The sequence below is a fragment of the Amycolatopsis sp. A133 genome (assembly GCF_031082405.1).
Taxonomy (GTDB): domain Bacteria; phylum Actinomycetota; class Actinomycetes; order Mycobacteriales; family Pseudonocardiaceae; genus Amycolatopsis.
The window spans coordinates 1-57,671 of sequence record NZ_JAVHJU010000020.1; the positions used below are offsets into that span (position 1 = coordinate 1).

Consider the following 57,671-nt stretch of genomic DNA (forward strand, 5'->3'; position numbering starts at 1 on the left):
GGTAAGGCGGGTTCTAACCCGCCTTACCACTCACGACAGCCGCGGCAGACTCAGCTCGCGAGGGTGATGGTCACCGTGTTCGCGCTCGCGGTGACCGTGTGCGTGGCGGCGTCGTAGCTGCCGCCGTTGACCGAGTTCACGCCGGTGGTGAGGAACGCCGGCAGCTGGATGGCGACCGCGCCGCCGGGCAGGCTGCCCGACAGCGTCACCGTGACGACGCGCGCGCCGCCGGAGCCGCTCACCGCGAGGGAGACCCCGTAGGTGGACCGGCTGCCCGAAGCGACGTCGTAGGTGTTGGTCAGGTTGCCGACCGAGATCGTCTGGCCGGGCGTGAGCCAGGCGTTCGGCACGCCGCGGCCGATGTAGAGCGGGCGGGTGAACGTGTACGGCCCGGAGCCGCTCGCCGCCAGTCCTTCGGCCACCAGCGACTCCAGCAGGCCCTGCTGCTGCCCGGCGATCGGCCACGCGTACGGGCACGCGCCGAACTGCGGGCCGGCGTGGCTGCCGATCCACGGGTTGGCCGTGCTCGGCCCGCTGCCGTTGGCCTCCCACCAGGCGTTCGGACCGCCGGTGGTCGTCTTGAGCTGCCAGGCGTAGCTGGTGATCGGCAGGTCGCGGTAGTTGTTGGAGTACAGCCCGTCGGAGGCGTACGACGTGTTGTAGGCCGTCGAGTACCCGTTGAACGCCCCGAACGTCGGGAACGGGTAGCCGTTGGCCGACAGCCGGTTGAAGCCCCACTGGTACATCCGGTCGATCTGGCCGGGATCGCCCATGATGCCGGTCAGCGCGCCGCCGGACAGCATGGTCGACCACTGGTTCTGCCCGACCCACCCGGGCGAGGCCCAGTTGGCGTCGTTGAAGGTGTTGCAGCGGTTGGCGCTGTTGGGTTTGTCCACCTCACAGGGCAGGTAGTTGAACCCGTTGGCGGACTGGTTGCGGCCCACGACCGTGTTCAACGCGGTGAGCAGCGAGGTGTAGGCGGTGTTCGCCCACGTCGCTTCGGCGGTCTGGCCGATCTTGGTCGCGATGTACTTGTACGACGCCAGCATCTGCAACGCCGAGAAGTTGCTGAACAGCCAGCGCCCGGTGGAGTCGTTGTCGAAGTTGGCCCGCAGCGTGCCGTCCGAGGCCAGCTGGGCGGGGTACTTCACCCGGGCGATGGTGCGGAGGCTGGGTCCCCACGAGCCGGTGTCGTTGAAGTACTGGCTGACGAACGCGGTGTCGTTCGTCTTCGCCAGGTACGTCGCCCAGGAGCCCATCGTCTTCCAGACGCCGTCCCAGTACCAGTTGGCGCCGACCTCGTCCCAGTTGTCCTGCTGGGAGATGCGCGCGGTGAGCAGCAGGTTGCGCGCGTCCCGGAAGTCGCCGGTTTCGAACTTGGCCGTCAGCTCGCCGGGGACGTCGTGGTTGAGGATCCAGTTGTAGTTGTTGGCGCCGGAGAACTGCGCCTTGCCCACCTGCATGATCAGGTTGTAGACGGTGCCCGCCTTGTAGGCGTTGGCCATCGCGGTGCCCGGGTTCGCCAGGCCGCCGGTGTTGGGCAGGGTCGTGTTCGGCAGGCTGAAGGTGTTCGTCTCGGCCAGCCGCGAGTTCCAGTACGACGCCATCTGGCCGTAGGCGGTGTCGTAGTTCGGCGCACTCGACGACAACGTCGAGCCGGTCGGCAGAGCGACGCCGCTGCCGAAGTTGTCCACGGCCACCACGAAGTCGTGGTTGCTCGTCTGCCCCGCCGCCACTGTGTCCAATGTGGACGGCGTTAGCCGGACGAGGCCCGGGCCGGAACCACCCGGCGGGACCGTCACCGAGCCGGAGCCGCTGTTCTTGATCGACACCCGCGTGTAGACCAGCATGACCGCGGACCCGTTGATGGTGACCTTGACGGCGAAGTTCTTGATGGTGATCCCGACGCTGCCCGAGGTCCGGGACGTCGTCATCGCGGGCAGGTAGCCGTTGTCCTCGGTCCACTGCACCGACTGCGCGCCCGGGTTGCCGCCGTAGGCGTAGGCGCTGAACGAGTACATCCCGCCGCACAGGCCGTTGTACGTCGTGTTCACGCCGCGGGCGAAGAACGAGCCGGACAGGTAGCTGAACACCGGCCAGTAGTTGCCGTCCCAGCCGATCGCCGTCGTGTTCTGGAAGCCCTGGCCGTAGGGGTCGCTGGGGGTCTGGAAGTTCGTGCCGTACGACCGCGGCAGCCCCGAGTTCTTGCACGCGTTGGGCGCCAGGTCCGGGATGCCCTGGTAGGCGTCGGACGTGCCGGGCTGGTAACCCGGGACGCGCCAGGCGCTCGCGCTCGAACACGGCAGCTGGACGAGCGCGGTGCCCGCCGGGGTGATGCACTTGCCCGAGCCGGCCGCCACGACGTTGAACGCGCCGGTCCCGGCCGGCTGGAGCCGGAACTGCTGGTTGGTCTCCCCGTGGCAGGCGTACTGGATCACCGCGGCGTTGTCCGCGGTGGACGCGCCGTAGACGTCGACGCAGCTGCCGGAGGTGAACGTGCCGATCGTGTAGGCGTCGCCGGACACCGGGGTGAACGTGTACGACTGGCCGGCACCGGACGTGCAGGCCGCCTGGGTCAGCTGGGCCGCGCTGTCGCCGTTGGGGACGGTGGCGCACTGGCCACTCCCCTGGTTGACCATCGTGCTGCTGAACGTGGCCGCGGCGTTCGCCGGGACCACCACTGCGAAGCCGGCCGCCAAGAGGGCGGCGGCCAGCAAGGCCGGACGTCTCATCGGGTTCTCCGATTCGGAAGGTTCGGAAGGCTCGGAAGGTTCAGAAGAGGAAGGAGCCGTACGGGCCGTTGAGGATCCCGTTCTTCTGGCTCTGGCTGAAGTGGGTGTTCGGGTAGTCGTAGAACGACGCCGACATCGGCGTCCCGTCGGTCGAAGTGGAGTCCGGCAGGCCGAACGCGTGGCCCAGTTCGTGCACCATGCCGCCGTACCAGCGGTTCATCGGGCCGTTGATCCCGGCCGCGCCGTCGGCGTCGTGCTGGCAGAGGATCACCCAGCCGCCGCCTCCGCCGCCGCCGGCGCCCTGGCCCTCGGCGATGACCTCGCCGACGTTGAGCCACCGGCTGTCCGGGGCCTTCACGTCGAACCGGCGCAGCAGTTCCTGCTGCATGTTGAACACGGCCCACCAGTAGCGGTCATTGCCGTTGGGGGTGTTCTCGTACCAGCTCTTCACGTGCTCGCCGGTGACCACCTGCACCACCGGGTCGGCGAGCCGGAACGTCTTGCCCAGCTCCTGCCGGTAGTACCGCTGCGCTTCCCGCAGCACGTTCGCGATGCCGTCCGGGTAGCGCTGGTCGTAGGGCACGTCGGACGGCCGCAGCAGCCACACCCGCACGGTCTTCTCCGCCGGGACCTGCGTGCCGCCACCGGTCGGGTAGCCGGCCAGCCGCCACGCGGCGGCCGTGCCGCAGGACTGCTGGACGAGCAGGGCGTTCACCGCCGTGAGGCACTTGCCCGAGCCGACCGCGACCAGGCTGAAAGCGCTTTCACTGGCCTGGAGGCGAAACTGCTGGTTCGTCCCGGAATGGCAGGTGTACTGGATCACCGCGGCATTGTCCGAAGTGGACGCTCCGGAGATGTCCACGCAGCTGCCGGCGGTGAAGGTGCCGACCGTGTAGACGTCGCCGGACACCGGGGTGAACCGGAACGACTGGCCGGCACCGGAATTGCAGCTCGACTGGGTCAGCTGGACGGCGTTGTTGCCGTTGGGGACGGTGGTGCACTGGCCGCTCGAGGCATCGACCACCGTGCTGGTGAAGGCGGTCGCGGCTTGCGCACTGCCCACGGAGAGCAGTCCGGCCAGCAGGCACAGCACCACGGCAGCAGCGAGCTTGAGCACGCCACGGTTGGGCCGGGATACCACAGGACGCGTCATCGGGTCCTCGCAATCTTCGGTTTTGTGAGCGTTAACATTCGACGGCCGGGTGCGCTCCCGTGCTCGTGAGTGGTAAGGCGGGTTCTAACCCGCCTTACCACTCACGACCGTCAGGTGAGGTGGTTGCGGGTGGCGACCGGGAGCCAGACCCGCATCGGGCCGGGTTCCCGGTTGCCCCACAGGAAGTACGGGACGGCGGTCAGCTCGAACGGCTCGCCGGGCGCACCGGTGCCCGGGCCGTAGAGCTCGTCCGATGCCGGGAGCTCGATCAGGCCGCGCGCGGTGAGGGCCACCGGCACGTCGGGCAGCGACGCGTCGGAGAACGGCGCCGCGGGGTCGAGCCGCACGTCTTCCAGCGTCACGCCGGCCGGCAGGTCGGCCTGCTCCAGGCAGTACACGAGCGGCCCGCGCGTCACCGCGACGCAGCCGCGCACGGCGTCGATCCGCGGGTGCGGCCGGACGATCCGGGCCGGCATCGGCAGTTCGAGCGTCACCGTCGCGCCGCCCGTCCAGTCCCGCCGCACCTCCGCGTAGCCGTCGTGGACGTCGGCGGGCTCGCCGTCGACGAGGGCGCCGGCGGCCCAGCCGGGGATGCGCAGGGCCAGCACGATCGGCGCCCGAGTGGTCACGGTCAGCTCGATCCGGCCGTCCCAGGGGTAGCCGGTGCGCGTGACGACGTGGACGTCCGCACCGTCCACAGTGGTCCGGATCGAGCCGGCGGCGTACAGGTGCACCTGCAGGCCGCCGGGGTCGGTGGTCGCCACGTAGCCGGACAGCGACGCGACCAGCCGGGCCAGGTTCGGCGGGCAGCAGGCGCACGAGTACCACGGCAGCCGCTGCGACGGCGCGTCCTCGTGCGAGCCGTCGTGACCGGTCCGCAGGTGCAGCGGGTTGGAGTAGAAGAAGTGCGTTCCGTCGAGGGCGGTCGCCCCGGCGATGGTGTTGTACAGCGCGCGTTCCATCTCGTCGGCGTACTTTCCCTCGCCGGTGGCCAGCAGCAGCCGCCAGTTCCACTGGAAGCTCGCGATCGCGGCGCAGGTCTCGCCGTACGCCCGGTCGGGCGGCAGCTCGTACGGGTCGCCGAACGCCTCGTCGCGGTGGCGGGACCCCTGGGCGCCGGTGAGGTAGGTCTTGGCGCCGAACGCGTCGGCCCACAGGCGGCGGGCCGATGCCAGCAGCTCGTCGTCCCGGGTCTCGACCGCGACGTCGACGACACCGGCGAGCAGGTAGAGCTGGCGCACGACGTGCCCGGCGACCTCGCCCGCCTCCCGGACCGGCACGTGGTCCTGCAGGTACCGCGGGCCGAACCGCTCGCCGTTGAGCAGGCCGCGCCCGCGCAGGTCGAGGAAGCGCAGCGCCAGGTCCAGGTACGGCCGGTGCCCGGTCACCCGGTACAGCTCCACCAGCGCGGTCTCGATCTCCGGGTGCCCGTCGACGCCGTCGACGCTGCCGAAGCGCTCGACGATCAGGTCCGCGAAGCGCCGGGCGACCGTGACGAGCTGGGCGCCGACCCTGGCGCGGGCGGCGGCGACGGCGGCCTGGATCAGGTGGCCGGCGCAGTACAGCTCGTGGCTCCAGTGCAGCTCCTGCCACTTCAGTTCGGGCTTTTCGGCACTGAAGTAGGAGTTCAGGTAGCCGTCGTCCTCCTGGGCCTTGGCCACCAGCGCGGCGGTGGTGTCGAGGAACGCCCGCAGCTCGGCGTCGCCCGGGTCGCGGCCGAGCTGCCAGGCGGCGGCTTCGAGGGTCTTGTAGACGTCGGAGTCGGCGAACCACATGTTGCGGTGGTCGCCGTCGACCTCGCCGGTGACGCGCCGGAGGTTGTCCAGCGCGCCCGCCGCGTCGAGCTGCTCCACGCAGTGCGGCAGGGTGCGGCTCGCGTTGCGCGCCTGCCAGCCGCCCAGCAGGCTGTCCGGGGCGAAGGCAACCGCGCCGAGGAAGAGCGGCCGCAGCGCCGATCTCGCGGCGGACGTGGGGTGGACGGGCCCGAGGATGCGTTCGGTCATCGAGTGCTCCTGTCACAGCCGTGGAATGTCTCAGCCCTTGAGGGCTCCCGAGGTGAAGCCGCGGACGTAGTACCGCTGCAGGACGAGGAAGACCGCCACGCACGGCAGCGCGGAGACCACCACTCCCGCTTGCAGGGCCCCGAAGTCGACCGAGCCGAGGCTGCCGGACTGGAGGTTGAACAGCGCGACCGGCAGGGTGAACTTCTCGCCGTCGGTGAGGAAGATCAGCGGCGCGACGAACTCGTTCCAGGCCGCGAGGAACGAAAACAGCGCAACCGTGACGACGCCGGGGAGCACCCCGCGCAGCAGCACCCGCCGCAGCGCGCCGCCGATCGAGCAGCCGTCGATCAGCGCCGCCTCTTCGAGTTCCACCGGCAGCGCCTCGAAGGAGTTGCGCATCATGAACAGGCCGAACGGCAGCTGCAGCACGGCCAGCACCAGGCCCAGGCCGAGCAGCGAGTTCTGCAGGCCGAGCCAGCCGAGCAGGATGTAGAGCGGCACCAGGATCGTGGTGTAGGGCACCATCAGGATGGCCAGGGTGACCAGGAACAGCAGGGTGCGCCCGGGGAAGGCGAGCCGGGCCATCGCGTAGCCGCCGAGCGTGGTCGTCACGACCGTGACGCTCACCGCGACGAGCGCGACCACCGCCGTGTTGAGCAGGTAGGTGCCCAGACCGCTGCCGTAGTCGGCGAGCCGCCGGTAGTTGTCCGTCCCGGCGTCCCCGGCCTGCCGCCCGGTCAGCGACGAGTAGGCCGTCCACAGCAGGGGCAGCAGGAACAGCACGGCCAGTGCGGCGCTCGTGACACCCGCGCCCGCGGCCCGGAGCCGGTTCACTTCCCCTCCCGGCGGATCAGGCGCAGCTGCGCGACGTTGAGGACGATGAGCACGGCGAGCGTGGCCACCGAAACCGCGGCGGCGCGCCCGAGGTCCTGGGACAGGAACGCCTCGCGGTAGATGTCGATGACGACCGTGGCGGTGTCGTGGCGGCCACCGGTGAGGATGAAGAACTGGTCGAACGCCAGTAGCGAGCCGGTCAGCGACAGCACCATCGCCAGGGCCAGCGTCGGCCGCAGCAGCGGGAGCGTCACCCGCCGGAGGATCTGCCACCGGTTCGCGCCGTCGATGCGCGCGGCCTCGTACAGCGCCGGGTCGATGCCCTGCAGGCCGGTCATCAGGATGAGCATGTAGAACCCGGCGAACCGCCAGGTGATCATCCCGGCGGTCGAGCCGAGCGCGTTGCCGCCCGAGCCCAGCCAGTCCACCCGGCCCAGGCCGAGGAAGTCCACGAGGTGGTTGAGGGCCGAGGAGTCGGTGTTGAACAGGCCGTAGAACAGCAGGCTCGTCGACGCGAGCCCGACCGCGCTGGGCAGGAAGAACACCGTGCGGGCGACACCGGTGCCGCGCCGGTCGTGCTGCACCAGCAGCGCCAGCCCGAACGCGACGAGGCTCAGCACGACCGTCGTGACCAGGGTGTATTTCAGCGTGAACCCCACCGCACGAAGGAAGAGCGGGTCGCTCAGCGCGTCGTAGTTCCGCACGCCGTCGGGGTAGGACGCGCCGACCAGCGGCCAGTGGCTGACCGACATCCACAGCATCAGCCCGAGCGGGATGACGAAGAAGACGGCGACCAGCACGGCCATCGGAGCCGCGTAGGCGAGCCCCAGCCGGCGGCGGCCCCGGGCGATCGAGCCGCGGCGGCGGGGGGCCGGCGCCGGGGTCTCCGGCGCCGACACCCTCGGGGGGAGAAGCGAAACCATGATCAGCTGCCGCCGGAAAGGGACTCGGTGACGGCCGCGTTGTGCTGCTTCAAGGCCGATCCGGCGTCACCGCCGCCGAAGACCGCGTCGATCACCGTCGCCGTCCAGGGCCCGTTGGTGTCGTTGAACGTCTTGCCGAAGTTGACCGAGATCGGTGTCTGGCCTTCGCTCGCGAGCCGGTTGAACACACCGAGCCGTGGATCCTGCTTGGCGTAGGTGTTGTCCGCGAGATCGGACCGGACGGTGATGTTCTTGTTCTTCGCGACGACGTCGACCTGGGCCTGGTCGGACAGCGTCCAGGCGATGAAGTCCCACGCGGCCGCGGCGTGGGTGCTGTTGCTGCCGATGCCGAGCACGTCCCCGCCGACGAAGGACGAGCTGCCCCCGGTCAGCCCCGGGATGGGGGCGACGCCGACCTGCAGTCCCGGCCCCTCCTTCATGCCCTGCAACGCCGTCGCGCCCATCGGCTGGATGCCGATCTTGCCGTCGAGGAACGCCTGCGTCCACGTGGGCCCGGACTCGTTCTTCGCCGACGCCGGCACGACTCCGTCGGTGTACAGCTGCCGCAGCCAGGAGTACACCTTCGCCGCCTGGGGGCTGTCGAGCGTGGCCGCGGTGCCCTGCTCGTTGAGCACGGTACCGCCGGAAGCCCAGATCATCGGCCAGCTGGTGAACAGCTGGCAACCCGGGCAGGCGCCGCCGAAGAAGTAGCCCTTGACGTCCCCGCCGAGCGCGGCGATCTTGCGGGCGGCCCCGGCCAGTTCGTCCAAGGTGGACGGTGGCTTGGCCGGGTCGAGGCCGGCGCGGCCGAAGAGGACCTTGTTGTAGAACACCGCGGACAGGTCGATGTCGTGCGGCACCGCGTAGTGCTTGCCCGCGGCGGTGGCCGCCTTCATGTGGGCCGGGGCGAGGCTGCCGCCGAACGGCAGCTGGGTCACGCGGGCGGTGAGGTCGAGGAACAGGCCCTTGGCCGCGTAGTCGGGGGCGTAGACGACGTCGGCGGCCAGCAGGTCCGGCAGCTGCTTCGCGCCCGCGGCGGTCCCGACCTTCTGCTGGTAGGAGTCGGCCGGGAAGACGGTCAGCTTCACCTTGTTCTTGTGGCTCGCGTTGTAGGCGTCGATCAGCGTCTGGCTGAACGTGGCCGTCGGCGAGCGGGTCCACATGGTGATCGTGGTGCCGTCGTCCACGCTCGCGGTGTCCCCCGCCGCCGCCCCGGACGGGCCGCTCTGGCAGGCCGCGAGGACGAGCACGCCGGCGACGGCGGCCGCGGCACGCCCCCACCGTGCCCTGGTACGGATGTGCGAAGTCATCGACTCTCTCCTATCGGGAGGCCGCCGCCTGCGGTGTCGAAGAAGGAACCGGAATTCCCGGCTCAGAAACTTTAGGAAACCGGTTTCCGAATCAAGTTAGGGCGGTTCCACCAGCGCGTCAAGCGCTGTTTGCCGTAGTCCTGGAAGTTACCTTGGGTCGCCGCCGACCACGGAGGTACTGTGCCACCATGCCCCCGCGGAAACTTTCGGAAACTCCCGGCACCCTCGCCAAGCCGGCCACCATCAGCGAGGTCGCCCTGCTGGCCGGCGTGTCGGTCGGCACCGCGTCGAAGGCGCTCAACGGCCGCGGGTCGCTTCGCCAGGAGACCCGGCAGCGGGTGCTGGCCGCGGCCGAGCAGCTGGGTTTCCAGCCCAACCGCGCGGCCGTGAGCCTGAACTCCGGGCGCACCTACACCGTCGGCATGATCACCACCGACACGATCGGCCGGTTCAGCATCCCGCTGATGATGGGGGCCGAGGACGCGCTGGGGGCCGGGGAGATGTCGGTCTTCCTCTGCGACGCCCGCGACGACCCGATCCGCGAGCAGTACTACCTGCGCACGCTGCTGTCCCGCCGGGTCGACGGCATCATCGTCACCGGCCGCCGCACCCAGGCCCGCCCGCCGATCGGCGCGGGCCTGCCGATCCCGGTGGTGTACGCCTTCATCAGCTCCACCGACCCGCACGACTGTTCCGTCGTGCCGGACGAGGCGGGCGGCGCGCGCAAGGCCGTCGAGCACCTCCTGGCGACCGGACGGCGCCGCATCGCCCACGTGACCGGGCCCGAGCGGCACCACTCGGCGACCGTGCGCGCGGCCGCCGCCGCCGGACGGCTCGCCGAAGCCGGGCTCGACCTGGCCGGCGTCCCGATGTTCGGCGAGTGGAGCGAGGCCTGGGGCCGGCAGGCGGTCCGGATGCTGCTGGGCGCGGGCACCCCGTTCGACGCCGTTTTCTGCGGCAGCGACCAGATCGCCCGCGGCGCCGCCGACGCGCTGCAGGCGGCCGGCCGCCGCGTGCCCGACGACGTCGCCCTGGTCGGCTTCGACAACTGGGACGTGATGGCGCTGGGCTGCCAGCCGCCGCTGACGAGCGTCGACATGGAACTGGAGGCGCTCGGGCGGACCGCCGCCGACCGCCTGCTGGCGGCGATCAACGGCGAGCCCTCCCCCGGCCGGCACACCCGGCCGTGCCGGCTGGTGATCCGGGAATCGGCCGCCTAGCGCCGGGTCCACTGCTGGTTGGCGCCGCCGCTGCAGGTCCACAGGATGAGCTTCGTGCCGTTCGCGGTGGCCGCGCCGCTCGCGTCCAGGCACAGCCCGGACACCGCGTTCGTGATGGTCCCGTTCGCGTTGACCGTCCACTGCTGGTTGCGCTGGCCGTTGCAGTCCCAGACCACCACGGCGGTGCCGTTCGCCGTCCCGCTGTTGTAGGCGTCGAGGCACTTGGTGCCGTTGACGACGAGTTGCCCGCGCACCGGCACCCAGGTCTGGTTCGGGCCCGCGGCGCAGTCCCACAGCTGGGCCTGGATCCCGTTGGCGATGCCGTTGTCGTCGACGTCCACGCACCGCCCGGAGGGCGCTCCGGCGACCTGCACGCCGTTGGTCCCGGGCAGGGGCAGGACGTCGACGGCGGTGAGCTGCGGCGGGGTACCGGAGAACGTCAGGGTGTTGGTGTTCCCCTTGCCCAGCGACACGACGGCCGAGACGGTCTTCGGTGCTCCGCCCGTCGCCGGGAAGGCGACGACGGTCGGCTGCTGGCCGTTCACCGCGAGGGTGGCGGTCTGCGTGCCGGTGGCGCTGTAGGTGAAGGTGGCGACCGCCAGACCGGTTGCGGCGGCGGTGATGCCGGTGAACCGGGAGCCACTGGCCGGGTAACCCGCCGAAGCGGCGTCGGTTCCCTGGACGGTCAGCAGCACCGAATCGCCGGCCGGGACGTTGACGCTGTAGCCGGTGGCGAAGGTGCCGGCATCGGCGGCGCCCCAGACGTTGCGGACCTTCGCCGCGGCCGGGGTCAAGCCCAGATCGGCCCACCGCACCGCCATGGCCGCCGCCGACGACGTCCGGTTGAGCAGGACCACCGCGCGCTTGCCCGATCCACTGAGGACCTTCGAGTGGACCTGGCGCCCGGCGGAGTCTTCGGCGACCTTGACGCCCTGCAGGCCGCGCGGGTCCTGGTCGACGGCGATGACTTCCCGGTTCGCCAGGATCGCCTTTGTGGCGGCGCTCATCGTCGCCAGGTTGTTGCCCGCCAGCAGCGGCGCCCCCGAAACGGCCCACAGGCTCATCTCCGTGCGGGCCTGCGCGTCGGTGAGGCCCGGCATGCCCACGGTGAGCATGTCCGGGTCGTTGACGTAGCCGGTGTGCTGCGACACCGGGTGCTGCGCCTGGTCGAAGTTCGTCAGCACCTGGCCCGGGGTGGCCGTCTGGCCGTAGTAGATGATGTCCGTGCTGGTCCGCCACATCGGGGCCGTTCCGGCGCCCCAGTTCCACGGGTTCTTCTTGCCCCAGTTGCAGATCGAGAGCACCATGCTCCGCCCGGTCTGCGCGGTCGCGGCCTTGTTGGCGTCGCTGATCGCCCGGTAGGTGCTCTGCGGGTCGAGGCCCTCGGCGTCCCCGCCGCACCAGTCGACCTTGACGAAGTCGAAACCCCAGCGCTGGAACTGCAGCATGTCCTGCAGGTAGTGGCCTTCGCTGCCGCTCCCGGGCGCCGCGGGCCGCCCGGTCGGGAAGTAGTAGCCGCAGCCGTCGCGTCCGGCGTCGGTGTAGATCCCGGCCTTCAACCCCTTGCTGTGCAGGTAATCCGCGATCGCCGACATGCCGCCGGGCCACTCGGCGGTGTCCACCGTGATGTTCCCGCCGCTGTCACGCGTGCCCTGCCACCAGCCTTCGTCGATGTTGACGTAGCTGTACCCGGCGTCCTTCAGCCCGGACGACACGAGCGCGTCGGCCTGCGCCTTGATCGTGCCGTAGTCGATTTTGGCGGCGAAGGTGTTCCACGACGCCCAGCCCATCGCCGGTGCGGGAACGGCCGCCTCGGCGGCGGCCGGGCTCGCCGCGGCGGAGCCCACCCCCGGGACGACCGCGGCGGTCAGCAAGAGCGCGGACAGGGCGTGGCGCAGCTTCATGGCGTCGCTCCGACTTCGTCGTCGAAAATTGTTAACGCTAACATTTGTGCTACGCATGAATTGTTGACTCGCCGGGACGCCACGTCAAGGGGCGGACGGCGGTACTTGTGTATCTAGCTTGCTAGCATGCTAGCCTTGAGGGGTGGGCGATGACGACGTCAAGCAGTTCAACGTGTACCTGCCGATCGGCCTGATCCGGCAGGTCAAGCACCGAGCCATCGAGACGGAGCGGTCGCTCTCGGCGCTCGTCGCCGACGCGCTGCGCGCCTACCTCGCCGAAACCGTTGCCGAAGAGGAGAACTGACATGACGACCGAGGGCATCGAGGCGCTGTACCTGGAGACCCGCAACTGGGGCAAGGCGGCGAAGTTCTTCCGAGCACTGGGCTACGAGCTCGAATTCGCGACCGACCACAACTCCGGCCTGCTGCGCAACGGCGACGGCCCGTCCCTGTTCATCGCCGAGGTGCCCGAGGACCGGGAGCCGCGCACGCAGGTCGTGTTCAAGGTCCCGGACGCCGACGCGTTCCGGGCCGGCGACGTCGTCGAGGTCGTCACCCCGTTCGAGGACACCCACTACGGGACCCGCGAGATGACCGTCCGCGATCCCGACGGGCGGACGTGGACGCTGTCCGCACCCGGGAAGGCCTGAGGTGGCCGCGCCGGACAGCACGGCGGTGCGGACCGCCTTGTGGCGGGCCCTGCACCTCGCGGTCGATCCGCCGCCCCACGTGTTCGCCGACGAGCTCGGCTTGCGGCTGGCCGGCCCGGGCGAGGGCTGGCGGGACCGCGACGACATGGACCCGGCCACCGCCGGGCGCTACCGGGCCGGCATGGTGGCCCGCGCCCGGTTCGTCGAGGACCTGGTCACCGAGCAGGCCGCCCGCGGGGTCGGCCAGTACGTGATCCTCGGGGCCGGCCTCGACACGTTCGCCCAGCGCCGTCCGGACCTCGCGTCCCGCCTGCGCGTGTTCGAAGTGGACCAGCCGGGCCCGCAGGCCTGGAAACGCGCCCGACTGGAGGAACTCGGCCTCGGGGTGCCGGACTGGCTGCGCTTGGTGCCGGTCGACTTCGAGACGGCGTCGTGGTGGGACCGGCTCGCGGCCGCGGGCTTCGCCCCGGACGAACCGGCGGTCGTCGCCTCCACCGGCGTCAGCATGTACCTCACGAAGGAGGCGAACGCGGCCACGCTGCGCCGGATCGCCGGGTTCGCCCCGGGCTCCACGCTGGCGATGACCTTCCTGCTGCCGGCCGGCCTGCTCGACGACGCCGAACGCGACCGGCACCGCGCCACCGCGAGCCGGGCGAAGGCGGCCGGCACACCGTTCGTCAGCTCGTTCTCCCCCGCGGAGGTGCTGGCGATGGCCCGCGACGCCGGATTCCGCGACGCGGTGCACGTTTCGGGGGCCGAACTGGACGAGCGGTACTTCGCGGACCGCGCCGACGGCCTCCGGATCGTCCGGGGCGAAGAGTTCCTCGTCGCCACCACCGGAGCTACGGCCGGGGCAGCTGACCCAGGTAGGCCCGCAGCATCGCCTTGAGCGGCTCCAGGAGTTCGGGGGCACCGTCGCCGCGGAACACCTCCTGGAGCACGGCGTCCGCGGCGAGGAACGCCGTGCGGCACGCCACCGCGGCCGCGTAGTCGTCGAGCAGGAAGCCCTGCGCGACGAGGATGCGGTGCACCCCGCCGGCCATCACCCGCTTGTGCGCGCGGTCGGCTTCCCGGGTCCCGTCGGCGAGACCGCGGCCGAACCACAGCGCGCGGAACCCGGGTTCCGCGCGGTAGAGCCCGGCGAAGGCGTCGACGAGCAGGCCGACGGGATCGGGCCAGGTCTCTTCGGCCGCTCGCTCGGCGAACGACGTCATGAGGTCTTCGAGGCGGGCGAGGTAGACCTCGCCCAGTGCCTCGGTGATGGCCTCGCGGTCGGGCAGGTACTGGTACAGCGCGCCCACCGAGACGCCGGCTTCGGCGGCGACCCGGGTCGTCGTCAGCGCTTCGACGCCTTCCTCGGCGAGCAGCCGATCGGCGGCGGCGAGCACCTTGGCCAGCTTTTCCCGCGAACGCGCCTGGCGCGGTACCCGGCGCAGCCGGCCCTCGGTCATCCGCTCCCCAAACCTGAACGTGACTTTGTTTCGTATTTATTCTAGCCTCGCAGCCATGGTTGCGGGGAGTTCGGTTCTCGAGGAGGCGCGGCGCGCGGTGGCCCGGGCCTGTCACGGCCTGGCCGGCGAGGGCCTGCTGATCGGCACGGCGGGCAACGTGAGCGTCCGGGCCGGCGAGCACGTCGCCGTCACCGCGACGGGCGTCGAGCTGGGCCGGGCCACCCCGGAGGACGTCACCGTCGTGGACCTGGACGGCGCGGTGGTCGCCGGGGAACTGGCGCCGACGTCGGAACTGGAGCTGCACCTCGGGATCTACCGGCGCTACGGCGCGGGCGCGGTGGTGCACACGCATTCCCCGCAGGCCACGGCGGTGTCCCTGGTGCTCGACGAGCTGCCGTGCGTGCACTACCAGCAGCTCGCGCTGGGCGGTGAGATCCGGGTCGCGCCGTTCGCCGTCTTCGGGTCCCCGGAACTGGCCGGCGAAACGCTCGCGGCGCTCGAAGGCAAGGCCGCGGCACTGCTGGCCAACCACGGCGCGGTCGCCCACGGCCCGACGCTCGAAGCCGCGGTCGACAACGCGCTGCTGCTGGAGTGGGCCTGCGGCCTGTACGTGCGGGCCGCAACGCTCGGCGCGCCCCGGGTCCTGGACCGGCACCAGCAGGACGCGGTGGTGGCGGCGGCCGTGCAGCGCGGCTACGGCCGGCCCCGGCGGCTCGACGAGCCGCGGTGAAGCAGACCCGGCCGCACACCGCCGGGGCGGACCCTCGGCCCGCACCGGTCCCGGTAGCCGCGGTTCAGCGGCCGTCCGGGCGGTCGAGCCGAATGCCGGACCGCGGCTCAGGCGCGGCACCGACAGCCGCGCGACCACGGTTCAGCCACCGCCGACGCCGCCCCCGGGCGCACCCGCCGATCGCCGGACCGCGGGCTCAAGCGCGACCGAGCAGCCTCGCCCGCGCTCCCCGGCGCCGCACCGGCAGCCGCCCGGCGACGGCGTCCTCCAGCAGCGATCCCACCGTCTCCCGGGCGCATGCCTTGTTCGCCCCGATCCCGCCCGATGGGCCGCGCTTGATCCAGCCCGCCACGTACACGCCCGGGCGGCCGGCCACCCGCCCGGCCTCGTTCGGGACGATCCCGGCCGCCTCGTCGAACGGCAGGCCCGGCACCGGAGCACCGCGGAACCCCGCCGCGCGGACCACGCGGCCCGCCGCGATCTCGACGTCGCCGTCCGGACCCGAAGCGACCACCGCGCGGACCTCGGTGTCGCCGCGGAACTCGACCGGAGCCGAATGGAAGCGCAGCACGATCCGGCGACGGCCGTCCGGCGGCGGGGCCGACCAGTCGATGCGCTCGCGCGGCACCCCCTGCAGCCACGCCGCCTTCTCGCCCGGCGCCGCGCCGTCGATCACGGCCGCCACGGGTGAATGCGCGTCCACCACCAGGTCGCCGCGGGCCGCCAGGGCCAGCAGTTCCGGCCGCGTGTAGGCCGCCGTCTCCGGACCGCGGCGGGCCAGCAGCACCACCTCGCGGACCTTGCCCGACCGCAGCCGCGCCAGCGCTTCCGGCGCGATCGACGTGCCCGCCAAGGCCGCCGGGTCCGCGGTGAGGATCCGGGCGATGTCGAGGGCGACGTTGCCGGTGCCCACGACGACCACGCGGTCCGCCGAGAGGTCGACGGCGTCCGGCTCGACGTCCGGGTGGCCGTTGTACCAGCCGACGACCGTTGCGGCCGGCAGGCTGCCGGGCAGGTCCTCGCCCGGGACGCCGAGCCGCCGCGCTTCGGTGGCCCCGACCGCGTAGATCACCGCGTCGTGCCGCTCGGCCAGTTCGGGACCGGCCTGGGTGCCGAGCCGCAGGCGGAGCCGCGGGTGGTCGTGGAAGCGGGCGAACGTCTCGCCGATCTTCTTCGTCGACGGGTGATCCGGCGCAACGCCGTAGCGGATCAGGCCGCCGGCCACCGGCAGGCGGTCGACGAGCATCACGCGGGCGCTGGTGTGCAGCAGCAGGTCTTCCACCGCGTACATCCCCGCCGGCCCGGTGCCGACGACGGCGACGTCCAGGGGCGCGAAGTCACTCGGCAGCACCCGCTTGAACGACGGCGGCGCCCACCGGTGGAAGTTCGGCGCGACCGACACGTCGGCCAGCACGTCCCGGCCGGCGTAGTACTCCGCGTTGATCTCCTCGTACACCCGCAGCGGCCCGGTCAGGTCGCCGGCCGGGAAGATCGCGTCGACCGGGCAGGCGTCGGCGCAGGCACCGCAGTCGATGCAGGTGGCCGGGTCGATGTAGAGCAGGTCGGTGCGCCCGAAGTCCGGCTCGTCCGGCGTCGGGTGGATGCAGTTGACCGGGCAGACCGACACGCAGGTCGCGTCGGTGCAGCAGGTCTGGGTGATCGCGAAGGCCATGTCAGATCAGGTTCGCGCGCTTGTAGAACCACAGCGACGGCTTGGTCAGCAGCCCCACCGAGTGCAGGAACTCCATCAGCCCGGAGCAGCTGGACCGCAGCATCGACTTGTGGTGCTCGTTCGCCTTCGCCTCGCGCCGCGCCCGCTTGCCGTCCAGCCCGGCGTTCTCGTAGACCTTGCCGTTCACCATGCTCGTGACGATGAAGTACGACGCGATCGCGACGACCAGGCCGTTGATCTGCCGACGCAGCCGGCCGGCGCCTTCGAGTCGCTCGCGGGTCTCGTCGCGGGCGAACTTCATGTGCCGCGACTCCTCGACCACGTGGATGTTGTTGATGGTCCGCACGAACGGGACCACGCGCTCGTCGCGCATCCAGTCGCGCTGCATCACGTCGAGGACCTCTTCGGCCACGAGGATCGCCGCGTAGGCGGCTTCCCCGGTCGCGGTGGCCTTGAAGACGCGGCCCAGTTCGACGACGAACCGGCGCGGCCGGTAGGCGGGCGCGCGCAGCTTTGCCGCGCCGCGGGCGAACATGATCGAGTGCCGGCACTCGTCGGCGATCTCGGTCAGCGCCCACTGGAACGCCGGGTCGGTCGGGTCCTTGGCGTAGAAGTCGCGCAGCACCATCTGCTGGAGGATCATCTCGAACCAGATGCCGGTGCTCGCGACCGACGCCGCCTCCTGGCGGGTCAGTTCGCGCTGCTGCTCCGGGGTCATGTCGGCCCAGTAGGAGGTGCCGTAAAGCGTGCTCCACTCCGGGCTCGCGCCGTGGTAGTCCGTGTCGAGCGGCGTCTCCCAGTCGACCTCCCGCACGGGGTCGTAGGAGAGCTGCTCCGACGAGTCGAGCAGCCGTCGCGCCACGGTCTCCCGATCCGACACGCCCGATTCGCTGATGCTCGTCACGACCGACCTCCTCGTCAGGTGTTACTGAAGTTCACTGTTACCAACCGTAACACATACCCACGCACCCGTCTGCGCGCAGTTGAGTGAACGACCGTACACTCAACGGGGTGAACTCAGGGCGCTCCTCCGCGGGACCGTTCGGCTCCGGGCTGCTCGGGCCGCTGGACCAGAACGTCACCGCGCTGCGGCGGCGCGTCCAAGGCCTGCTGACCGCGGCTTTGATCGCCACCAACGTCATCGGCGCGCTGGTCGTGGTCGGGCTCGCGGCGCTGCTCATGCCCGCGCCGGGCATGTCCGGCGACCTCGTGCGCGTCACCGCGATCGCCGTCCCGGTGTACGTCGTCGCGGCGATCGTCGCCGGCACGCTGTGGGGCACCCGCGGGGCCCTCCGCACGCTGCGCTGGGCCGCCGAGGGCCGCCGCCCGACCGACGCCGAACGCGCCGCGAGCCTGCGCGTCCCGTTGCGGCTGACCTGCGTGCAGGCCGTGCTGTGGGGCATCGCGACGCTGCTCTTCGGCGGCCTCGCCGCGCTCGTGCAGCCGAAGGTCGTGCTCACCGAGCTCCTCGTCGTCGCCTTCGCCGCGGTCGTCGTCTGCGCGATCGCCTACCTCTTCGGCGAGTTCGCGTTGCGGCCGTACGCGGCGCTCGCCCTCGCCGGCACCACGCCGCCGCGCCCGGCCAACGGCGGCGTCAACCTCCGGATGCTGCTGTTCTGGTGCCTGGGCACCGGGGTGCCGGTGGCCGGGCTGGTCGTCACCGCGGTGCTGGCGTGGGTGCGCGGGGACGTCTCCACCACGAAGCTCGCCGTGTCGGTCATCGCCCTCGGGCTGGTCGTGCTGTGCTTCGGCCTGCTGGTCACCGTGTTCACCGCCCGCGCGGTGGTGAACCCGATCTCCTCGGTCCGCGACGCGCTCGACCGGGTCCGGGCCGGCGACTTCGCCGTGGAGATCCCGGTGTACGACGGGACCGAACTCGGCCTGCTGCAGGCCGGGTTCAACGGGATGGCCGCCGGGCTGGCCGAACGGGAGCGGCTGCGCGACCTGTTCGGCAGGCACGTCGGCCACGAAGTCGCCGTCGAAGCCATGCGGACGTCCACCGAACTCGGCGGCACCGTGCGGACGGTGTCGGTGCTGTTCGTCGACCTCGTCGGCTCGACGGCACTGGCCGCGAGCCGCCCGCCGCAGGAGGTCGTCGGCCTGCTCAACCGGTTCTTCACGGTGGTGGTCGACGAGGTCGACCGGCACCACGGGCTGGTCAACAAGTTCGTCGGCGACGCCGCGCTGGCCGTCTTCGGCGTACCCACCCCGCTCCCCGACCACGCCACCTGCGCACTGGCCGCCGGCCGCGCGATCGCGGCCCGCCTGGCCGCCGAGGTCCCGGACGGCCCGGCCGGCATCGGCGTGGCGACCGGCGACGTCGTCGCGGGCAACGTCGGCGACCCGCGCCGCTTCGAGTACACGGTGATCGGCGACCCGGTCAACGAAGCCGCCCGGCTGACCGAGCTGGCCAAGAACGCCCCCGGCCGCCTCCTCGCCTCGTGGACGGCGGTCGAGGCCGCGGCCGCGGCCGAAGCGGCCCGGTGGACCGCGACCGAGGACGTCACCCTGCGCGGCCGCACCCGCCCCACGACGCTCGCCTCGCCGCGGCAGCCGGACGCCTGAGAATCCCGTCACAGCGGCGTTTCGCGAACCGCGGAAACGGCCACGGGCGGCCTGCCGAGCAGGGCACCGGCCCGCCGGTGCTGCGGTGGCACGGCCGGCGGGAGACAGCACGCTGCCGTCCCGGCTGAGCGAAGAGGACAACCGCGACCGGGAACGTCCGGCCGAGGTGAATGCGGCGCTGCCGGAGTTTTCCGAGCAGCTCCGAGCGGTCAGCGCCGCGGGTCGATGTGGACTTTCGGGCCCGCGCCGCCGATCCGCTCGCCCGCCAGCACGGCCCCGACCTCGTCGAGGCCGACGGTGCCCGCCACGAGGGGGCGCGGGTCGACGGCTCCGCTCGCGTACGCGGCGATGGTCTCGGCCAGTCCCGGGGAGGCCGACAGGACCCCGACCGCCGTGACGTCCTTCAGCACCAACGCGCGTGTGTCCAGGTGGCTGGGCGGCCCGGACAGTCCGATGTAGACGACCCGGCCCGCGGGCTCCACCAGCTCGACGGCCAGCGCGGGTGAGCCGGCGGCGCCGGTCGCGTCGACGACCGCGTCGAACGGCAGGGCGGGCAGGGTCTCCCGGGTCCACGTGTTCGCGAACCCCAGGCTGCGCGGGAAATCGAGGGCACCGACGCCCATCAAGTGCACCTCGGCGCCCGCCGCGCGCAGGAACATCGCCGTGAGCAGCCCGATCGTCCCCGGCCCCAGCACGAGTGCCCGGTCTCCCGTGCCCGCTCCGGCCGCGCGGGCCGCCCGCAGCGCGTTGCCGCCCGGTTCGACCAGGGCACCGAGCACGGCGTCCACCGAGCCGGGCAGCTCGTGCAGCGACCACGCGGGCACGGCGAGCCGTTCGGCCAGCGCGCCGGCCCGGCCGCCGCGGATGCCGACCTCCTGGCGGCGCTCGCAGGTGTGCTGGTGGCCCCGGCGGCAGCGGCGGCACGTCCGGTCGCCGAGCATCGTGTCGCCCATGACCCGGCGGCCGAGCCAGGCCGGGTCCACACCCTCCCCCACCGCGGTGACCGTGCCCGCCCACTCGTGGCCGAGCCGCATCGGGTACCCCGAGTGCCCCTGGTGGAGGTAGGCCATTTCCCCGGTGAAGAACTCGACGTCGGTCCCGCACACCCCGGCGCGTTCGACATCGACGACCACCTCGCCCGCGACGGCCCGGGGGGCCGGCACCTCCTGCACCGAGCACTCGCCCGGCCCGGTGAGCACGAAGGCCCGCATGGTCGAAGACATGCCCGCATGCTCGCATCTCCGCCGCCCGCGCGAGCGGCCGAGGGCGTCCGGGCTGGAGCTTGCGCGCGCTGATTGTCACTTGCCATTTTCTTGACAGGTGTCCATTATCAACCCCGTGGACAGCGACTGGACGACCGAAGCGCCCGCCAAGGACCGGCGGGTGCGCCGGTCGCGCGCGGCGCTGATGCGGGCCGCGGTCGAGCTCGTGTCCGAACGCGACTCCCCCGCCGTCGCGGTCTCCGAGATCGCCGAGGCGGCCGACGTCAGCCGGCAGGTGCTGTACCAGCAGTTCGGCGACCGCGACGCGCTGCTGCTCGAGGCCGCGCTCGACCTCGTCCGGCGCGAACTGCTCGGCGACCTCGCCGGCCTGGCCTCCGCCACCGACGAGCACGGATCGTTCCTGGCGCTGGGCCGGCACTTCGCCGCCCACCGGCGCTTCTACCGCGCCCTGCTGACCGGGGCCTCCGCGTACGCCCTCAACAAGGCGCTGACCGGCCTGTTCCTCCCCCTCAACCGCGAGCACCTCGGCCACGCGTTCGGCCGCCACCTCGACGCACAGGGTGCCGAGGACCTGGCCACCTTCCTGACCGGCGGCGCGGGGGCGGTCGTCAACACGTGGGTCGTCGACGGGCCGGACCCGCTCGACCCGGAGGAGTTCGCCGGGCGGCTGATGCGGATGCGCTCGGTCGTCACCGCGATGATCACGAAGGAGGCCGGCCGGTGATCAGCCGTCTTGTCGAACGCCTGCTGAAACTGCCCGCGCCGGCCACCCGGCGCCTCGTCGTCCAGCGGGACCTGCGTGTCCCCATGCCGGACGGCGTTGAGCTGCTGGCGGACCGGTGGGCGCCGCGCACCGGCGCGGACGGGCTCCCGATCGCGTTGCTGCGCACGCCCTACGGCCGCCGGGGCGTGTTCGGGGCGATCCTGGCGCGGCCGCTGGCCGAGCGCGGTTTCCAGGTGCTGATCCAGAGCACTCGCGGCAGCTTCGGGTCCGGCGGCGTCTTCGACCCGCTGCGGCAGGAGCGCGAAGACGGCCTCGCGACGCTGGACTGGCTCACAAAGCAGCCGTGGTCCGGCGACGCGATCGTGCTCGTCGGCGCCAGCTACCTGGGGTACGTGCAGTGGGCGGTGGCCGACCGCCTGCCGCCGCAGGTCAAGGCGATGGTCCCGCAGGTCAGCGAGTCCGGGCTGACGCTGGAATTCCTGCGCGAGGACGGCCTTTCGCTGGAGACGCCGTTCGGGTGGGGCGTCCAGGTCGCGGTCCAGGAACGCCGGTTCGCCCTGCTCCGGCAGCGCAGCCGGGCGAAGAAGCTGGAGCAGGCGCTGAACACCCTGCCACTCGCCCAGGCCGACGTCGTCGCCATCGGCCACCGCTCGGACTACATCCAGGACGTCCTCGCCCGCCCCGGGAACCACCCGCGCTGGGCCGAGGCCGACCACCGGGATCGCGTCGCGGACGTCACCGTGCCGGTCAGCTCGGTCGCGGGTTGGTACGACATCTTCCTGCCGGGCCAGCTGCGCGACTTCCGCACGCTGCAGGAGGCCGGACGGCGGCCGCGGCTCACGGTCGGGCCGTGGACCCACGCCGGCCGCGCCGACCTGCTCGGCGGGACGGGGCAGACGCTCCGGGAAACCCTCGGGTTCGGGCTCGCGCACGCCCGCGGCGAGGAACCGCCGGAGCGGGCGCCGGTCCGGCTGTTCGTCATGGGCGAGGAAGCCTGGCGCGATTTTGCTTCCTGGCCGCCGGAAGGCTATGCACCGCAACGGTTCCACCTGCACGCCGACGGCACTTTGACACCGGACGCACCCGGCGGGTCCGCTCCCGGCCGCTACCGCTACGACCCGGCGGACCCGACCCCCGCGGCCGGGGGTGTGCGGATGGCCCCCGACGCGGGCCGGGTGGACAACGCGGCGCTCGAAGCCCGCACCGACGTCCTCACCTACACCACCGTCGTGCTCGGGGAAGACGTCGAAGTGATCGGGGACGTGAGCGCGGAGATCTGGTTCCGGTCGAGCCTGCGGTTCGCCGACGTCTTCGTCCGGCTCTGCGACGTCGGCCCGGACGGCCGTTCGGTCAACGTCTGCGACGGCCTCACCAGCCTGCGCGACGCCGGCGATCTGGCCGCCGTCCCGGTGCGGTTGTGGCCGACGGCGCACCGGTTCCGCCGCGGGCACCGCATCCGGGTCCAGGTCTCCAGCGGCGCTTTCCCGCGCTACGCCCGCAATCCCGGCACCGGCGAACCCCACCCCACCGCGGTCACGCTGCGCGCCGCGGACCAGGAGGTCCACCACGACCCCGCGCACGCGTCGGCGATCTTGCTTCCCGTCCGCGATTTTCGGAAATAGGTTCGATCACGCGAAAAAACGGCGAAGCGGCGTGAAAAAGAATTCCCGGCGACTCGCCGGAAATAGTGTAACGCCCCCGGTGGCCGCGCGACTAACGCGGTGTTTCCGCCCCGCCCGCCGGGAGGCATCGTGGACGTCCAGACGGACCGGCAGTCCGGCCAGCAGCAGGCCGCGGCCGAGCGCGCCGCCGAACGCACCGGGCCGCGGCAGGCCAAGATCGCGTTGCTGCGCAAGCCCGGCGGGATCGCCGAGGCCGACGAACCGAGCCGGGTGGCCACCCGGATCGACCGGCTCGGCCGCTACTACCCCGACGTCCGGCCGGTGAGCCCGGCGGCGATCGCGGCGGGCGACCCGGCGGCGATGACGGCCGCCGGCGCGATCCTCGAACGCATCGCCGGAACCAACGACCTGCTCGGCGTGGGCTACCTCGAAGGCGGGGTCACGGCTTCGGCCGCCGTCGGCCGGGTGAACATCCGGAACGCCCAGGGCAGGCTCGCCGGCTACGGCACGGGATCGCTGGTGTCACCGGAACTGCTGCTCACCAACCACCACGTGCTGCCGGACGCCGCCACCGCCGGGTTCAGCGTCGTCGAATTCGACTACCAGGACGGCGTCGACGGCCTGCCGCGGCCGGTGCGGGCCTTCGCACTCGACCCGGACCGCTTCTTCGCCGCGGACCGGACGCTCGATTTTGCGCTCGTCGCCGTGAAGGCGACCGCGGACGAACTGCGCCCCTTCGGGTTCAACCGGCTGATCGCCAGCGAGGGCAAGGCGATCGTCGGCGACTTCGTCACCATCGTCCAGCACCCCGGGGGCGGCAAGAAACAGGTGGCGCTGCGGGAAAACCGGGTCGTCGACGTCCTCGACGACTTCCTCCACTACGAAACCGACACCGAACCGGGGTCGTCCGGCTCCCCGGTGTTCAACGACCAGTGGGAGGTCGTGGCGCTGCACCACGCCGGTGTCCCGGCGGGCGGCCGGGCGGAGTACGGCGGTTTCCTCAACGAGGGCGTCCGGGTCAGCAAGCTGCTGAAGTTTCTGCGTGAGCAGCCGTTCCCGCCGGACCGGCAGGCGCTGCTCGACCGGCTGGCCACCCGGCCCGAGCGCGCCCGGCCGGCCGACGGCGGCGCTCCGCAGGTGCTCACGCTCTCGATGCCGTTCGACATCCGGCTGCGCGCCGAACCGGCCGCCGGGCGGATCGACCCCGACTACTCGAACCGGGCCGGCTACGACCCGGGCTTCCTGCCCGGGCACACCGTGCCGCTGCCCGGGCTGTCCGCCGAGCTCGCCGGGCTGGCGGCGCTCAACCGGCAGGCCACCGGTGAGCCGCGGTACGTCCTGCCGTACCACCACTTCAGCGTCGTCATGCACAAGGAACGCCGGCTCGCGATGTTCACCGCCGTCAACATCGACGGGCGCACCAGCCGGGCGCTGCGGCGCGAAGCCGACCACTGGTCGCTCGACCCGCGGGTCGCGGTGACCGAGCAGATCGGCGAGGAGATCTACCGCGACAACCCGCTCGACCGCGGGCACCTGGTCCGCCGCCTCGACCCCGCGTGGGGCGCGACGGAGCCGATCGCGCAGCTGGCCAACGACGACACGTTCCACTTCACGAACTGTTCGCCGCAGCACAAGGACTTCAACCAGAACAAGACGACCTGGGCCGGGCTCGAGGACTACGTGCTGAACAGCGCGGACAACTTCGACCTGAAGGTCAGCGTGGTGACGGGCCCGGTGCTGGCCGCCGACGACGACCACTACCGCGGGGTGCGGTTGCCCCGCCAGTTCTGGAAGGTGGTGGCGATGGTGAAGGACGGCGGCGCGCTGTCGGCGACGGCGTACCTGCTGAGCCAGGAGGAGCTCATCAGGGGCCTGGAGGTGGCGGCCGGGTTCGACTACGGCGCCTACCGCACGTACCAGGTCCCGGTCCGCCGGATCGCCGAGCTGACCGGCCTGTCGTTCGGCGACCTGCCGGCCGCCGACCCCCTGGCCGGCCTGGAGTCGACGAGCGTGGCCCAGGAGGTCCGGACGGCGGCGGACCTGGTGCTCTGAGGAGCCGGCGGCGCCGGCGGCGGTGGTTACCATTCGGGCAAGAACCCCGGCGAAGGGAGCCCGATGACCGTCCTCGACTCGCCCATCCCCCGTTTCCACCTGGCGATGCCCGTGGACGACCTGGCGGCCGCCCGCCGCTTCTACGGCGAAGTCCTCGGCCTCGCACAGGGCCGCAGCGCCGAGACGTGGATCGACTGGAACCTGCACGGCCACCAGTTCGTGACGCACCTGGCCCCGGCCGGGCCCAAGCGCGTCCACAACCCGGTCGACGGCCACGACGTGCCGGTGCCGCACTTCGGGCTGATCCTGACGATCCCGCAGTTCCAGGCCCTCGCCGACCGGCTGCGGGCGGCGGGAACGGAGTTCGTGATCGAGCCGTACGTCCGCTTCGAGGGCCAGACCGGCGAGCAGTGGACGATGTTCCTCCTCGACCCGGCGGGCAACGCCCTGGAGTTCAAGGCCTTCGCCGACGACTCGCAGGTCTTCGCGAGCTGAGGCGCCGGCCCGGCTCGGCGGCCGTTTCGCGCTCGGTGCCGCCCGCCGCGCCGGCGCGGGCCGGCGTTCCGCTCCCCTCATCGCTGGGACTCGCGTCGATCGGCGCGGGTCCGCCGTGACCACCCGTGGGCCCGCGGGACCTCTCGTCGCGGCTCCGCACCGCGCCGGCCATCGAAGGCACCGGCCTGACCGATCGCCGAAAGCCCAGGTCAACGGCTCGGCCACCACTCGATCGGGCCGACCGGCCGTTACGGACATCGCTGTACCTCTTACTTTGGGTACCCGGACCCACAGAGCGTGCCGAACCCCGGGGAGAACGCGATGGAACCAGCCGACGACGAGCCGGACTCGGTGTTGCTCGCCGCCCTGCGGGCCGGGGATCTCGAGGCGGCCGGGCGGCTCTTCCGCCGGCATGCCGAGCCGCTGTGGCGGACCGCCGGGGCCTGGGCGCGGCAACCCACCGAACGCGACGACCTGGTGGCCGAGACGTTCGCCCGGGTGCTGACGATCGTGCGCGCCGGCGGGGGGCCGCACGGTGATCTGCGGCCCTACCTGGTCGTGACCATGCGCAACCTGGTCTCCCGGTGGAGCAGGCAGCGCAGCCGGGTCGAGCTGCGGGCCGCCGTCCCCGACGCGGCCGCCGGCGGGGCCGACGAGCTCGCGCTGCTGCGGTCGAACGCCAAGCTCGTGTGGTCGGCCTACTGCACGCTGCCCGGCCGGTGGCGGACGGTGCTGTGGCGGACCGAGGCCGAGGGGGGCACGCCGACGGAGGTGGCACCCTCGCTCGGGTTGTCGCCGAACAGCGTCGCGGCGCTGGCCATGCGGGCGCGGGAGGGGCTGCGGCAGGCCTACCTGCAGGTCCAGGTGCCCGAGACGGACGAGCCCGCCTGCCGCGAACCCCGGCGGCGGATGGGGGCCTGGGTCCGCGGTGCCCTGTCGCCGCGCAAGGCCCACGCCGTCGCCGAGCACGTGGCCGGCTGTCCCGCCTGCCGGCTGGTCGTCCGCGGCCTCGACGAAGCGAACCGCGAACTGCCCGGCTCGGCGGCGCGGCTCACCGGCTGAGCCGGGGACCGGGGAACCCGGCGGCGTCGCCGAAGAGCAGGGCCGTCCCGTGGGCGCGTTTGAAGTACAGGTGGGCGTCGTGCTCCCAGGTGATCGCGATGCCGCCGTGGAGCTGGATCATCTCCGCCGCCGCGTGGGTGAACGCCTCGCCGCACACCACCTTCGCGGTCGCGACGGCCTCGGGGTCGCCGTCCACCAGGGCCGCGTACAGCGCCGAGCGGGCCGCCTCGACGTGGACGTGCACGTCGGCCATCCGGTGCTTCAGCGCCTGGAACGACCCGATCGGGCGACCGAACTGACGGCGTTGCTTCGTGTACTCGACCGTGAGCTCCAGGGCCCGCGCCGCCGCGCCGGTCTGCTCGGCGGCGACGGCGACCGTCGCCGTGTCGCGCAGCTGCCGCAGCGGCCCGGCGAACCCGCCGGTGTCGAGCCGCCGGGCCGGCGTCGAAGCGCACTCGACGACCGCGAGGCGCCGGCCGGGGTCCAGGCTCGTGACGCGCTCGCGGCGAACCCCCTCGAGCGGCAGCTCGAACAGGCCGGTCCCGTCGTCCGTGCGGGCCACGGCGAGCAGGACGTCGGCGGTGTCCCCGTCCAGGACGTAGCAGGCGCGGCCGTCGAGCTCTCCCCGTCCGGACGCGGTCAGGGCGGGTGTCCACCGGCCGTCCTCGCCGGACCAGGCCAGGGTCGCCAGGGTCGTTCCGGCGGCGATGCCCGGCAGCAGCCGCTCGCAGGCTTCGTCGTTGCCGCTGCGGAGCAGGGCTTCGCCGCACAGCACCGCCGAGCCGAGCATCGGCGACGGCGTGAGCGTCCGGCCGAGTTCCGCCAGCACGACGCACGCCTCGGCGAGGCCGGCGCCCACGCCGCCGTAGTGCTCCGGGATCGCCAGTGCGGCGACGCCGATCTGCTCGCAGAGCGTGGACCACAGCTTGTCGTCGTGGCCCAGCGGCGACGCCATCGCGGCCCGCACCGCCGCCGGCCCCGACCGGCGCGTCAGCAGGGCCCGGACGGCGTCCCGCAGCGCCCGGGCTTCCGCCGTCTCCATCGGGTCGGTCATCGCAGGACCCGCGCCCGGTGGAACGACGCGGTTCCCCAGGCCCCGGCAAGGGCCCGGACCTTCGTCAGCCGGAGGCCGAGGTCGTGCTCGGCCGTGTAGCCGATGGCGCCGTGCACCTGCAGGGCCGTCCGCGCGGCGAGGTAGGCGGCGTCGCCGGCCAGCACCTTGGCCGCCGAGACGTCCCGGGCGAACGTCTCTCCGGCGACGGCGGCGCCGTAGAGCAGCGGCCGGGCCAGTTCCAGCCGGGTGACGACGTCGGCGAGGAGGTGCTTGACCGCCTGGTACTCGCCGATGGCCCGGCCGTACTGGTGACGCTGCTTGGCGTACGCCACCGACGTGTCGAGGAGCCATTGCCCGGCCCCCAGCAGCTGGGCGGCCACGGCCAGGACCCCGCGGTCGAACGCGGTGCCGCTCGATCGGCCGGCCGCGCCCGGCACCCGGAACAACCGCCGCGGCGGATCGATCGAGCGCACGGGCGCGGCTCCGGCGCCCGTGAGGTGCGCACCGGTGAGGTCGAGCACCACGCCCGCGATGTCGGCGTCGAGGGCCAGGGGGACCTCCGGCGGCGCGACGACGGTGGCCACGAGGTCGCCCTCGGCGAGCGAGGTGAGCCGGTGCCCGGTCAGCAACGCCGGGGCGACCGCGGCCGACTCGGCCACCGGACCCGGGACGGCGTGGTAGCCGAGCGCTTCGCAGGCGAGGACCAGGTCGGCCGGGCCGGCGCCGAGGCCGCCGTGGTCCTCGTCGACCAGCAGCGCGAAGACCCCGACGTCGGCGAGCGCGCGCCAGAGCTTGAGGCCGCGGTCGTGCTCCCCCGCCGCCCAGGCCCGGGCGGCGGCCGCGGTGTCCGCGCCGCCCAGCAGCTCGTGCAGTGTCGCGGCGAACTGCCGTTGCTCCGGCGAGAGCTGGAACCTCATCGGCGGGCCTCCCTCGGGAGCTTCAGCAGCCGTTCGGCGATCGTGTTGCGCTGGATCTGGTCGGTCCCGCCGTAGATCGGCCCGGCGAGGGAGAACAGGTAGCCGTGCACCCAGGCCTCGTCGGTCTCCGCGGCCGGGCCGAGGACGTCGAGCGCGGTTTCGTGCAGTTCGACGTCGAGGTGCGACCAGAACAGCTTGTTCACGCTCGACTCGGGCCCCAGCTCGCCGCCTTCGGCCAGCCGGCTCACGGTGCCGAACGTGTACAGCTGGTAGGCGCGGGCCCCGATCCACGCATCGGCCACTCTGTCCTTTGTGGACTCGGGTTCGCCCCTGTCCCGCCAGAGGTCCACCAGGCGATCGGCGGCGGCGAGGAACCGGCCGGGACTGCGCAGCGAAAGCCCGCGTTCGTTGTTCGCCGTTGTCATCGCGACCCGCCAGCCCTGTCCCACCTCGCCGATCACGTCTTCGTCGGGCACGAACACCTCGTCGAAGAAGATCTCCGCGAACCCCGGCTCGCCGTCCAGCTGCGGGATCGGCCGGACCGTGACGCCCTCGGCGCGCAGGTCGGCCATGAAGTACGTCAAGCCGTGGTGGCGCCGGGCTTCCGGATCGGTGCGGAACAGGCCGAACGCGCGGTCGGCGAAAGCGGCGCGGGAACTCCACGTCTTCTGCCCCGACAGCAGCCAGCCGCCGTCGGTGCGCACCGCCGTGCTGCGCACCGCGGCGATGTCGCTGCCCGCCTCCGGTTCCGACCACGCCTGCGCCCACACCTGCTCGCCGCGGGCCATGGCGGGGAGGATCCGGTCGCGCTGCTCCCGGGTGCCGTGCGCGAACAACGTCGGGCCCAGCATGAAGATCCCGTTCTGCGAAACCCGGCCCGGTGCCCCGGCCGCGTAGTACTCCTCCTCGAACAGCAGCCACTGCAGCATCGACGCGTCCCGGCCGTGGTATTCGCGCGGCCACGACACGACCGACCAGCGCGCGTCGGCCAGCTCGGCTTCCCACTCGCGGTGCGCCGCGAAGCCCTCGGCGGTGTCCATCGACGGCAACGACCGGACGTGCCCGGCCAGCCACTCCCGGGCTTCGGCGCGGAACGCCGCCGACACCTCGTCGATGTCGAGGTCCATCACGTCCCCTTGTCCGCATCGCGCATCGACCGCGCCGACTGCCCGCCGAGGGAGTCTTCCGAGGTTTCCGCGTTGTGGGCGTGCGCGAGGTGGTGCAGGCCGAACACCGAGTCCATCCCGGACCGCAGGCCCATCAGGTCCTCGGCCTGGTTGACCGCCTTCTTCGCCAGCGCCAACCCGAACTGCGGCATCCCGGCGATCTTCTCCGCGAGCTCCAGGGTGCGCTGTTCCAGCTCCGCCCGCGGCACGATCCGGGTGACCATGCCCCATTCCTTGGCCTGCTGGACGGTGAACCGCTCGCCGGTGAACAGCACCTCCTTCGCCGCGCGCGGCCCGAGCACCCACGGGTGCGCGAAGTACTCGACTCCCGGGATCCCCATCCGCACCACCGGATCGGCGAAGAACGCGTCATCGGACGCCACGATCAGATCGCACACCCACGCCAGCATCAGCCCGCCCGCGATGCACGCGCCCTGCACACTGGCGATCATCGGCTTCGGGATTTCCCGCCACCGGCGGCACATGCCCAGGTACACCTCGGACTCGCGGGCGAACCGCTGGTCGCCGCCGGCCCGGTCGACGTGGTCCCACCACAGGACCGCCCGCCGGTCGAACGACCGGTCCGCGTCCCGGCCGGGGCTGCCGATGTCGTGCCCCGCCGAGAAATGCTTCCCTTCGCCCGCCAGCACGATCACCTTCACCTCGGCGTCGTTCACCGCGTCGGCGAAGGCGTCGTCGAGGGCGTAGGTCATCGCCGAATTCTGGGCGTTGCGGTAATCCGGCCGGTTCATCGTCACCACCGCGACCGGCCCCCGCCGCTCGTACCGGACCACCGGTTCACTCATGCCTTCTCCTCGGTCAGCAGCCGCTTCAGCACCTTGCCGGAAGCGTTGCGGGGCAGTTCGTCCAGGAACTCGACGAACCGCGGGGTCTTGTAGTTGGCGAGCCGCTCGCGGCAGAAGGCGACGACCGCCTCCGCCGTCAGCCCGGTGCCGACGACGAACGCCTTGCCGACTTCGCCGAGCCGCTCGTCCGGAACGCCGACCACGGCGACGTCGCGGACGCCGTCGAGCTCGGTCAGGGCGTGTTCGACTTCGGCCGGGTAGACGTTGAACCCGCCGCAGATGTACATGTCCTTGAGCCGGCCGGTGATGGTGAGGTTCCCGGCGGCGTCGAGCTCGCCGACGTCGCCGGTGTGCAGCCAGGCCTGCTCGTCGACGGCGCGGGCGGTGCCTTCGGGGTCGTCGAGGTAGCCCAGCATCACGTTCGGCCCGCGGACCACGATCTCCCCCGGCGAACCCTGGATCGCCACTTCGAAGCCCGCGGTCGCCCGGCCGGACGTCCTCGCGACGAGGTCCGCGTCGTCGCCGGGGCGGCACATCGTCACCACGACGGCTTCGGTGAGGCCGTAGGCGGTGAGGACGGTTTCGAACCCGAGCTCGGCCCGCATCCGGCGCACGAGCGAGGCGGGCACGGTGGCCGCCCCGGTGACCGCGAGCCGCAGTGACGACAGGTCGCCCTTGCGGGGCTCGTGCAGGAGCGACTGGAAGACCGTCGGCGCGCCCGGCAGCACGGAGATCCGCTCCCGCTCGATCACCTTCAGGGCCGCGCGCACGTCGAACACCGCCTGCGGGACGATCGCCGCGCCGGTCAGCAGGCCCACCACGATGCCGGCCTTGTAGCCGAAGCTGTGGAAGAACGGGTTGATCACCAGGTACCGGTCCTCCGCGGTGACCTGGCCGCAGTCCGCCCACGCCGCCGCGACGTCGACCGTCTGGCGGTGCGCCGAGAGCACACCCTTGGAGCGGCCGCTGGTGCCAGAGGTGAAGAGGATGTCGCTCACGTCGTCCGGGCCGACGGCGTCCGCCCGTGCTTCGGCTTCGGCCTCGGTGACCCGCTCGGCCAGCGCCAGGAACTCCTCCCAGCCCAGCGTGCCCTCGACCGGCCGGTGCGGCTCCTGCAGGGGCACCCGGACGACGGTGGCGAGGTCCGGCAGCTGCGCGCCGGTCTCCCGGATCGCCGCGTACCGGTCGGTGCCGAGGAAATCGGCGGCCACGACGAGCGCGCGGGCCCGGCCGCGGACCAGCAGGTCCACGGTCTCGGTGGCGGTGAAACGCGTGTTGACCGGGACCAGGGTCGCCCCCGCGTAGAGCGCGCCCAGGGCCGCCAGCACCCAGTGGTGGGTGTTGGGCAGGGCGATCGCGACCCGGTCGCCCGCCTGGACACCGCACGCGGCGAAGGCCCGTGCGACCGTCCGAACACGTTCCAGAAGCTGGTCGAAGCCGAGCCGCACGCGGTCGTCGACCAGCGCCTCCGCGGACCCGAACTTCGCGGCGGCGTCGCGGACAACGGCCGGGATCGTGGTCTGTCCCACCACACCCTCCTCTGGACCGGCAAAGTAGAACGTGTTCTCATTACCCTAGGTGCCGGACCGGCCCGGCAGCAAGGAGGCGTGCGTGGAACCGACGCGATTCCGCCGCGAGGTCGCGGGCTGGCTCGCGGACAACCTGACCGGCGAGTTCGCGCGGCTGCGCGGCCTGGGCGGGCCGGGGCGGGAGCACGAGGAGTTCGACCTGCGCCTGGCCTGGGAACGCCACCTGGCCGCCGCGGGCTGGACCTGCGTGGGCTGGCCTGCGGAGTTCGGCGGCCGCGGGCTCTCGCTCGCGGAGCAGGTCGCCTTCCACGAGGAATACGCCGCCTCCGGCGCACCCGCCCGGGTCAACCACATCGGCGAACAACTGCTCGGCCCGACGTTGATCGCCTTCGGCACCCCGGAACAGCAACAGCGGTTCCTGCCCGAGATCGTCGCCGTCGAGGAACTGTGGTGCCAGGGCTACTCCGAACCCGGCGCCGGCTCCGACCTCGCCGCCGTCTCCACCACCGCGGTGCTGCGCGACGGCGAGTGGGTGCTCAACGGCCAGAAGATCTGGACCTCACTGGCCCACGTCGCCGGCTGGTGCTTCGTCGTCGCCCGGACCGAACCCGGTTCGCAGCGCCACCACGGCCTGTCCTACCTGCTGGTCCCGTTGCGCCAGGACGGCGTCACCATCCGCCCGATCCAGCAGCTCACCGGCACCTCGGAGTTCAACGAAGTCTTCTTCGACGACGCCCGCACCCCCGCGGATCACGTCGTGGGCGAACCCGGCGAGGGCTGGAAGATCGCGATGGCCACCCTCGGCTTCGAACGCGGCGTCTCGACGCTGGGCCAGCAGATCGGCTTCCGCCGCGAACTCGACGACATCACCGCCGAAGCCCAGCGACTCGGCACCTACGACGACCCGCTCCTGCGCGCCGACCTCGCCCGCGCCCGCATCGGCCTGCGGGTGCTGCGCGCCCACGCCCTGCGCACCCTCGGCGAGGCCGCCGGGCCGGAAGTCGCCGTCGGGAAACTGCTGTGGGCCCAGTGGCACCGCGGGCTCGGCGAACTCGCCGTGCGGGCCCGCGGCGCCCGGTCCCTCACCTCCGACGGGGAGGAACTCGACGAGTGGCAGCGGCTGTTCCTGTTCACCCGCGCCGACACCATCTACGGCGGCTCCGACGAAATCGAACGCACCATCATCGCCGAGCGGGTGCTCGGCCTGCCGAGGGAGGCCCGCCCGTGATCCCCCAGTACCCACCCGGCCACGACCTGCTGCGGGGGAAGATCGTGGTGGTCACCGCGGCGGCGGGCACCGGGATCGGCTCCGCGGTGGCGAAACGCTGCCTCGAAGAAGGCGCGAGCGTGGTCATCAGCGACTCACACGTTCGCCGGCTGGGCGAGAAGGCCGCCGAACTGGCCGAGCTGGGCAAGGTGCACGCCATCCCCTGCGACGTCACCCGCGAGGACCAGGTCCAGGCCCTGATCGACGGCGCGGTGGCCCACTTCGGGCGCCTCGACGTGCTGATCAACAACGCCGGGCTCGGCGGCACGAAGTCGGTGCTGGACATGACCGACGACGAGTGGTCGAAGGTCCTCGACATCACGCTCACCGGCACGTTCCGCTGCACCCGCGCGGCGCTCAGGCAGTTCGTCGCCCAAGGGGGTGGCGGCGCGATCGTCAACAACGCCTCGGTGATCGGCTGGCGCGCCCAGGCCGGGCAAGCGCACTACGCCGCCGCCAAAGCCGGCGTCATGGCCCTGACCCGCTGCTCCGCGCTCGACGCCGCCGAGCACCACGTCCGCGTCAACGCCGTCGCCCCCAGCCTCGCCATGCACCCCTTCCTCGCCAAGGTGACCAGCGACGAACTCCTCGAAGACCTGACCCGGCGCGAGGCGTTCGGCCGGGCCGCCGAGCCGTGGGAGGTCGCCAACGTCATGGTCTTCCTCGCCAGCGATTACGCGAGTTACCTCACCGGCGAAGTCGTCTCCGTCAGCAGCCAGCACCCCTAGGAGCTCCCGTGCCCGAAGCCTTCCTCCTCGACGCGGTCCGCACCCCCGTGGGACGGCGTGGCGGCGCGCTGTCCGGGTGGCACTCCGCCGACCTCGGCGCGCACGTGGTCAAGGCCGTCGTCGAGCGCGCCGGCGTCGACCCGGACCTCGTCGACGACGTCATCTTCGGCTGCACGGACACGCTCGGCCCGCAGTCGGGCAACATCGCGCGCACCGCGTGGCTGGCGGCGGGTTTCGGCGACCACGTGCCCGGGGTGACGATCGACCGGCAGTGCGGGTCGAGCCAGCAGGCCGTGCACTTCGCCGCCCAGGCCGTCCTGTCGGGGACGCAGGACCTGGTGCTGGCCGGGGGCGTGCAGAACATGAGCCGGATCCCGATCAGCGCGGCGATGCTCGCCGGGCGCGAGTACGGCTTCGACGACCCGTTCTCCGGCTCGAAGGGCTGGCAGGAGCGCTACGGCAGTGCCGAGGTCTCGCAGTTCCGCAGCGCCGACATGATCGCCGAGCACTGGGACATCGGCCGCGCGGACATGGAGGAGTACGCCCTGCGCAGCCACCGGCGGGCGCTGTCCGCCATCGACGAGGGCCGCTTCGACGCCGAGATCGCCCCGGTCGACGGCTTCCGGCAGGACGAAGGCCCGCGCCGGGACACGTCCCTGGAGCGGATGCGCGGCCTGAAGCCGCTGAGCGAGGGCTCCCGGCTGACGGCGGCCGTCGCGAGCCAGATCTCCGACGGCGCCAGCGCGGCCCTGCTCGCGTCGGAGGCCTTCGTGAACGAGCACGGCCTGACGCCCCGGGCCCGCATCCACCACCTGTCGGTGCGCGCGGCGGACCCGGTGTGGATGCTGACCGGCCCGATCCCGGCCACCGCGCACGCGCTGCGGAAGGCCGGGCTGACGATCGGCGACATCGACCTGTTCGAAGTCAACGAGGCGTTCGCGAGCGTGGTGCTGGCCTGGCTGGACGAAACCGGCGCGGACCCCGGCCGGGTGAACGTGAACGGGGGCGGGATCGCCCTCGGCCACCCGATCGGGGCCACCGGCACCAAGCTCCTGGCGACGCTCCTGCACGAGCTGGAGCGCCGACGCGGGCGTTACGGGCTGCAGACGATGTGCGAAGGCGGCGGCACCGCCAACGTCACCATCATCGAACGGCTCTGATCAGCCCAGTGCGCGCAGCTTCGGCAGGACGTCCTCGGAGAACTGGGTCAGGAACCGCTCCTGGTCGTGGCCGGGGCCGTGGAAGACGAGGTGGTTCAGCCCGGCGTCGAGGTACGGCTTGATCTGGGCGACGGCTTCGTCGGGGTCCGAGGCCACGATCCACCGCTTGGCGACCTGCTCGATCGGCAGCTCGTCGGCCAGCCGTTCCATCTCCTCGGCCGAGGACACCGTGTGCTTCTGCTCCGCCGTCAGCGACAGCGGCGCCCAGAAGCGGGTGTTCTCCAGCGCCTTCTCGGCGTCGCGGTCGTAGGACAGCTTGATCTCGATCGTCCGGTCGATGCTCTCGGCGTCGCGCTCCGCGGCGGAAGCGCCTTCCTTGACCGCCGGGATCAGCTTCTCGGTGTAGAGGTCCATGCCCTTGCCCGAGGTGCAGATGAACCCCTCGCCCGAGCGGCCCGCGTACTTGGCGACCACCGGCCCGCCCGCGGCGACGTACACCGGCACCGGCTGCTCCGGCCGGTCGTAGATCTTGGCGTTGACCAGCTGGTAGTAGTCACCTTCGAAGTTGACGTTGTCGCTGGTCCACAGCTCGCGGATCAGCTTGATCGACTCCCGCAGCCGGGCGAAGCGCTCCTTGAACTCCGGCCACTCCCGCCCCGACACCGCGATCTCGTTCAGCGCCTCACCGGTGCCGACCCCCAGGATCACCCGGCCGTTCGACAGCAGCGACATGGTCGCGAACGCCTGCGCGATCACCGCCGGGTTGTACCGGAACGTCGGGGTCAGCACGCTCGTGCCGATCTGCACCCGCTTCGTCCGCTCGGCCACCGCCGGCATCCAGGCCAGCGCGAACGGCGCGTGGCCGCCTTCGTGCCGCCAGGGCAGGAAGTGATCGGACACCCAGACCGAGTCGAGGCCCACCTCTTCGGCGCGCACGGCGTACTCGACCAGGTCCCGCGGCCCGAACTGCTCCGCAGACGCCTTGTATCCGACCTTCAACGCCACGCTCATCCTCCCGTTTCCCGGCCGAGCCGCCGCAGGATCTCACCTGCCTCGGCCACTGCGCCCTCGACGATCTGCGCCACCGTGGGCAGGTCGTGGATCATGCCCACCACCTGTCCCGACGCTAGCACTCCCGCGTCCGTCCGGCCTTCGACCAGTCCCGCCCGCAACAGCATCGGGGTGTTGGCCGCCATGACCAGCTGGCTCCACGTCAGATCGTTGCCGTGCTTCATCACAAGGCCTTCTCGCAGCATCGCAACCGGGGAGAGGCCGGTGATATTCCGGAAGCGCAGTGCGTTGCGCGCGGCCTGCGCCAGGCCGCGGACGCGGCCGGTGCGTTCGAGCCGGTCGACGAGGCCGGTGCGGAGCACGCGGTGCGGCAGGCCGTCGACGCGCCGGGTGACGACCGTCCCGGTGAGACCCTGCTCGAGGTAGAGGCGCTTGACGTCGTCGGGGACCGTGCTCTCCTTGCTCAGCAGGAAGCGGGTGCCCATCGCGATGCCCGCCGCGCCGTAGGCCAGTGCGGCGGCGAGACCGCGGCCGTCGAAGAAGCCGCCGGCGGCGACGACCGGGATGTCGACGGTGTCCAGCACCGAGGGCAGCAGCAGCGTGGTGGCCACGCCTCCGGTGTGCCCGCCGCCTTCGCCGCCTTGGACGATGACGGCGTCCGCGCCCCACGCGGCGACCTTCTCGGCGTGCCGGGCGGCGCCGACCGACGGGATCACGACGACGCCGTGGTCCCGCAGCTTCGCGATCATCTCCTTCCGCGGCGCGAGGGCGAAGGAAGCGACCTTCACGCCTTCGCGGATCAACAGGTCGACGCGTTCACCGGCGTCGGCCGCGTCGGCGCGCAGGTTCACCCCGAACGGCTTTTCCGTCCGCTTCTTCACCTCGGCGATCGCCGCTTCCAGCTCGACGTAGGTCATCGTGGCCGAGGCGAGGATGCCGAGGGCCCCGGCTTCCGCGGTCGCCGAGACCAGCCGCGGGCCGGCGACCCAGCCCATCCCGGTCTGCACGACGGGGTGCTCGACCCCCACCAGCCGGGTGAGCGCGGTCTTCACGCCGGCACTTCCCGGTCGCGCAGGTGCTCCGGATCGAGCACTTCCCGGATCAGCCGCAGCTCGTCCCCGGTCGGTTCGCGGCTGGTCCCGGCCCCGGTGAAGTCGATGGCGAACGTCGTCGCCGCGACGACCTCCTCGCGCGTGACGCCCGGGTGCAGCGACACCGCCCGCATGGCGTGGTCCGGGCCGCCGAAGTCGAACACACCCAGGTTCGAGACGACCCGGTGCACGTCGTGGTACTTCTCCGCCGACGGGCCGGCCTTGGCCGCGTTGTCGTAGCCCACGCCCGAAACGACGTCGACGCTGTCCACGAAGACGCGGGCGGAGTGCCGGGGCACCCAGTAGCTGGTGCGGTGGTTGACGGTGTTGCCCGGCGCACCCCGCACGCCGAGCAGCTGCTTCTTCGGGCGGGCGTGGTCGCCGATGGCGGAGATGTTCTGGTTGCCGTACCGGTCGATCTGGTTGGCGCCCATCACGACGTGCCGCCGCCCGTGCGGCACGATCGTGTCGAGCATCTTCCGGAACGGCTGCCACCCCTCGACGACACCGTCCGGGGTGAGCAGGTACGCCTCGCCGTCGGACATCAGCAGGTCCGGCTCGAACGTCGAGCGCGCGAGTTTCGCGCCCAGCTGCGGGATGAGGCCCATCGGGCTGGCCACGATCTCGCCGTCGCCGCGGAACAGCTCGGCCACCGCCACCACGGCGATCTCGGCCCGGGTCGCGCTCATGCCGCCTCCGCCCCGAACTTGTCCACTTCGGACAGATAGGTGCGCTCGCCGCCGGACAGGAACCGGTCCGCGAACCCGGGCCAGGCGTCGAGGTCCTTGGCGCAGGCCGCGTAGTGCCGCTGGAAGCGCTCGTCCCGGCCGTAGTCCGGCACCGCCGTCGTGAAGTGCGCTCCCCGGGGCGCCTCGACGACGCCGTCCACGTTGCCGCGGTTGAGCAGCAGCGACTGCACCGGTCCCCCGGCCGTCAGCTCGGCGGTCTCGACGACCTTTTCCACCGACACGAAGCGTTTCTCCGCGGCGAGGCAGAACAGTTCGTCGAAGTACGGGTCCGGGCCGAGGTACTGGGCGTTGCCGCGGACGTCCGCGCGATTGAGGTGCACGAGCGCGACGTCGAGGTGCTGCGCCGGCACCGCCACCAGCTCCTCGCCGTCGGCGTACGGTGAACGCACCGTGCGGAGCTCGGGGTTGGCCCGCATCACCTCCGACCCGAGACCCGCCCGCGTCGGCAGGAACGGGAGCCGCTGCGCCGCCGCCGACAACGCCGTGCCGAACATGCCCTCGTCGTACTCGGTGACGTCGACGACCCCGGTCTCGCGGGCCCGGCCGAACCACGGGTCGAACGGGATCGAATCCAGGGTGACGAACCCGAACACCACCCGCTTCACCTTGCCCGCGGCGCACAGCAGGCCGACGTCCGGGCCGCCGTAGGACACGACCGTGAGGTCCTTGACCGGTGTCCGGAGGATCGCGCGGACCAGCGCCATCGGCTTGCGCCGCGATCCCCAGCCCCCGATCCCGATCGTCATGCCGTCCTCCAGCTCGGCCGCCACCTCGTCGGCGGTCGTGCGCTTATCGGCCATTCAGGAACTCCTCACGAGCCTCGTCGGACGCGCCGAGCAGGTTCAGCTCGAAGGTGAAGCCCTGCTCGAACCGGTAGCTGCGGTGCACCTGCTGGGTGTCGATCCCGTTCAACGCCTCTTTCGCCGCGCGGATGACCCGCGGGTCCTTCTTCGCGATGTCCCGGGCGACGTCCAGGGCGGCCTCGTCGAGGTCCGCGCGCGGCACCACCCGGTAGACCGAACCGTGGGTCAGCAGCTCGGCGGCAGTGATCTTGCGAGCGGTGAAATACAACGTGCGCATCAGGTGCTGCGGCACCAGCCGCGCCAGGTGCGTCGCCGCCCCCAGTGCGCCCCGCTCCACTTCCGGCACGCCGAAGGTCGCGTCTTCGGAGGCGATGACCACGTCGGAATTGCCCACCAAGCCGATCCCGCCACCGAGACAAAAGCCGTGCACCGCCGCCACGACCGGGACCTCGCAGTCGTAAACCGCGCCGAAAGCCGCGTAACAGCCCCGGTTCGCACCGACCAATGCGTCGTAGCCCGCGCTGCGCTGGATCTCCTTGATGTCCACACCCGCGTTGAAGCCGCGGCCTTCCGCGCGGAGGATCACGACGTGCACCCCCGCGTCGCGGCCGGCCTGCGTGATCGCGTCGGCGAGGTCGAACCAGCCCTGCACGGGCAGCGCGTTCACCGGCGGGTAGTCGACGGTGACGACCTCGACGTGGCCGTCGCGTTCGGTCCGGATGCCCATCAGCTCGCTCCGTAGACGGGTTCGGGCTCGGGCGCGCGCTCGAGCAGGCCGGCCACGACCGGGCCGAGTTCGGCCGGGTCCCAGCGGTCGCCCTTGTCCACGGCCGGGCCGTGTCGCCACGCCTGGGCCAGGGAAACCTTGCCGCCCTCGACCTCGAACACCCGGCCCGTGACGTGCCCGGACTCCTCACTGCCCAGCCAGACGACCAGCGGCGAAACGTTCTCCGGTGCCATCGCGTCGAAGCCGGTGGCCGGCCGCGCCATCGACGCGAACACCGCCTCGGTCATCCGGGTCCGCGCGGCCGGCGCGATCGCGTTCACCGTCACCCCGTACCGCGCCAGCTCCGCGGCCGCCACCACCGTCAAACCGGCGATCCCCGCCTTCGCCGCCGAGTAGTTGCCCTGGCCGACGCTGCCCAGCAAGCCGGCACCCGAACTCGTGTTGATCACCCGCGCGCTGGGCATCCGCCCGGCCTTCGTCTCGGCCCGCCAATGTTCCGCAGCGTGCCGCAACGGCGCGAAATGCCCCTTCAGGTGCACCCGCACCACCGCATCCCACTCGTCCTCCCCCAGATTGACCAGCATCCGGTCCCGGAGGAACCCCGCGTTGTTCACCAGCACGTCCAGGCGCCCGAAGTTCCCGACCGCGGTGCCGATCAGCTCGCGGGCCCCGGCCCAGTCGGCCACGTCCGAGGTGTCGGCGACCGCTTTTCCGCCGAGCTCCGCGATCTCGGCGACCACCCCGGCGGTCGCGTCCCCGTCCACGTCGTTCACCACCACCGGCGCGCCCTCGGCCGCGAACGCCAGCGCGTGCGCCCGTCCGATGCCGCGCCCGGCGCCGGTCACCACGACCACCCGGTCCTGGCACAACCCGCTCACGAATCCTCCCGATGGTTGACGTCGGCCGCGGCGAGGAACGCCGGGACCTCACCGCCGCCGTGCACGCGCAGGGTCGCGCCGGAGACGTAGGAAGCCAGACCGGAGGCCAGGAACGCGGCGCAGTGCCCGATTTCCGCCGGCTCGGCCAGCCGCCCGAGCGGGACGGTCTTGCCGACCGCCTCGACCGCGGCCTCACTGCCGTAGTGCAGGTGGGACTGCTCGGTCCGGACCATCCCCACGGCCAGGGCGTTGACCCGGACCTTGGGCGCCCACTCGACCGCGAGACTGGCGGTGAGGTTGCCGAGCCCGGCCTTCGCGGCCCCGTAGGCCGCCGTTCCCGGCGAGGGCCGCGTTCCGCTCACGCTGGAGATCATCACGATCGAGCCGCCGTCGTCCTGGCGCTGCATCACGGCGTTCGCGTGCTGCGCGACCAGCAACGGCGCCAGCAGGTTGAGCTGCACGATCTTCTCGTGCAGCCGCGGCGACGCCTCCGCCGCCGGCACGTACGGCGCCCCGCCCGCGTTGTTGACGACGACGTCCAGCCGCCCGTGCCGCTCGACGATCCCCTCGACCAGCGCGGCCACCTGCGCCTCGTCGCGGACATCGCACGCGGCGAACTCCGCCTCCGTGGGTGCCTCCCGCCGCGCGCAGACGACGACCCGGGCGCCGTGGGCGAGGAACACCCCGGCGATCCCCCGGCCCACCCCGCGGACGCCGCCGGTGACCAGCACCACGGTTCCGGCCAGGCCCAGCTCCGTCTTCACCGGCACACCACCTTCCGTCCCCAAAACTAGAACATGTTCTCGCTGGGGACAAGGTCGGGAGGCGAGCCGGGGAGCCGGCTACTCTTCGGGAGAGGGGAACTCGTTCCGGGCGATCCGCAGCCCCGACGCGCGCAGCGCGGCCTGCATGGCGAACCGCGCGTCGGGATCGTCGAGGCGCTCGCCGAACGCCTGCTTCAGCTGCCGCACCCGGTAGCGGACCGTCTGCGGGTGCACCGACAGGTCCACCGCGATCTTCTCGGAGTTGCCGCCGTTCTGCAGCCAGGACAGCAGGGTTTCGCCCAGCCGCCGCCGCGTCCGCTCCGGGAACTGCGCCAACGGGGCCAGTTCCTGCCGGGCCACCTGCTCCGCCAGCGGCGAGTCCGAGAGCAGCCACAGCTCGGTCAGGTGATCGGTGCACCACGTGACGGGGGCGTCCGGGAGCGCGCCGTCCGCCACCAGCCGCAGCGCGGTGCGGGCCCAGCGCAGGGAATGCGCGGCCGTGCCGAGGTCGGTCGGCGGCCCGACCGCGACGCGCGTGCCGAGCCGCGTCAGGCTCCGCGCGTCCACCGGTGCGGGCAGCAGCAGGTACGGCTGCGGCGGATCGAGGTCGGCGAGGACCTCGGGCCCCCATGACGTGCCCACCGTCGTCTCGGCGGCGACCGCGGCCACCTCGCGGGGCACCGGCCAGCCCGCCGCCGCCGCGAGTTCGGCGAGGACCGCGTCCGGGATGCTGCCCGGGCCGGTCAGCAGCCGCAGCAGCCGGCGGCGCAGGCCCGCCCGAGTGCCCTCGATCTCCGCCCACGCTTCGCGGTGGCCCCGGCTCGACATCCGGGCGAGTTCGTCCGCGTAGCCGAACAGCATTTCGGCCAGCTGCGCCATCACCGCGGACGACAGCCGGTGCCGCCGGCCCAGCCGCATGATCCAGCGCCAGCCGACGCGGGTGCCCACGCGGTAGGCCGCCTGCAGGTCGTCGAGGGTCCGGCCCTCGCGCGCTTCGCCCGCGCCGAGCCGGCGGCACGTTTCGTACAACCGGTCGCGCGAGGCCAGCGGATCCTCGACGAGGTCCACGAAGAGCGCGACGGCGCACTCGACGCCGTGCCGGGTCACGCGGCCGTAGGCCCCGTCGCCCGGCCGGGCGTAGACGGGGACCGCCCGCAGCACCTCGCGGACGATCCAGTCCGCCAGCGCCGGCAGCGCCGGGCGCATGAGCGCGGCCAGTTCTCTTCTCCTGAGGACTTCTTCGCCTGCGTCCCGGGGAGCCGGGACCGGTTGCCGGGCACTGTCGCGGGACACCAGGGTTCCTCCACCGGGGACGGCGACGGAGCGTGCTTTACCGGACAGTAAAGCAAGGAGTCCGTACAGTACACCTCCATGAGCCGGCAGAGTCCTCCTGATCGATCCAGCGCTCGCCGCAGCCCGGCCGCCCGGCCCACCGACGACGAGCTGCTCGACGCCGCGCGCGCCGTGTTCGCCGAGCGGGGGTTCGCCCAGGCCACCATGGGGTTGATCGCGGACCGCGCCGATTCCACCAAGCCGACCCTCTACGCGCATTTCGGCGACAAGGCGGCCCTTTTCCGCGCCACCGTCCGGCGGGAGGTCGCCGCGTTGCGCGCCTGGGTGATCAGCGCGTACGAATCGGCGAACGCCCGCCCGCTCGAGGACCGGGTCCGGTTGTCGGTGATGGCCATGTTCGGCTACGCCGGGGCTCATCCGGAAAGTTTCCGGCTGTTGTTCGATTCGGCCGTGGACGAGATGTCCCACGAGCGCCGCGCGCTGGCCGATTCCATCGCCACGCACGTCGTCGGCCAGATCCGGGACCACCTGCTCGCCCACGGGCGCCCCGTCGGCCCCGGCGCGGACCTGCTCGCGGCGATGATGGTGGGCCTGGTCGGCCGGGCCGCGATGCACGTGTCCCACTCCCCCGGGCTCGACCCGATGGCCGCCGGCGAACTGGCCGCCGGGTTCGTCATGGCCGCGCTGCGCGGGCTGGACCCCGTGCTGCTGGAGCGCCTCGACAGCCCGCGCCCGGCCGGGCAGTGCGCCACCTGAGCATCCACACCGGACCGTTTGTCACCGGCTGAACAATTCCCGGCACGCCGGCAAATCGCCTCTTGCCGGGTCCGGCGAGCACTGCGACGCTGCGTTCACCGCAAGCGACGCACGCCATTCCGCTCCCCACGGAAAGCGCTTGCCGACCCCCCTTTCCCACAAAGAGGTGTGATCAGCCATGATTCGCGTCCCCAAGAAACGCCTGCTTTCCGCCGCGACCGCGGTCGGCCTCGCCGTCGCCGGTCTCACCGTGGCCGCCGCGCCGGTGGCCTCGGCCGCGCCGTGCACCGACATCGACGTGGCGGTGGCCCGCGGCACGGGTGAACCCGGCTCGCTGGGCCTCATCGTCGGCCAGCCCGTCTTCCAGGCGGTGCAGAACCGGCTGCGGCCCCGGTCGGTGAGCAGCTACGGGGTGAACTACCCGGCCGACCTCGGCCAGCCCGCCTCGGTGCAGCGGGGCAACACCGACCTGGTCAACCACGTGCGGACCCAGGCCGCGGCCTGCCCGTCGCAGCGGTTCATCCTGGTCGGCTACTCCCAGGGCGCCAACGTCGTCGACAACTCGATCGGCATCAGCAGCGCCGGCGCCGTCGTCGGCGGCCCGATCGTCGCGACCATCCCCGCGGACCTCGCACCCCGGATCGCGGCCATCCTGCTGTTCGGCAACCCGATCCGCGCGATCGGCCGTTCGGTCACCGGCACCTACCAGAGCCGCACCAAGGACTACTGCGCCTTCGGCGACCCGGTCTGCCAGCTCGGCGGCCTCAACATCCTGGCCCACCTGAGCTACGGCGGCGAAGCCAACGACGCGGCGAACTTCGCCGCGAGCAAGGTCTGACGGTCGTGAGGGCCACCCCGGGGTTCCCGGGGTGGCCTTCACGCGGGTCTTCTCTCAGCAGTTCGACGGAGCCGGTTCGCCGTTGAACCGCTTCACGATCCACTGGTGCGCGTCCGCGTTGCCGGCGAGGATCCCGCCGGCGTGCTCGGCCAGGTAGGTGGTCCACTGCTCGCGCACCCCGGCCGCGCAGTACGCCCGGTGCAGCGTCTCCGCCTGCGGGGTGTTGACGATCTCGTCGACGCTCGCGTGGTACTGGAACACCGGCACCCGCGGCGGGTTCGCGCCCAGCTTGTTCTGCGCCAGCCGGGCCTGCCAGACCGGGGTGTTCAGCGGGTTCGTCGTTGTGTAGTCACTGATCTTCTTGAACGAATAGTTCAGCAGCAGCTCCGCGACGCAGGCGTTCTTCTTCGCGTCGGCCAGCTGCTGACGACCGGTGTCGTTGAGGAACGAATCCAGCTTCAGGTCCGGATAAGCGGCATCGAGCCCGACCGCGGCGAAGGCCAGGAACCCGAAGCCGAGGTAGCCGTCGAGGCCCTTGGCGACCTCGGTCAGGTCGGCGGGCACCCCGCCCGCGACAACGCCGACGACGTTCAGCTCGGGTGCGTACGCGGGCTGCTTCTCGCCCGCCCACATCGAGCCGCCGCCGCCCTGCGAGTACCCCTGGAAGATCACCTTGGCGCTCTTCGAGAGCCGGGCGAGCGGGAGGTCCTGCGCCGCCCGCACCGAGTCGATCACGGCGGGCCCCATGGACTGCCCGGTGATGTAGGTGGGCACGGTCGACGGCGAATAGCCCTCGTAGTCGGTCACCGCGACCGCGTAGCCGCTGGAGAGCGAGTCGTTGATCGCGGGCTGGTCGTACAGCGTGCCGCGCTCCATCGCCTTGGACGCCGTGCACTTGAACGCCGGGCCCTGGGTGCCGACGGCGTAGCCGACGATCGGCGCCTTGGCCGGGTCCACGCCCTTCGGCACGAGGATCGTCCCGGTCACGGCGTTCGGGCGCCCGAGTGCGTTGGTCGACAGGTACATCACCTGCCAGGCGTCGGCGTTGAGCGCGTTCAGCAGCGGCACCGAGGGCCGCCACCGGATGACGTCACCCGGTTTCCCGGCCGGCAGCGGGGACGGCGGGGTGTAGAACGAGTCGTCGAACGGCCCGGGCAGCAGCGGCGCCGCACCGGCGGGCGGGCTCGCGGCCGCGAGCCCGAGCGCCACCAGGCAACACGTCAGCAGCGCCGAAAGCACGGCGCGACAACGGGCATGCTTCACCACAACCTCCATCGGGGAAGGGGATGCGCTCAGGCCGGGAGGCCGAGCGCGCCGGCCAGGACCGGCCAGGACTGGTGCAGGGCCCGCTGCCAGTACGGCCAGCTGTGCGTGCCGGGCCCGTAGAAGTCGACGGTCGCCGGGATGCCCGCCGCCTGCAGCCGGTCGGTGAAGCTGCGGGTCGACAGCAGCGCCGACGGCTCGAAGATGTCGGGCGTCTGCCCCGGCTGGTCGAGCGGCCCGGTCTGCCCGTTGCCGCAGGAGATGTAGAGCGCGGTGCCGCGCAGCTGTTCGACGTGGTCGTAGGGGTTGTTCGCCGACCACATCGACCGCATCAGCAGGTCGCTGCCCCAGAGGTCGAGGTAGGTGAAGATGCCGGCCCGGGCCAGGATTCCCTTGATGAACAAGGGCGCTCCGCCGGACAGGGTGTTCGGCACGCCGCTGTAGGACGCGGCCGCACCGAACATCCCCGGGTGCTTGAACGCGTACGCGAGCGCGCCGTACCCGCCGATCGACAGCCCGGCGACCGCGCGGCGGGTGCCGCCGCGGTACCCGCGTTCGACGAGCTGGCGCACTTCGGCGGTGTGGAAGGTGTCCCAGTCGGGGGTGTTCTTCAGGCCGAAGTTCCACCACTTCGTGTACATCCCCGCCGGGCCGTCCGTGGGCATCACGACCAGGGCGTCCTTGGCGGCGGTGAACGCCTTGACGTCGGTGAACTGGTCCCACGACCGGTAGTCGACCGGTTCGCAGCAGCCGTGCAGCAGGTACAGCACGGGCCAGGTCCGCGTGGGCTGCGCCGCCCAGCCGGACGGCACGATCAGCCGCACCATCCCCGTGGTGCCCAGCGCCGGGGAACTGACCTCGAGGTCGACGGTCCGGGCGTCCACCCAGGTTTCCCGGACGACCTTCGCGCCGTCGTCGGCCACGGCCGGGCTCGCCTGGGCGGGTGCCACGCCGGCACCGGTGATCAGGAGGACGACGGAGAGCGCCAGCAAGGCGATCCGCTTCATAGGGACTCCTCAGAGGGGAATGTTTCCGTGTTTCCTGGCTGGCAGGCTCTGGCGTTTGGTGCGCAGCACCCGCAGCGCCCGCGCCACCTGCAGACGGGTCTGCGACGGCGTGACGACCTGGTCGACGTAACCGCGTTCGGCGGCCAGGTACGGGCCGCCGTGGCGCTTGCGGTACTCGTCGGTGAGCCGGCGGTGGGTCGCCTCCCGCTCCTCCGGCGGCAGGGCGGCCAGCTCGCGCCGGTAGAGCACGCGCACCGCGCCTTCGGCGCCCATCACCGCGATTTCCGCGGTGGGCCAGGCCAGCACGGCGTCGGCACCGAGGTGCTTGGAGCCCATCACCGCGTAGCCGCCGCCGTAGGCCTTGCGGACGACCACGGTCACCTTCGGCACGGTCGCCTCGGAATAGGCGTAGATCAGCTTGGCGCCGCGGCGGATGATCCCGCCGCGTTCCTGGTCGGTGCCCGGCAGGTAGCCGGGGACGTCGGCGAGGGTCAGCAGCGGGATCGAGAAGGCGTCGCAGAAGCGCACGAACCGCGCGGCCTTCTCCGAAGCGTCGATGTCGAGCGCGCCGGCCTGGTGCCGCGGCTGGTTCGCCACGATGCCGACCGTGCGGCCCTGCACCCGGCCGAAGGCGCAGATCATGTTGGGCGCGAAGGCGCCGTGCACTTCGGTGAACTCGCCGTCGTCGACCAGCCGGACGATCAGCTCGGCCATGTCGTAGGTCTGGTGCGGCGAGTCGGGCACCAGCCGGTCGAGCTCGAGGTCGGCGGCCGTGAGCCCGGGGCTGGTGTCGTCGGCGTACTCGGGCCCGGCGTCGAGGTTGTTCGCGGGCAGGTAGCCGAGCAGCGTCTGCACCCAGTCGACGGCGTCCTGTTCGCCGGCGGCGCGGTGGTGGGCGTTGCCGGAGACTTCGCTCTGGACGGCCGCACCGCCGAGCTCCTGCGCGGTGACGCGCTCGCCGGTGACGGCGTGCACGACGTCCGGGCCGGTGACGAACATGTGCGACGTTTCGTCGACCATCACGGTGAAGTCGGTGATCGCGGGCGCGTAGACGGCCCCGCCGGCGCACGGGCCCATGATCATCGAGATCTGCGGGATGACGCCGGAGGCGTGGGCGTTGCGGCGGCCGAGCTCGGCGTAGTAGGCCAGCGAGACGACGCCTTCCTGGATCCGGGCGCCGCCGGAGTCGTTGATCCCGACCACCGGGCAGCCGATGGTCATGGCCAGGTCCATCAGCTTGAGGACCTTTTCGCCGGAGACCTCGCCGAGGCTGCCGCCGAAGACGCTGAAGTCCTGCGAGAACACGCAGACCTGCCGCCCGTCGACGGTGCCGTGCCCGGTGACGACACCGTCGCCCCACGGCCGGTTGGTGTCCATCCCGAATTCGGCGCACCGGTGCCGCGCGAACTGGTCCAGTTCCACGAAGGACCCGGGGTCCAGCAGCAGCCCGATCCGTTCCCGCGCGGTCAGCTTGCCCTTGGCGTGCTGCCGGTCGACGGCCCGTTTCTCGGCGATCCGCACGGCTTCGTCCTGCCGCGCGGCGAGATCGGCGATCCGGAAGGCCGTGGTCGGGGTCAGCTCGTCCATCACCGCACCACCGTCCCGAGCCGCTCGGCCAGCACCGCCACGTGCGGCGGGTCGATCATGGACACGTGATCGCCCGGAACCCGCACGACCTCCAGCGCGCCGCAGTATTCGTCCCAGCCGAGGGTGTCGTCGGTGCGCAGGTACCGCGGGTCCAGCGCGGTGGTGAGCGGGTGCGGCTCCCGGGCGCGCAGCAGCACCACCCGCCCGTCGTAGCGCGCGGGGGTGTACCGCTCGGCGACCCGCGCGTCCACATAGGACTCGTACTGGTGCTTGAGGACGCCCGCGCCCATGTCCGGCACCTGCTCGGTCAGCTTGGCCATGACCCACCGGATCTGGGCGTCCTCGTCCAGCCGGGCCAGCTCGTCCCGCGGCACCTCGAACGGCACGCCGTAGGTCTGCGAGATGTGGCCGGCGAAGCGGTCGAAGCGGTCCAGCAGCAGCTCCCCGGCCGGCGTTCCGGGCGCGGGCAGCGGCAGGATGGTGTCGATCAGGAAGACGACTTCGGCCCCACCGAGGCGGCGCGCGGTCTCGTACGCCAGGCAGCCGCCGAAGGACCAGCCGCCGAGCCGGTACGGGCCGTGGGGCTGGACGGTCCGCACCAGTTCGGCGTACCGGGCGGCTTTGGTTTCGACGGTGTCCTCGTCGTCCAGGCGCTCGAACCCGTAGACCGGAGCGCCTTCGGGCAGCAGCCGGGCGAGTTCGCGGTAGACGCTCGCGGTCCCGCCGGCGGGGTGGAAGAGGAAAACGGGCGCGGCGGAGACACCATCGCGCAACAGCCGCATGTGGCCGCCCCCGCGCCCTTCGAGCTCGGCGCGCAGCAGATCGGCCAGCGCGGCGACGGTGGGGGTGGCGAACAGCCGGTCGGTGTCCGGGACGGCGGTGAGGTGCTCGGCGAAGGTCGCCCGCAGCGTCTGAGCCTGGGCGGGGGTGCCGCCGGCGGCGAAGAAGTCCTCGTGGACGCTCGGTTCGGGACCGCCCAGGACGGCGCGCCAGTGCCGGGCGACCCAGCGCTCGGCCGGATCCCGCGGCCCGGCGGGGGTGGGCGGCTCGGTGGGGTCCAGCGGACCGGCATGAACCCGCGAAGCCGGCCCCGAACCGGCCCGCTCGGTGGGGTTCAGCGGCTCGACAGACCTGGATTCGTCATCCTCCGCCCCGAAGCCCGCTTGCTCGGCCAGATGCCCGGCCAGCTCCGCCAAACTGGCCCCGCGCAGCAGCAGCGGAATCGGCAGCGGCAGCCCGAAGTCTCGCTCCACCGCGCCGCGGGCCCGCATCGCCGAGAGCGAATCCAGCCCCAGCCGGGTGAGCGGCACCGTCCGGTCGACCTCGGCCAGCCCCAGCAGGTCCGCGACCAACCCGGCCAGGTGGCCGGCGATCGCGGCCCGCGCGGCCTCCGGCGAACCGCCGCGCAAGGCGTCCAGTCCGTCCCAAGTGGACGTGGAAGCCCGCGGCGAGAAGAGCGAAAAGAACGGCCGCTGGGCCAGTCGCGGGAAGAGCTCCAGCACGGTCCCGGAGTCCACGCGCGCCACGCCCGTCGCCGCGAGGTCGCGCGCCAGCACGAAGTCCAGCGCCGCCAATGCTTCCCCGGTGGCGAGCGGGGCGAGCACCGGGTTGGCCGAACCGGCCGCCGCGCCCACCTCGCCCCATGCTCCCCAGCCGATCGTCGCCGCCGGGAGACCCTGGGCGCGGCGCCACGTCACCAGGGCGTCGGCCCACGCGTTCGCCGTGGCGTACGCGGCCTGGCCCGGCGAGCCGAACAGCGCCGCCGCCGACGAGTACACCAGCCACCAATCCAGGTCGTGCCCGGCCGTTGCTTCGTGCAGGCGCCAGGCGCCCAGCGCCTTCGGCCGCCAGACGGCTTCGAGCGCGTCGCCGTCGAGGCTGATCGCGGCGCCGTCGGCCAGGACGCCGGCGGCGTGCAGCACCCCGCGCAGCGGCACGCCCCCTTCGACGGCCACCGCGACCAGGGTCTCGGCCGTGCCCGGCGCGGCGATGTCGCCCGGCACCACCCGGACGTCGATGCCCAGGTCGCCGAGGCCGGGATCGGCGGCGTGCCTGCTGTTCAGCACCAGCCGTGTCGCGCCGCGCCCGGCCAGCCACTTCGCCGCGGCCAGGCCGAGGCCGCCGAGGCCGCCGGTGATGACGTACGCGCCGTCGCGGACCGGCTCGCGCACCGGGTCGCCGACGCCGGGACGGGCCAGGCGCCGCGTGTACCGCACGTCGCCGCGCCAGGCGATCTCGTCGTCGGGCCCGTCCGCGCGGACCTCGTCCCGCAGCCGGTCCGCTCCGCAGTCGACCTGGCTCACCCGCAGTTCCGGGTGCTCGAACGCCAGCACCCGGACGAGCCCGCGCAGCGCGGCCGAGCCGGGATCACCCCGCTCCCCGGGCTCGACGGCGTGCGCCCCGGGGGTCACCAGCCACAACCTGGGCGCCGCGGGCAGTTCGGCCAGTTCGGCGACGACGCCGGTCAGCGTCCCGGTCAGCTGCGCACCCCGCGCGGGATCCGGGTCGCCCGCTTCGCCGAGCAAGGCGAGCACCGCGGTCGGTTCCCCGTCGCGCAGCAGCTTCGCGAGCTCGGCCCGGTCGCCGAGGCGCGCGGTCCGGACGTCGTCGCCCGCGAACTCCCGGCTGACGTCGTCGTCGGACAGCACGATCCACCGGTGGTCCCGCTCCGGCGCGGCGGGCAGCGCGCACGGCTGCCAGGCCGCTTCGAACAGCAGCCGCGCCAGTGCCGCGTCGCGGTACCGGCGGCAGTAGACGTCGCGGAATTCGACGAGGACGACGTCGTCGGCGTCGACCAGCTGGACGCTGCCGAGCACGCCGTCGCCGGACTCCTCGGCCGGGCGGAGCACGGCGTCCACCCGCACGCCGCGGCGCGGATCGCCGTCGACCACCACCTCGCCGATGGTGAGCGGCAGGTAGAGGGCGTCCGCCTCGCCGACGGCCGCGGCCAGCGCGTGCAGGCAGGCGTCGGCGAGCGCGGGGTGCAGCACGTAGGCGGGGTGGCCGGCTTCCGGCTGCGCGATCGACGCCGACGCGCGCCCGGGTGCGGCGGTCACCCGGCGCAGGCCGCGGAACGCCGGGCCGTAGGACTGCCCCAGCTCGGCCAGCGCCCGGTAGACGTCGACCGGCTCCCCGGCGGTTTCCCCGAACGGCGCCGACGGCGTGCCGCCGGTGCCGATCCGCGCGGTGGCGTGCCGGACCCACGACCCGGACCTCGTGTGGACGCTCAGCTCGGTCCCGCGCAGGCTCGTCGTCAACTCGGTGTGCTCACCGAGCGGGAGCACCTCCTGCAGCTCGAGGTCGTGGACGCGCCCGCCGGGACCGGCCGCGGCGAGCGCGAGCTCGAGGAAGCCGGTGGCCGGGAACACCGGGGTGTCCCGCACGGTGTGGCCGGCCAGCCACGGCAGCGCCGCCGTGCCGACGTCGGCGCGCCAGAGGTGACCGCCGCCGGGGTCCTCGATGTGCACGCCGAGCAACGGGTGGGCGCCGCCGCCGGTGCGGACGGTCCGGCGGGGCCAGAAGCGCTCGTGCCGCCAGACCGGGCCGGGCAGCTCGACCGGCGGCGTCTGCGGGCGGGCGGCCAGCAGCCCGGGACGGCCGAGCACGTGCAGCCGGGCGAGGCTGGTCAGGAACGCCGTCCGCTCGGCCTGCCGGCGGCTCGCCGACGGCAGGCCGAGCACGCCGGACTGCTCGATCGCGGCCAGCGCCACCGGGTGCGGCGAGATTTCGACGAAGACGGCGTGCCCGTCGCCGGCCGCCGCGGCCAGCGCCTGGCTGAACCGCACCGGACGGCGCAGGTTCGCCGCCCAGTACCCGACGTCGAACGCGGGTGTCTCCCGCGGATCGTCGAGCACGCTGGTGTAGCAGGGGATGCCGGGCGTTCCGGGAGCCAGCCCGGCGACCGCGGCGCGGAAGGGGCCGAGCACCGGCTCGACGGCGGCGGAGTGCCCGGCGCCCCCGACCGGCAGCCGCCGGGCGAGCCTGCCGAGGCCTTCGGCGTGCGCGACCACGGCTTCGACCGCGTCGGCGGCGCCGCTGATGGTGCACTGGGCCGGCGAGGCGTACACGGCGATGGTGACGTCGGGGAATTGCGCGAGCTCGGCCGGCGAGAGCTCGACCAGGGCCATCGCCCCGCCCCCGCGTTCGTCGAGTTCGGCGAGCAGCCGCGCCCGGGCGGCCATGACCTTCAGGCCACCGGCGACATCGAGCGCCCCGGCCACGACCGCGGCGGCGACCTCGCCCATCGAGTGCCCGAGCACGGCGGCGGGCACGACACCGTGCGCCCGCCACAGCGCCGCGAGCGCGAGCTGCATCCCGAACAGGGCGAGCTGGGTCGCGGCGAGGTCGGGCAGTTCGCGCTCGAGCGCTTCGCGCAGCGAAAACCCGGCTTCGGCACGGAAGACGGGGTCGAGAGCGTCGATTTCGGTGCGGAAGGCGGGTTCGGAGCGGAGCAGCTCGCGCCCCATGCCCGCCCACTGCGAACCGTAACCGGAGAAGACGAAGACCACACCGCCATCCGCACCGAGCCCCCCAGCGCTCCGCCCGGCTCCCGAGCGCCCCAATGTGGCGTTGGTTGCGTCCAACGCACCGAACGCCACATTGGGTGCGTCCAACGCACCGAACGCCACATTGGGGCGCTCGATTCCGGCCGCCAGCGCGCGCAGTCCGTCGACCACGTCCTCCCGGCTCTCCGCGACCACCGCGCCGCGCACCGGCAGGTGGTCCCGCCGGTGCGCCAGCGTCGCCGCCACCGCGTCCAGGGGCGCCGAACCGTCTGCCAGCCAGTCCGCCAGCTCGCCCGCCCGTGCCCGCAGCGCCTCCGCCGACCGAGCCGAGAGTGCGAATACCTGCGGTCCGCCGACGTCCCCGGCCCGCGGCGGGAACGAAGCCGCCGGCCACTCCTCGAGCACGACGTGCGCGTTGGTGCCGCCGAAGCCGAACGCCGACACCCCGGCCCGCGCCGTCCCGGAGTAGCGCGGCCAGTCCGTGCCCGAGGCGGCCACCCGCAGCCCGGTGAAGTCGATGTGCGGGTTCGGCTCGCGGAAGTGCAGGCTCGGCGGCACCTTCCGGTGCGTCATCGCCAGCACGACCTTGAGCAGCCCGGTGATCCCGGCCGCGCCTTCGAGGTGCCCGAGGTTGCTCTTGACCGAACCGAGCAGCAGCGGCCGCTCCGGCGCACGCCCGGCCCCGAGCACCGCCGCCAGCGCCCCCGCCTCCAGCGGATCGCCCAGCGGCGTCCCGGTCCCGTGCGCCTCGACGTAGTCCACAGAGGACGGCTCGACCCCGGCCGTGGCGTACGCGTCGCGGAGCAGCGCCGCCTGGGCGTCCGGGTTGGGCGCCGTCAAGCCGTTGGACCGGCCGTCGGAGTTCACCGCGCTGCCGCGGATCACCGCCAGCACCCGGTCCCCCGCCCGCCGCGCCGCCCGCAGCGGCTTCAGGACGACCGCGCCGCAGCCTTCGCCGCGGGCGATCCCGTCGGCGGCGGCGTCGAACGGCTTGCAGCGGCCGTCCGCGGCCAGCACGCCGGCCCGGTGGAACCCGGCGGTGATGCCCGGCGAAAGCAGGACGTTCACGCCGGCGACGAGCGCGGTCTCGCTTTCGCCGCGACGCAGGCTCTGCACCGCCTGGTGCACCGCGACCAGCGAAGACGAGCACGCGGTGTCGAGGGTGAGGCTGGGGCCGCGCAGGTCGAGCAGGTACGACAGCCGGTTCGCCGCGATGCTCGCCGCCGCGCCGGTCCCGGACCAGACGTCGACGCCCGCGACGTCGGTCATCGTCAGTGCGCCGTACTCGGTGGCCGACAGCCCGACGAACACACCGGTCCGGCTGCCGCGCAGCGTGGACGGCGGGATCCCGGCGTGCTCCAGCGCCGCCCACACGACCTCCAGGAGGAGGCGCTGCTGCGGGTCCATCGCCTCGGCCTCGCGCGGGGTGATGCCGAAGAACGCCGCGTCGAACCCGGCGACGTCCTCGAGGAATCCGCCGCGCGACGGCACGCCGGCGAGGTCTTCGGCGGGGACGAACGTCTCCCAGCGGCCTTCGGGGACGTCGCCGGTGCCGTCGCCGCCCGCGTCGAGGAAGCGCCAGAAGGCCTCCGGCGACTCGATCCCGCCGGGCAGGCGGCAGCCGAGACCGACGACCGCGATCGGCTCGCCGTCTTCCGGCAGGGGCACGTACGCCGATGCACTATCCACAGTGGACAGGTGGTCGGCCAGCGCGGTGATCGTGGGGTACTGCCACACCAGGGTCGGGGCCAGGGAGCGGCCGGTGAACCGGCCGAGGTCGCCCGCGAGGCTGGTCGCGTCCCGCGAGGACAGGCCGGTTTCGTGCAGCGGCCGGTCGGGGTCGACCTCGCCGATCCGGGCGATGAGCCAAGCGCGGATCGCCGCGGCGTCGGGCGCGCTCATCCGAGCCGCCGCGCGGTGAGCGCACCGTCCAGGTAGGACTTCCGGCACCGGGCGCGGCTGATCTTGCCGCTGGAGGTGCGGGGAACCTCGCCGGGGGCGAGGAAGACGACGTCGTGCAGGCGCAGGCCGTGCCCGGCCGAAACCGCCGCGCGCACGGCCGCCGCGGCCGCGGCGATGTCGGCTTCGGTGTCCTTCGCGCGTTCCAGGACGACGACCGCGGCTTCGCTGTCGCCGCTGTCGATCGCGAAGGCCGCGGCCGAGTGCGGCCGGACGGCCGGGTGGTCCTCCGCGGTCTGCTCGATGTCCTGCGGGTAGTGGTTGCGGCCGTCGACGACGACCAAGTCCTTCAGGCGGCCCGTCACGAACAGCTCGCCGTCGAAGAGCACGCCGAGGTCACCGGTCGCCAGCCAGCCCTCGCCGGTGTCCGGATCGAGCGGCGGCAGGCCGAAGGTGGCCACCGACGCTTCGGCGCGGCCCCAGTAACCCCGGCCGACGTTCGGGCCGCTGACCCGGATTTCGCCGACCTCGCCCGGTTCGGCGGGCTCCCCGGTCACCGGGTCGGCGATCCGCACGCGCTGCCCGACCGGGTGGCCGCACGAAACGAGCGTCGTGGCGGACGCGCCCGCGGTGCCGGGCACGGCGTACCCGGCGGCGAGCCGGTCCCGGTCGAACGTCACCTGCCGGGGCGGTTTTCCCGCCTCGGTGACGGAAACCAGCACGGTGGCCTCTGCCAGCCCGTAGGACGATCGGTGGACCTCCGGCCGCAGGCCGCATTCGGCGAAGGCGTCCTGGAACCTCGCGATCGTGGCCGGCAGCACCGGTTCGCTGCCGTTGATCAGCGAGACCACCCGGCTCAGCTCCAGGTAGATCTTGTCGGCCTCGGTGACGCGCGAAGCGCAGTAGGCGTAGGCGAAGTTGGGCGCGGCGCTGATCGCGCCGGGACTGGCCGAAAGCGCACGCAGCCAGCGCGCGGGCCGTTCGATGAACGCCAGCGGATCCATCAGGACCGAAGCGAGACCACCGGCCATGGGCGCGCCGATGCCGAGGATGAGCCCCATGTCGTGGAACAGCGGCAGCCAGCTGACCGTCGAGGTGGTCCCGCTCTCGGCACCGTAGGCGGCGCAGGCCTGGCGGGCGTTGGCGAGCACGTTGCGGTGGGTCAGCACGACCCCGGCGGGGGAGCGCGTGGATCCCGAGGTGTACTGCAGGTAGGCCGGGGCACCGGGGTCGGGCCGGGGCCAGTCCCGGGGCCCGGGCGCGATCGTGGGCACGGCGTCGACGGCGAGCACGACCGGGTCGACCGGCGTGCCGGCGAGGAACCGGGTGACCGCCTCGCGCTCCCCGGCCGTGGTCAGCACGACGCGCGGGCCGCAGTCGGCGAGCACCGCGGCCAGCCGGCCCGCGTGCCCGGGCAGGCCGGGCGGGAACAACGGCACGGCGATCAGGCCGGCCCGCAGCGCGGCCAGGAACGCGACGACGTAGTCGGCGGACTGCCCGGCCAGCACCGCCGCCCGCTCGCCCGGACCGGCCACTTCGGACAGCCGGGCCGCGGCCGCGTCGACCCGTTCGTCGAGCTCGCGCCAGGTGAGCGTGACCGCCCGGCCGTCCGCGCCGTCGCGGTGGTCCAGGTGGGTCACGGCGATCCGGTCGCCGAGGCGGCGGGCCCAGTGACCCAGCAGGGTCGCGAAGGACTCGCCGTCGGCGTCGGGGGCACCGGTGACGGGAACCGGCTGGGAAATGGTTTCCATGCATCCTCGCAGAGAGCGTTTACCGGCGCAGTGAATAACCGCGCCGGTGCGGTTGTCAACGAATCATTCCCGGATACTCATGCGGAAACGGGTTACGGGACAGCACGTTTGTCACGCGGCGACGAGGTCCCGGCGGAACGGCGCTGCGGCACGCGCACCGCCAGCAGCGCGCCGGCGAACGTCAGCCCGGCCGCGGCGAGCAGGCCCGCGGTGTACCCGCCGGCCAGTGCCGCGCCGGCGGGCGCGCCCGCTTCGAGCCCCGCCGCGCGCACCGCCGTCAGAACCGCACCGATCAGCGCGACGCCGAGCGCGCTCGACAGCTCCCGGGCCGCGGTGAGCAGTCCCGACGCCGTGCCGGAATGCCGCTCCGCCACCACCTCGAGCGCGTGCGAGGTCATCGGGACCGTGAAGGCCGAGCCCGCGCCGATGAGGACCATGCCCGGCAGCCGTGGCCACAGCTCGGGAACGTGGTTGACCGCGGCGAGGGCGAGCAGGCCGGCACCGACCACGGCCAGCCCCGCCGCCACCGTCCGATGTGGACCGTGGCGGGCGACGGCCACCGGCACCAGCGGCGTCGCGGCGACGACGGCCACCGCGACGCCGGCCAGCGGGAGCCCGGCGCCGACCGGGCCGAGCCCGAGGAACTCCTGGTGCAGCAACGGCGTGAAGAAGAAGATCCCGGAGATCCCGAGCCCCCACAGCAGCTGTAGGGCGAGCGAGCCCAGGAACACGCGGTTCCCGGTCAGGGCCGCCGGGAGCAGCCGCTCGGCCGCCCGCCGTTCCCGGACGAGGAACGCCACCCCGCACACGGCCCCCGCGGCCAGCAGCGGGAGCCGGGCCCGTGGCTCGGCCAGCGCGGTGGTCGGCAGCACCAGGCTCGCCGTCACCAGGACCATCGCCGACGCCGGTGGCGCACGGGTGCCGGCGCCGCGGCCGGGCGGCACCGTCCCCGGCACCAGGACGAGCATCGCGGCGACGAACGGGAGGTTGACGAAGAAGATCCAGGCCCAGCCCAGGTAGGCGCTCAGGACACCGCCGAGCGCGGGGCCCAGCGCCAGCGCGGCCGCCAGGCACGCCGTCCACACCGCCGCGCCGAGCGTCCGGCCGCGTGCGTCGAGGTTGGTCCGCAGCAGGCTCAGCAGCCCCGGCACCAGGAACGCGGCCGCCACGCCCTGGAGCACCCGGGCGGCGACCAGCAGCCACGCCGAGCCCGCCAACCCGCCCGCCGCCGCGCCGAGGCCGAACGCGAGCAGAGCGGCCACCAGGACCGGCCGGCGTCCCCAGCGATCGATCAGCGTGCCCGCGACGAGCAGGAGCCCGGCGAACGGCAGCATGTACCCGAGCGCGATCCACTGCAGCGCCCCGAGGTCCAGGGCGAGGTCACGGGCGATCGACGGCACGCCCGCCGCGACGATCGTGTTGTCCAGCGTCGTGACGAAGGCGCCGAGCGCGAGCACCACCAGGGTCCGCCGGGTCATCGCACGCTCCCCGCCAGTTCGCCGGCGACCGCGGCTTTCCGGCGCGGGAACCACCAGTTCGCCGCACCGAACCGGGCCATCACCGCCGGGACGAGCACGCACCGGACCACGACCGCGTCCAGGAGCACGGCGACGGTCAGCCCGACGCCCGCTTCGCGCACCACCCGGGCGTCCACGAAGGCGAACGACACGAACACCAGCGCCATGATCAGCGCGGCCGCGGTGATCGTCCGGCCGGTCGCCGCGACGCCGTCGACCACCGCCGCCCGCGTGTCGCCGTGGCGGCGCCAGGCCTCCTGGATGCGGGCGATGAGGAAGA

The 57,671-nt window shown here is 72.7% G+C and carries 47 protein-coding genes (1 of these 47 running past the window's edge); 16 read left to right on the forward strand and 31 right to left on the reverse strand.

What is annotated here, in order from left to right; all coding sequences use genetic code 11:
- Positions 1–50: 50 nt before the first annotated feature.
- From Q5425_RS16550 to Q5425_RS16575, 6 genes are all read right to left on the reverse strand, one after another.
- The gene (locus Q5425_RS16550; protein WP_308673122.1) at positions 51–2,732 is read right to left on the reverse strand and encodes an RICIN domain-containing protein; all 2,682 of its coding nucleotides are present in this window, start codon (positions 2,730–2,732) and stop codon (positions 51–53) included.
- Positions 2,733–2,772: 40 nt separating this feature from the next.
- The gene (locus Q5425_RS16555) at positions 2,773–3,885 is read right to left on the reverse strand and encodes an RICIN domain-containing protein (protein WP_308673123.1); all 1,113 of its coding nucleotides are present in this window, start codon (positions 3,883–3,885) and stop codon (positions 2,773–2,775) included.
- Between the two features lie 110 nt (positions 3,886–3,995).
- Positions 3,996–5,888, reverse strand: a complete 1,893-nt coding sequence (locus tag Q5425_RS16560; RefSeq protein WP_308673124.1) for a beta-L-arabinofuranosidase domain-containing protein — start codon at positions 5,886–5,888, stop codon at positions 3,996–3,998.
- Between the two features lie 30 nt (positions 5,889–5,918).
- A complete protein-coding gene (locus Q5425_RS16565; RefSeq protein WP_308673125.1) occupies positions 5,919–6,722 on the reverse strand; it encodes a carbohydrate ABC transporter permease in 804 nt (267 codons plus the stop codon).
- Positions 6,719–7,645, reverse strand: coding sequence for a sugar ABC transporter permease (locus tag Q5425_RS16570; protein ID WP_308673126.1), 927 nt, complete (start codon positions 7,643–7,645; stop codon positions 6,719–6,721). Before Q5425_RS16570 ends, Q5425_RS16565 begins: the two co-directional genes overlap by 4 nt.
- A gap of 2 nt (positions 7,646–7,647) precedes the next feature.
- Complete coding sequence (locus Q5425_RS16575; protein ID WP_308673127.1) at positions 7,648–8,955, reverse strand: sugar ABC transporter substrate-binding protein; 1,308 nt, start codon at positions 8,953–8,955, stop codon at positions 7,648–7,650.
- A 188-nt stretch (positions 8,956–9,143) separates the two neighbouring features.
- Here Q5425_RS16575 and Q5425_RS16580 point away from each other — a divergent pair, with 188 nt between their 5' ends.
- The gene (locus tag Q5425_RS16580; RefSeq protein WP_308673128.1) at positions 9,144–10,175 is read left to right on the forward strand and encodes a LacI family DNA-binding transcriptional regulator; all 1,032 of its coding nucleotides are present in this window, start codon (positions 9,144–9,146) and stop codon (positions 10,173–10,175) included.
- On the opposite strand, the gene Q5425_RS16585 is transcribed toward Q5425_RS16580, so the two are convergent.
- Complete coding sequence (locus Q5425_RS16585) at positions 10,172–12,079, reverse strand: RICIN domain-containing protein (protein WP_308673129.1); 1,908 nt, start codon at positions 12,077–12,079, stop codon at positions 10,172–10,174. The two genes, Q5425_RS16580 and Q5425_RS16585, sit on opposite strands and share 4 nt — an antisense overlap.
- Positions 12,080–12,221: 142 nt before the next feature.
- Between Q5425_RS16585 and Q5425_RS16590 the strand changes: the two genes are divergently transcribed.
- Genes Q5425_RS16590 through Q5425_RS16600 form a run of 3 tightly spaced genes read left to right on the forward strand, consistent with a single transcriptional unit; the run spans position 12,222 to position 13,618 of the window.
- A complete protein-coding gene (locus Q5425_RS16590) occupies positions 12,222–12,383 on the forward strand; it encodes a CopG family transcriptional regulator (RefSeq protein ID WP_308673130.1) in 162 nt (53 codons plus the stop codon).
- A gap of 1 nt (position 12,384) precedes the next feature.
- Entirely contained in the window at positions 12,385–12,729 is a 345-nt protein-coding gene (locus Q5425_RS16595; RefSeq protein WP_308673131.1) for a VOC family protein, read from the forward strand.
- 1 nt (position 12,730) lies between these two features.
- Positions 12,731–13,618, forward strand: coding sequence for a class I SAM-dependent methyltransferase (locus Q5425_RS16600; RefSeq protein WP_308673132.1), 888 nt, complete (start codon positions 12,731–12,733; stop codon positions 13,616–13,618).
- Here Q5425_RS16600 and Q5425_RS16605 read toward each other — a convergent pair.
- On the reverse strand, positions 13,572–14,180 hold the full coding sequence (locus tag Q5425_RS16605; RefSeq protein ID WP_308673133.1) for a TetR/AcrR family transcriptional regulator: 609 nt from the start codon (positions 14,178–14,180) through the stop codon (positions 13,572–13,574). The two genes, Q5425_RS16600 and Q5425_RS16605, sit on opposite strands and share 47 nt — an antisense overlap.
- A gap of 55 nt (positions 14,181–14,235) precedes the next feature.
- Between Q5425_RS16605 and Q5425_RS16610 the strand changes: the two genes are divergently transcribed.
- Positions 14,236–14,910 (forward strand): class II aldolase/adducin family protein, encoded by a 675-nt coding sequence (locus Q5425_RS16610; protein ID WP_308673134.1) that lies wholly within the window; start codon positions 14,236–14,238, stop codon positions 14,908–14,910.
- Between the two features lie 196 nt (positions 14,911–15,106).
- Here the strand turns inward: Q5425_RS16610 and Q5425_RS16615 are convergent, their stop codons facing one another.
- Together Q5425_RS16615 and Q5425_RS16620 are read right to left on the reverse strand one after the other, a co-directional pair.
- The gene (locus Q5425_RS16615; protein WP_308673135.1) at positions 15,107–16,582 is read right to left on the reverse strand and encodes an FAD-dependent oxidoreductase; all 1,476 of its coding nucleotides are present in this window, start codon (positions 16,580–16,582) and stop codon (positions 15,107–15,109) included.
- Between the two features lies 1 nt (position 16,583).
- Positions 16,584–17,486 (reverse strand): diiron oxygenase, encoded by a 903-nt coding sequence (locus Q5425_RS16620; protein WP_308673136.1) that lies wholly within the window; start codon positions 17,484–17,486, stop codon positions 16,584–16,586.
- A gap of 107 nt (positions 17,487–17,593) precedes the next feature.
- On the opposite strand from Q5425_RS16620, the gene Q5425_RS16625 reads away from it, so the two are divergent.
- Positions 17,594–19,147: an adenylate/guanylate cyclase domain-containing protein gene (locus tag Q5425_RS16625; protein ID WP_308673137.1), complete on the forward strand. Its 1,554-nt coding sequence runs from the start codon at positions 17,594–17,596 to the stop codon at positions 19,145–19,147.
- 209 nt (positions 19,148–19,356) lie between these two features.
- Here the strand turns inward: Q5425_RS16625 and Q5425_RS16630 are convergent, their stop codons facing one another.
- Positions 19,357–20,370, reverse strand: a complete 1,014-nt coding sequence (locus Q5425_RS16630) for an alcohol dehydrogenase catalytic domain-containing protein (protein ID WP_308673138.1) — start codon at positions 20,368–20,370, stop codon at positions 19,357–19,359.
- Between the two features lie 115 nt (positions 20,371–20,485).
- Between Q5425_RS16630 and Q5425_RS16635 the strand changes: the two genes are divergently transcribed.
- From Q5425_RS16635 to Q5425_RS16655, 5 genes are all read left to right on the forward strand, one after another.
- Positions 20,486–21,094: a TetR family transcriptional regulator gene (locus Q5425_RS16635; protein WP_308673139.1), complete on the forward strand. Its 609-nt coding sequence runs from the start codon at positions 20,486–20,488 to the stop codon at positions 21,092–21,094.
- Entirely contained in the window at positions 21,091–22,716 is a 1,626-nt protein-coding gene (locus Q5425_RS16640; RefSeq protein ID WP_308673140.1) for a CocE/NonD family hydrolase, read from the forward strand. The genes Q5425_RS16635 and Q5425_RS16640 overlap by 4 nt, the downstream gene beginning before the upstream one ends.
- 129 nt (positions 22,717–22,845) lie before the next feature.
- Positions 22,846–24,768: a DNA/RNA non-specific endonuclease gene (locus Q5425_RS16645; protein WP_308673141.1), complete on the forward strand. Its 1,923-nt coding sequence runs from the start codon at positions 22,846–22,848 to the stop codon at positions 24,766–24,768.
- 63 nt (positions 24,769–24,831) lie between these two features.
- The gene (locus Q5425_RS16650) at positions 24,832–25,263 is read left to right on the forward strand and encodes a VOC family protein (protein ID WP_308673142.1); all 432 of its coding nucleotides are present in this window, start codon (positions 24,832–24,834) and stop codon (positions 25,261–25,263) included.
- 321 nt (positions 25,264–25,584) lie between these two features.
- Positions 25,585–26,325, forward strand: a complete 741-nt coding sequence (locus tag Q5425_RS16655; RefSeq protein WP_308673143.1) for a sigma-70 family RNA polymerase sigma factor — start codon at positions 25,585–25,587, stop codon at positions 26,323–26,325.
- On the opposite strand, the gene Q5425_RS16660 is transcribed toward Q5425_RS16655, so the two are convergent.
- From Q5425_RS16660 to Q5425_RS16680, 5 genes are read right to left on the reverse strand one after another with little or no spacing between them, the layout of a single operon-like run.
- Positions 26,315–27,379 (reverse strand): acyl-CoA dehydrogenase family protein, encoded by a 1,065-nt coding sequence (locus Q5425_RS16660; RefSeq protein WP_308673144.1) that lies wholly within the window; start codon positions 27,377–27,379, stop codon positions 26,315–26,317. The two genes, Q5425_RS16655 and Q5425_RS16660, sit on opposite strands and share 11 nt — an antisense overlap.
- Positions 27,376–28,296 carry an acyl-CoA dehydrogenase family protein gene (locus tag Q5425_RS16665; protein ID WP_308673145.1) on the reverse strand — a complete coding sequence of 307 codons (921 nt, stop codon included), beginning with the start codon at positions 28,294–28,296 and terminating at the stop codon, positions 27,376–27,378. Before Q5425_RS16665 ends, Q5425_RS16660 begins: the two co-directional genes overlap by 4 nt.
- The gene (locus tag Q5425_RS16670) at positions 28,293–29,423 is read right to left on the reverse strand and encodes an acyl-CoA dehydrogenase family protein (protein ID WP_308673146.1); all 1,131 of its coding nucleotides are present in this window, start codon (positions 29,421–29,423) and stop codon (positions 28,293–28,295) included. Before Q5425_RS16670 ends, Q5425_RS16665 begins: the two co-directional genes overlap by 4 nt.
- Entirely contained in the window at positions 29,423–30,268 is an 846-nt protein-coding gene (locus Q5425_RS16675; RefSeq protein WP_308673147.1) for an enoyl-CoA hydratase, read from the reverse strand. Before Q5425_RS16675 ends, Q5425_RS16670 begins: the two co-directional genes overlap by 1 nt.
- A complete protein-coding gene (locus Q5425_RS16680; RefSeq protein ID WP_308673148.1) occupies positions 30,265–31,797 on the reverse strand; it encodes a FadD3 family acyl-CoA ligase in 1,533 nt (510 codons plus the stop codon). Before Q5425_RS16680 ends, Q5425_RS16675 begins: the two co-directional genes overlap by 4 nt.
- 82 nt (positions 31,798–31,879) lie before the next feature.
- On the opposite strand from Q5425_RS16680, the gene Q5425_RS16685 reads away from it, so the two are divergent.
- The 3 genes from Q5425_RS16685 to Q5425_RS16695 are packed head-to-tail and all read left to right on the forward strand — an operon-like array spanning position 31,880 to position 34,952.
- Positions 31,880–33,025, forward strand: a complete 1,146-nt coding sequence (locus tag Q5425_RS16685; protein WP_308673149.1) for an acyl-CoA dehydrogenase family protein — start codon at positions 31,880–31,882, stop codon at positions 33,023–33,025.
- On the forward strand, positions 33,022–33,792 hold the full coding sequence (locus tag Q5425_RS16690; protein ID WP_308673150.1) for an SDR family oxidoreductase: 771 nt from the start codon (positions 33,022–33,024) through the stop codon (positions 33,790–33,792). Before Q5425_RS16685 ends, Q5425_RS16690 begins: the two co-directional genes overlap by 4 nt.
- 8 nt (positions 33,793–33,800) lie before the next feature.
- On the forward strand, positions 33,801–34,952 hold the full coding sequence (locus Q5425_RS16695; RefSeq protein WP_308673151.1) for an acetyl-CoA C-acetyltransferase: 1,152 nt from the start codon (positions 33,801–33,803) through the stop codon (positions 34,950–34,952).
- Here the strand turns inward: Q5425_RS16695 and fgd are convergent, their stop codons facing one another.
- From fgd to Q5425_RS16735, 8 genes are all read right to left on the reverse strand, one after another.
- A complete protein-coding gene (gene fgd / locus Q5425_RS16700) occupies positions 34,953–35,957 on the reverse strand; it encodes a glucose-6-phosphate dehydrogenase (coenzyme-F420) (RefSeq protein ID WP_308673152.1) in 1,005 nt (334 codons plus the stop codon).
- A 2-nt stretch (positions 35,958–35,959) separates the two neighbouring features.
- Positions 35,960–37,015 (reverse strand): nitronate monooxygenase, encoded by a 1,056-nt coding sequence (locus Q5425_RS16705; protein ID WP_308673153.1) that lies wholly within the window; start codon positions 37,013–37,015, stop codon positions 35,960–35,962.
- Positions 37,012–37,743, reverse strand: a complete 732-nt coding sequence (locus Q5425_RS16710; protein ID WP_308673154.1) for a CoA-transferase — start codon at positions 37,741–37,743, stop codon at positions 37,012–37,014. Before Q5425_RS16710 ends, Q5425_RS16705 begins: the two co-directional genes overlap by 4 nt.
- Complete coding sequence (locus Q5425_RS16715; RefSeq protein ID WP_308673155.1) at positions 37,740–38,603, reverse strand: CoA-transferase; 864 nt, start codon at positions 38,601–38,603, stop codon at positions 37,740–37,742. Before Q5425_RS16715 ends, Q5425_RS16710 begins: the two co-directional genes overlap by 4 nt.
- Positions 38,593–39,333 (reverse strand): enoyl-CoA hydratase family protein, encoded by a 741-nt coding sequence (locus Q5425_RS16720; RefSeq protein ID WP_308673156.1) that lies wholly within the window; start codon positions 39,331–39,333, stop codon positions 38,593–38,595. Before Q5425_RS16720 ends, Q5425_RS16715 begins: the two co-directional genes overlap by 11 nt.
- The gene (locus tag Q5425_RS16725; protein WP_308673157.1) at positions 39,333–40,211 is read right to left on the reverse strand and encodes an SDR family oxidoreductase; all 879 of its coding nucleotides are present in this window, start codon (positions 40,209–40,211) and stop codon (positions 39,333–39,335) included. Before Q5425_RS16725 ends, Q5425_RS16720 begins: the two co-directional genes overlap by 1 nt.
- The gene (locus Q5425_RS16730) at positions 40,208–40,975 is read right to left on the reverse strand and encodes an SDR family oxidoreductase (RefSeq protein ID WP_308673158.1); all 768 of its coding nucleotides are present in this window, start codon (positions 40,973–40,975) and stop codon (positions 40,208–40,210) included. The genes Q5425_RS16725 and Q5425_RS16730 overlap by 4 nt, the downstream gene beginning before the upstream one ends.
- Positions 40,976–41,053: 78 nt before the next feature.
- A complete protein-coding gene (locus Q5425_RS16735) occupies positions 41,054–42,268 on the reverse strand; it encodes a helix-turn-helix domain-containing protein (protein ID WP_308673159.1) in 1,215 nt (404 codons plus the stop codon).
- Between the two features lie 78 nt (positions 42,269–42,346).
- Between Q5425_RS16735 and Q5425_RS16740 the strand changes: the two genes are divergently transcribed.
- Positions 42,347–43,024 carry a TetR/AcrR family transcriptional regulator gene (locus Q5425_RS16740; protein ID WP_308673160.1) on the forward strand — a complete coding sequence of 226 codons (678 nt, stop codon included), beginning with the start codon at positions 42,347–42,349 and terminating at the stop codon, positions 43,022–43,024.
- Between the two features lie 178 nt (positions 43,025–43,202).
- Positions 43,203–43,862: a cutinase family protein gene (locus Q5425_RS16745; RefSeq protein WP_308673161.1), complete on the forward strand. Its 660-nt coding sequence runs from the start codon at positions 43,203–43,205 to the stop codon at positions 43,860–43,862.
- 54 nt (positions 43,863–43,916) lie between these two features.
- On the opposite strand, the gene Q5425_RS16750 is transcribed toward Q5425_RS16745, so the two are convergent.
- The 7 genes from Q5425_RS16750 to Q5425_RS16780 all read right to left on the reverse strand — a co-directional run.
- On the reverse strand, positions 43,917–45,101 hold the full coding sequence (locus Q5425_RS16750) for a lipase family protein (protein ID WP_396135182.1): 1,185 nt from the start codon (positions 45,099–45,101) through the stop codon (positions 43,917–43,919).
- Between the two features lie 53 nt (positions 45,102–45,154).
- A complete protein-coding gene (locus Q5425_RS16755) occupies positions 45,155–46,132 on the reverse strand; it encodes an alpha/beta hydrolase family protein (protein ID WP_308673163.1) in 978 nt (325 codons plus the stop codon).
- 9 nt (positions 46,133–46,141) lie between these two features.
- Positions 46,142–47,719: an acyl-CoA carboxylase subunit beta gene (locus Q5425_RS16760; RefSeq protein WP_308673164.1), complete on the reverse strand. Its 1,578-nt coding sequence runs from the start codon at positions 47,717–47,719 to the stop codon at positions 46,142–46,144.
- The gene (locus tag Q5425_RS16765; RefSeq protein ID WP_308673165.1) at positions 47,719–54,126 is read right to left on the reverse strand and encodes a polyketide synthase; all 6,408 of its coding nucleotides are present in this window, start codon (positions 54,124–54,126) and stop codon (positions 47,719–47,721) included. Before Q5425_RS16765 ends, Q5425_RS16760 begins: the two co-directional genes overlap by 1 nt.
- Positions 54,123–55,874, reverse strand: coding sequence for a fatty acyl-AMP ligase (locus Q5425_RS16770; RefSeq protein ID WP_308673166.1), 1,752 nt, complete (start codon positions 55,872–55,874; stop codon positions 54,123–54,125). Before Q5425_RS16770 ends, Q5425_RS16765 begins: the two co-directional genes overlap by 4 nt.
- A gap of 92 nt (positions 55,875–55,966) precedes the next feature.
- Positions 55,967–57,352, reverse strand: a complete 1,386-nt coding sequence (locus Q5425_RS16775) for an MFS transporter (protein ID WP_308673167.1) — start codon at positions 57,350–57,352, stop codon at positions 55,967–55,969.
- Positions 57,349–57,671 carry the final stretch of an MMPL family transporter gene (locus Q5425_RS16780; RefSeq protein WP_308673168.1) on the reverse strand. It continues 1,678 nt past the right edge of the window, so the window shows 323 of its 2,001 coding nt (coding positions 1,679–2,001); its start codon lies off the right edge, out of view; its stop codon occupies positions 57,349–57,351. The genes Q5425_RS16775 and Q5425_RS16780 overlap by 4 nt, the downstream gene beginning before the upstream one ends.

Excerpts from the sequence above, each read along its gene's own strand:
- Q5425_RS16550 (WP_308673122.1), bottom strand. The coding sequence starts at position 2,732 with ATGAGACGTCCGGCCTTGCTGGCCGCCGCCCTCTTGGCGGCCGGCTTC.
- Q5425_RS16555 (WP_308673123.1), bottom strand. The coding sequence starts at position 3,885 with ATGACGCGTCCTGTGGTATCCCGGCCCAACCGTGGCGTGCTCAAGCTC.
- Q5425_RS16560 (WP_308673124.1), bottom strand. The coding sequence starts at position 5,888 with ATGACCGAACGCATCCTCGGGCCCGTCCACCCCACGTCCGCCGCGAGA.
- Q5425_RS16570 (WP_308673126.1), bottom strand. The coding sequence starts at position 7,645 with ATGGTTTCGCTTCTCCCCCCGAGGGTGTCGGCGCCGGAGACCCCGGCG.
- Q5425_RS16575 (WP_308673127.1), bottom strand. The coding sequence starts at position 8,955 with ATGACTTCGCACATCCGTACCAGGGCACGGTGGGGGCGTGCCGCGGCC.
- Q5425_RS16580 (WP_308673128.1), top strand. The coding sequence starts at position 9,144 with ATGCCCCCGCGGAAACTTTCGGAAACTCCCGGCACCCTCGCCAAGCCG.
- Q5425_RS16585 (WP_308673129.1), bottom strand. The coding sequence starts at position 12,079 with ATGAAGCTGCGCCACGCCCTGTCCGCGCTCTTGCTGACCGCCGCGGTC.
- Q5425_RS16595 (WP_308673131.1), top strand. The coding sequence starts at position 12,385 with ATGACGACCGAGGGCATCGAGGCGCTGTACCTGGAGACCCGCAACTGG.
- Q5425_RS16605 (WP_308673133.1), bottom strand. The coding sequence starts at position 14,180 with ATGACCGAGGGCCGGCTGCGCCGGGTACCGCGCCAGGCGCGTTCGCGG.
- Q5425_RS16610 (WP_308673134.1), top strand. The coding sequence starts at position 14,236 with ATGGTTGCGGGGAGTTCGGTTCTCGAGGAGGCGCGGCGCGCGGTGGCC.
- Q5425_RS16615 (WP_308673135.1), bottom strand. The coding sequence starts at position 16,582 with ATGGCCTTCGCGATCACCCAGACCTGCTGCACCGACGCGACCTGCGTG.
- Q5425_RS16630 (WP_308673138.1), bottom strand. The coding sequence starts at position 20,370 with ATGTCTTCGACCATGCGGGCCTTCGTGCTCACCGGGCCGGGCGAGTGC.
- Q5425_RS16650 (WP_308673142.1), top strand. The coding sequence starts at position 24,832 with ATGACCGTCCTCGACTCGCCCATCCCCCGTTTCCACCTGGCGATGCCC.
- Q5425_RS16655 (WP_308673143.1), top strand. The coding sequence starts at position 25,585 with ATGGAACCAGCCGACGACGAGCCGGACTCGGTGTTGCTCGCCGCCCTG.
- Q5425_RS16660 (WP_308673144.1), bottom strand. The coding sequence starts at position 27,379 with ATGACCGACCCGATGGAGACGGCGGAAGCCCGGGCGCTGCGGGACGCC.
- Q5425_RS16665 (WP_308673145.1), bottom strand. The coding sequence starts at position 28,296 with ATGAGGTTCCAGCTCTCGCCGGAGCAACGGCAGTTCGCCGCGACACTG.
- Q5425_RS16670 (WP_308673146.1), bottom strand. The coding sequence starts at position 29,423 with ATGGACCTCGACATCGACGAGGTGTCGGCGGCGTTCCGCGCCGAAGCC.
- Q5425_RS16675 (WP_308673147.1), bottom strand. The coding sequence starts at position 30,268 with ATGAGTGAACCGGTGGTCCGGTACGAGCGGCGGGGGCCGGTCGCGGTG.
- Q5425_RS16710 (WP_308673154.1), bottom strand. The coding sequence starts at position 37,743 with ATGAGCGCGACCCGGGCCGAGATCGCCGTGGTGGCGGTGGCCGAGCTG.
- Q5425_RS16715 (WP_308673155.1), bottom strand. The coding sequence starts at position 38,603 with ATGGCCGATAAGCGCACGACCGCCGACGAGGTGGCGGCCGAGCTGGAG.
- Q5425_RS16720 (WP_308673156.1), bottom strand. The coding sequence starts at position 39,333 with ATGGGCATCCGGACCGAACGCGACGGCCACGTCGAGGTCGTCACCGTC.
- Q5425_RS16740 (WP_308673160.1), top strand. The coding sequence starts at position 42,347 with ATGAGCCGGCAGAGTCCTCCTGATCGATCCAGCGCTCGCCGCAGCCCG.
- Q5425_RS16745 (WP_308673161.1), top strand. The coding sequence starts at position 43,203 with ATGATTCGCGTCCCCAAGAAACGCCTGCTTTCCGCCGCGACCGCGGTC.
- Q5425_RS16755 (WP_308673163.1), bottom strand. The coding sequence starts at position 46,132 with ATGAAGCGGATCGCCTTGCTGGCGCTCTCCGTCGTCCTCCTGATCACC.
- Q5425_RS16760 (WP_308673164.1), bottom strand. The coding sequence starts at position 47,719 with ATGGACGAGCTGACCCCGACCACGGCCTTCCGGATCGCCGATCTCGCC.
- Q5425_RS16765 (WP_308673165.1), bottom strand. The coding sequence starts at position 54,126 with ATGAGCGCGCCCGACGCCGCGGCGATCCGCGCTTGGCTCATCGCCCGG.
- Q5425_RS16770 (WP_308673166.1), bottom strand. The coding sequence starts at position 55,874 with ATGGAAACCATTTCCCAGCCGGTTCCCGTCACCGGTGCCCCCGACGCC.
- Q5425_RS16775 (WP_308673167.1), bottom strand. The coding sequence starts at position 57,352 with ATGACCCGGCGGACCCTGGTGGTGCTCGCGCTCGGCGCCTTCGTCACG.